At 39.4% G+C, this 57,671-nt stretch carries 52 protein-coding genes and 1 pseudogene (2 of these 53 cut by a window edge); 11 read left to right on the plus strand and 42 right to left on the minus strand.

Going from position 1 to position 57,671, the window contains the following annotated elements:
- A protein-coding gene (locus tag M3600_RS03690) for a TetR/AcrR family transcriptional regulator (RefSeq protein WP_233318541.1) crosses the window boundary here: on the plus strand, window positions 1-286 show its 3' portion. The gene continues 341 nt to the left of window position 1, outside the view; 286 of the gene's 627 nt are visible here — the last part of the coding sequence; the start codon falls outside the window, past its left edge; it ends in the stop codon at window positions 284-286.
- Between the two features lie 124 nt (window positions 287-410).
- Complete coding sequence (locus M3600_RS03695; RefSeq protein ID WP_396953778.1) at window positions 411-2,666, plus strand: MMPL family transporter; 2,256 nt, start codon at window positions 411-413, stop codon at window positions 2,664-2,666.
- A gap of 58 nt (window positions 2,667-2,724) precedes the next feature.
- Here M3600_RS03695 and M3600_RS03700 read toward each other — a convergent pair whose 3' ends face one another.
- On the minus strand, window positions 2,725-4,794 hold the full coding sequence (locus M3600_RS03700; protein WP_251644745.1) for a 5'-nucleotidase C-terminal domain-containing protein: 2,070 nt from the start codon (window positions 4,792-4,794) through the stop codon (window positions 2,725-2,727).
- A gap of 267 nt (window positions 4,795-5,061) precedes the next feature.
- On the opposite strand from M3600_RS03700, the gene M3600_RS03705 reads away from it, so the two are divergent.
- Window positions 5,062-6,246, plus strand: a complete 1,185-nt coding sequence (locus tag M3600_RS03705) for a DUF4317 domain-containing protein (protein ID WP_233318536.1) — start codon at window positions 5,062-5,064, stop codon at window positions 6,244-6,246.
- A 231-nt stretch (window positions 6,247-6,477) separates the two neighbouring features.
- Here M3600_RS03705 and M3600_RS03710 read toward each other — a convergent pair whose 3' ends face one another.
- The 4 genes from M3600_RS03710 to allC form a co-directional block, all read right to left on the minus strand.
- On the minus strand, window positions 6,478-6,831 hold the full coding sequence (locus tag M3600_RS03710; protein WP_251644746.1) for a hypothetical protein: 354 nt from the start codon (window positions 6,829-6,831) through the stop codon (window positions 6,478-6,480).
- A 282-nt stretch (window positions 6,832-7,113) separates the two neighbouring features.
- Window positions 7,114-8,547, minus strand: coding sequence for a proline--tRNA ligase (proS, locus tag M3600_RS03715; protein WP_237941908.1), 1,434 nt, complete (start codon window positions 8,545-8,547; stop codon window positions 7,114-7,116).
- 296 nt (window positions 8,548-8,843) lie between these two features.
- A complete protein-coding gene (locus tag M3600_RS03720; RefSeq protein ID WP_285854693.1) occupies window positions 8,844-10,094 on the minus strand; it encodes a pyridoxal-phosphate-dependent aminotransferase family protein in 1,251 nt (416 codons plus the stop codon).
- A 13-nt stretch (window positions 10,095-10,107) separates the two neighbouring features.
- Window positions 10,108-11,343, minus strand: a complete 1,236-nt coding sequence (gene allC / locus M3600_RS03725; protein WP_311315879.1) for an allantoate deiminase — start codon at window positions 11,341-11,343, stop codon at window positions 10,108-10,110.
- A gap of 200 nt (window positions 11,344-11,543) precedes the next feature.
- On the opposite strand from allC, the gene M3600_RS03730 reads away from it, so the two are divergent.
- Together M3600_RS03730 and M3600_RS03735 are read left to right on the plus strand one after the other, a co-directional pair.
- On the plus strand, window positions 11,544-13,187 hold the full coding sequence (locus M3600_RS03730; protein WP_251644748.1) for a PucR family transcriptional regulator: 1,644 nt from the start codon (window positions 11,544-11,546) through the stop codon (window positions 13,185-13,187).
- Between the two features lie 125 nt (window positions 13,188-13,312).
- Entirely contained in the window at window positions 13,313-14,638 is a 1,326-nt protein-coding gene (locus tag M3600_RS03735) for a nucleobase:cation symporter-2 family protein (RefSeq protein WP_396953781.1), read from the plus strand.
- 37 nt (window positions 14,639-14,675) lie between these two features.
- Here the strand turns inward: M3600_RS03735 and ystJ are convergent, their stop codons facing one another.
- Both ystJ and rpiA read right to left on the minus strand, forming a co-directional pair.
- A complete protein-coding gene (gene ystJ, locus M3600_RS03740) occupies window positions 14,676-15,908 on the minus strand; it encodes an NADP-dependent malic enzyme (RefSeq protein WP_233318524.1) in 1,233 nt (410 codons plus the stop codon).
- A 255-nt stretch (window positions 15,909-16,163) separates the two neighbouring features.
- Window positions 16,164-16,841 carry a ribose-5-phosphate isomerase RpiA gene (rpiA, locus tag M3600_RS03745; RefSeq protein WP_251644749.1) on the minus strand — a complete coding sequence of 226 codons (678 nt, stop codon included), beginning with the start codon at window positions 16,839-16,841 and terminating at the stop codon, window positions 16,164-16,166.
- A gap of 179 nt (window positions 16,842-17,020) precedes the next feature.
- Here rpiA and M3600_RS03750 point away from each other — a divergent pair, with 179 nt between their 5' ends.
- Entirely contained in the window at window positions 17,021-17,236 is a 216-nt protein-coding gene (locus M3600_RS03750) for a hypothetical protein (RefSeq protein WP_233318520.1), read from the plus strand.
- Between the two features lie 24 nt (window positions 17,237-17,260).
- On the opposite strand, the gene zupT is transcribed toward M3600_RS03750, so the two are convergent.
- Window positions 17,261-18,067 (minus strand): zinc transporter ZupT, encoded by an 807-nt coding sequence (gene zupT / locus M3600_RS03755; protein WP_233318518.1) that lies wholly within the window; start codon window positions 18,065-18,067, stop codon window positions 17,261-17,263.
- Between the two features lie 326 nt (window positions 18,068-18,393).
- Between zupT and M3600_RS03760 the strand changes: the two genes are divergently transcribed.
- Both M3600_RS03760 and M3600_RS03765 read left to right on the plus strand, forming a co-directional pair.
- A complete protein-coding gene (locus M3600_RS03760; RefSeq protein ID WP_251644750.1) occupies window positions 18,394-20,379 on the plus strand; it encodes a diguanylate cyclase domain-containing protein in 1,986 nt (661 codons plus the stop codon).
- Complete coding sequence (locus M3600_RS03765) at window positions 20,357-20,836, plus strand: EAL domain-containing protein (RefSeq protein ID WP_251644751.1); 480 nt, start codon at window positions 20,357-20,359, stop codon at window positions 20,834-20,836. Before M3600_RS03760 ends, M3600_RS03765 begins: the two co-directional genes overlap by 23 nt.
- A 40-nt stretch (window positions 20,837-20,876) precedes the next feature.
- Here M3600_RS03765 and M3600_RS03770 read toward each other — a convergent pair whose 3' ends face one another.
- The 16 genes and pseudogenes from M3600_RS03770 to M3600_RS03840 form a co-directional block, all read right to left on the minus strand.
- A complete protein-coding gene (locus M3600_RS03770; RefSeq protein ID WP_251644752.1) occupies window positions 20,877-21,950 on the minus strand; it encodes a YhgE/Pip domain-containing protein in 1,074 nt (357 codons plus the stop codon).
- A 64-nt stretch (window positions 21,951-22,014) separates the two neighbouring features.
- The gene (locus M3600_RS03775) at window positions 22,015-22,446 is read right to left on the minus strand and encodes a MarR family winged helix-turn-helix transcriptional regulator (protein ID WP_237941913.1); all 432 of its coding nucleotides are present in this window, start codon (window positions 22,444-22,446) and stop codon (window positions 22,015-22,017) included.
- A 392-nt stretch (window positions 22,447-22,838) separates the two neighbouring features.
- Window positions 22,839-23,561 carry a DsbA family oxidoreductase gene (locus M3600_RS03780; protein WP_233318509.1) on the minus strand — a complete coding sequence of 241 codons (723 nt, stop codon included), beginning with the start codon at window positions 23,559-23,561 and terminating at the stop codon, window positions 22,839-22,841.
- Between the two features lie 153 nt (window positions 23,562-23,714).
- Complete coding sequence (locus M3600_RS03785) at window positions 23,715-23,954, minus strand: phage holin (protein WP_233318507.1); 240 nt, start codon at window positions 23,952-23,954, stop codon at window positions 23,715-23,717.
- 315 nt (window positions 23,955-24,269) lie between these two features.
- On the minus strand, window positions 24,270-24,470 hold the full coding sequence (locus M3600_RS03790) for a hypothetical protein (RefSeq protein ID WP_251644753.1): 201 nt from the start codon (window positions 24,468-24,470) through the stop codon (window positions 24,270-24,272).
- Between the two features lie 212 nt (window positions 24,471-24,682).
- Entirely contained in the window at window positions 24,683-25,054 is a 372-nt protein-coding gene (gene cdiI, locus M3600_RS03795) for a ribonuclease toxin immunity protein CdiI (protein ID WP_251644754.1), read from the minus strand.
- Between the two features lie 105 nt (window positions 25,055-25,159).
- Window positions 25,160-25,522: a ribonuclease toxin immunity protein CdiI gene (cdiI, locus tag M3600_RS03800; RefSeq protein WP_251644755.1), complete on the minus strand. Its 363-nt coding sequence runs from the start codon at window positions 25,520-25,522 to the stop codon at window positions 25,160-25,162.
- 107 nt (window positions 25,523-25,629) lie between these two features.
- Window positions 25,630-26,001, minus strand: a complete 372-nt coding sequence (gene cdiI / locus M3600_RS03805; protein ID WP_251644756.1) for a ribonuclease toxin immunity protein CdiI — start codon at window positions 25,999-26,001, stop codon at window positions 25,630-25,632.
- 45 nt (window positions 26,002-26,046) lie between these two features.
- A pseudogene (locus M3600_RS29315) lies at window positions 26,047-26,157 on the minus strand (hypothetical protein); the annotation flags it as partial.
- Between the two features lie 151 nt (window positions 26,158-26,308).
- Complete coding sequence (locus tag M3600_RS03810; protein ID WP_251644757.1) at window positions 26,309-26,491, minus strand: hypothetical protein; 183 nt, start codon at window positions 26,489-26,491, stop codon at window positions 26,309-26,311.
- A gap of 136 nt (window positions 26,492-26,627) precedes the next feature.
- Window positions 26,628-27,821: a PDZ domain-containing protein gene (locus M3600_RS03815; RefSeq protein ID WP_251644758.1), complete on the minus strand. Its 1,194-nt coding sequence runs from the start codon at window positions 27,819-27,821 to the stop codon at window positions 26,628-26,630.
- A 184-nt stretch (window positions 27,822-28,005) separates the two neighbouring features.
- Window positions 28,006-30,021, minus strand: coding sequence for a transketolase (tkt, locus tag M3600_RS03820; RefSeq protein ID WP_251644759.1), 2,016 nt, complete (start codon window positions 30,019-30,021; stop codon window positions 28,006-28,008).
- Between the two features lie 27 nt (window positions 30,022-30,048).
- Window positions 30,049-30,915, minus strand: coding sequence for a 6-phosphofructokinase (locus tag M3600_RS03825; protein ID WP_233318501.1), 867 nt, complete (start codon window positions 30,913-30,915; stop codon window positions 30,049-30,051).
- A 137-nt stretch (window positions 30,916-31,052) separates the two neighbouring features.
- Window positions 31,053-31,496 carry a ribose 5-phosphate isomerase B gene (gene rpiB / locus M3600_RS03830; protein ID WP_233318499.1) on the minus strand — a complete coding sequence of 148 codons (444 nt, stop codon included), beginning with the start codon at window positions 31,494-31,496 and terminating at the stop codon, window positions 31,053-31,055.
- A 239-nt stretch (window positions 31,497-31,735) separates the two neighbouring features.
- Window positions 31,736-32,575: an aldo/keto reductase gene (locus M3600_RS03835; RefSeq protein WP_233318484.1), complete on the minus strand. Its 840-nt coding sequence runs from the start codon at window positions 32,573-32,575 to the stop codon at window positions 31,736-31,738.
- Between the two features lies 1 nt (window position 32,576).
- The gene (locus M3600_RS03840) at window positions 32,577-33,776 is read right to left on the minus strand and encodes an MFS transporter (RefSeq protein ID WP_251644760.1); all 1,200 of its coding nucleotides are present in this window, start codon (window positions 33,774-33,776) and stop codon (window positions 32,577-32,579) included.
- Window positions 33,777-33,971: 195 nt separating this feature from the next.
- On the opposite strand from M3600_RS03840, the gene M3600_RS03845 reads away from it, so the two are divergent.
- Window positions 33,972-34,334 (plus strand): winged helix-turn-helix transcriptional regulator, encoded by a 363-nt coding sequence (locus M3600_RS03845; RefSeq protein ID WP_233318481.1) that lies wholly within the window; start codon window positions 33,972-33,974, stop codon window positions 34,332-34,334.
- A 40-nt stretch (window positions 34,335-34,374) separates the two neighbouring features.
- Here M3600_RS03845 and M3600_RS03850 read toward each other — a convergent pair whose 3' ends face one another.
- Window positions 34,375-35,796 (minus strand): S41 family peptidase, encoded by a 1,422-nt coding sequence (locus tag M3600_RS03850; RefSeq protein WP_251644761.1) that lies wholly within the window; start codon window positions 35,794-35,796, stop codon window positions 34,375-34,377.
- A 161-nt stretch (window positions 35,797-35,957) separates the two neighbouring features.
- Between M3600_RS03850 and M3600_RS03855 the strand changes: the two genes are divergently transcribed.
- Window positions 35,958-36,785, plus strand: a complete 828-nt coding sequence (locus M3600_RS03855) for a manganese catalase (protein ID WP_233318477.1) — start codon at window positions 35,958-35,960, stop codon at window positions 36,783-36,785.
- 42 nt (window positions 36,786-36,827) lie between these two features.
- Here the strand turns inward: M3600_RS03855 and M3600_RS03860 are convergent, their stop codons facing one another.
- From M3600_RS03860 to hpf, 14 genes are all read right to left on the minus strand, one after another.
- On the minus strand, window positions 36,828-39,020 hold the full coding sequence (locus M3600_RS03860; protein ID WP_251644762.1) for a heavy metal translocating P-type ATPase: 2,193 nt from the start codon (window positions 39,018-39,020) through the stop codon (window positions 36,828-36,830).
- A gap of 223 nt (window positions 39,021-39,243) precedes the next feature.
- On the minus strand, window positions 39,244-39,591 hold the full coding sequence (locus tag M3600_RS03865; protein ID WP_396953779.1) for an ArsR/SmtB family transcription factor: 348 nt from the start codon (window positions 39,589-39,591) through the stop codon (window positions 39,244-39,246).
- A gap of 126 nt (window positions 39,592-39,717) precedes the next feature.
- Window positions 39,718-41,124 (minus strand): murein hydrolase activator EnvC family protein, encoded by a 1,407-nt coding sequence (locus tag M3600_RS03870; RefSeq protein WP_237941918.1) that lies wholly within the window; start codon window positions 41,122-41,124, stop codon window positions 39,718-39,720.
- Between the two features lie 181 nt (window positions 41,125-41,305).
- A complete protein-coding gene (gene ftsX, locus M3600_RS03875) occupies window positions 41,306-42,199 on the minus strand; it encodes a permease-like cell division protein FtsX (protein WP_233318546.1) in 894 nt (297 codons plus the stop codon).
- Window positions 42,189-42,875: a cell division ATP-binding protein FtsE gene (gene ftsE / locus M3600_RS03880; protein WP_233318469.1), complete on the minus strand. Its 687-nt coding sequence runs from the start codon at window positions 42,873-42,875 to the stop codon at window positions 42,189-42,191. Before ftsE ends, ftsX begins: the two co-directional genes overlap by 11 nt.
- Before the next feature lie 565 nt (window positions 42,876-43,440).
- Window positions 43,441-44,265, minus strand: coding sequence for a YitT family protein (locus tag M3600_RS03885; protein WP_285854694.1), 825 nt, complete (start codon window positions 44,263-44,265; stop codon window positions 43,441-43,443).
- 248 nt (window positions 44,266-44,513) lie between these two features.
- Complete coding sequence (gene bacA, locus M3600_RS03890) at window positions 44,514-45,311, minus strand: undecaprenyl-diphosphate phosphatase (protein WP_251644763.1); 798 nt, start codon at window positions 45,309-45,311, stop codon at window positions 44,514-44,516.
- Between the two features lie 65 nt (window positions 45,312-45,376).
- Window positions 45,377-47,071: a DUF6044 family protein gene (locus tag M3600_RS03895; protein ID WP_233318465.1), complete on the minus strand. Its 1,695-nt coding sequence runs from the start codon at window positions 47,069-47,071 to the stop codon at window positions 45,377-45,379.
- Entirely contained in the window at window positions 47,068-47,496 is a 429-nt protein-coding gene (locus M3600_RS03900) for a GtrA family protein (protein ID WP_233318455.1), read from the minus strand. Before M3600_RS03900 ends, M3600_RS03895 begins: the two co-directional genes overlap by 4 nt.
- Window positions 47,496-48,485 (minus strand): glycosyltransferase family 2 protein, encoded by a 990-nt coding sequence (locus M3600_RS03905; RefSeq protein WP_251644764.1) that lies wholly within the window; start codon window positions 48,483-48,485, stop codon window positions 47,496-47,498. The genes M3600_RS03900 and M3600_RS03905 overlap by 1 nt, the downstream gene beginning before the upstream one ends.
- Window positions 48,486-48,809: 324 nt before the next feature.
- A protein-coding gene (prfB, locus tag M3600_RS03910; RefSeq protein ID WP_233318444.1) for a peptide chain release factor 2 occupies window positions 48,810-49,920 on the minus strand; the annotation gives its coding sequence in 2 pieces (ribosomal slippage) (window positions 48,810-49,847 and window positions 49,849-49,920; 1,110 coding nt in all).
- A gap of 229 nt (window positions 49,921-50,149) precedes the next feature.
- A complete protein-coding gene (gene secA, locus M3600_RS03915; RefSeq protein ID WP_233318442.1) occupies window positions 50,150-52,666 on the minus strand; it encodes a preprotein translocase subunit SecA in 2,517 nt (838 codons plus the stop codon).
- Between the two features lie 328 nt (window positions 52,667-52,994).
- Window positions 52,995-53,327, minus strand: coding sequence for a bh protein (locus M3600_RS03920; protein WP_233318440.1), 333 nt, complete (start codon window positions 53,325-53,327; stop codon window positions 52,995-52,997).
- A gap of 247 nt (window positions 53,328-53,574) precedes the next feature.
- Window positions 53,575-54,126, minus strand: coding sequence for a ribosome hibernation-promoting factor, HPF/YfiA family (hpf, locus tag M3600_RS03925; RefSeq protein WP_233318439.1), 552 nt, complete (start codon window positions 54,124-54,126; stop codon window positions 53,575-53,577).
- 799 nt (window positions 54,127-54,925) lie between these two features.
- On the opposite strand from hpf, the gene M3600_RS03930 reads away from it, so the two are divergent.
- Window positions 54,926-56,092, plus strand: coding sequence for a glucose-1-phosphate adenylyltransferase (locus tag M3600_RS03930; protein ID WP_233318437.1), 1,167 nt, complete (start codon window positions 54,926-54,928; stop codon window positions 56,090-56,092).
- A gap of 47 nt (window positions 56,093-56,139) precedes the next feature.
- Here M3600_RS03930 and fliT read toward each other — a convergent pair whose 3' ends face one another.
- The 3 genes in view from fliT to M3600_RS03945 are tightly spaced (at most 19 nt apart) and all read right to left on the minus strand, a layout consistent with a single transcriptional unit that may run on beyond the window.
- Window positions 56,140-56,481, minus strand: coding sequence for a flagellar protein FliT (gene fliT, locus M3600_RS03935; RefSeq protein ID WP_251644765.1), 342 nt, complete (start codon window positions 56,479-56,481; stop codon window positions 56,140-56,142).
- Window positions 56,474-56,875, minus strand: coding sequence for a flagellar export chaperone FliS (fliS, locus tag M3600_RS03940; protein WP_251644766.1), 402 nt, complete (start codon window positions 56,873-56,875; stop codon window positions 56,474-56,476). Before fliS ends, fliT begins: the two co-directional genes overlap by 8 nt.
- A 19-nt stretch (window positions 56,876-56,894) precedes the next feature.
- A protein-coding gene (locus tag M3600_RS03945) for a flagellar hook-associated protein 2 (protein WP_251644767.1) crosses the window boundary here: on the minus strand, window positions 56,895-57,671 show its 3' portion. The gene runs 729 nt beyond the window's last position; the window shows 777 of its 1,506 coding nt (coding positions 730-1,506); its start codon lies off the right edge, out of view; it ends in the stop codon at window positions 56,895-56,897.

Genomic DNA, 57,671 nt, shown 5'->3' on the forward strand with positions numbered 1-57,671 from the left:
TCATGAAATGCCGGAAGATGTCAAAAAAACCATTAACTCCCATTGGCAAAAAGGCTTTCTTGCACCTATTATGAGAATGTTTGAGGAAGCTGTCGCTAATAAGGAAATTGGATCATTTGAAAAGATAGACAGCAGTAGCTTTGAAGTATCTCTTCTATTATTGAATATGATAAAGTCTGCTCTTTTGCCTGAATATATGAAACGCTTATCAGAGACTGAGCAAAAAGCTATCATAGATAAAAAAGCTAAGCTCATTGTCCAAATATTTTTAAGCGGTATTGCTTAACCCTATATTCATTGCTGTTTCTTATTCTAACAAGAGCAGCATTATATTTTTTTGATTCCCTTATCAGTTGATAAGCTATTATTTTTCTTCCAGCTTATCAATTGATAAGTTCATCATAATAACAATGATAAAGGAGCTAGAAAAAGTGAAAAATTTTATCCCTACCGTTTTCCGATTTGTTTCAGGGAAAAAAGGAAGATGGATTACACTGTTTGCCTGGATCTGTCTTGTCCTTGTCCTAAGCTTAACACTGCCGCAAGCAAGCTCACAAAAAAATGAGAATGCTGCAAACTTGCCTGAAGATTCACCTTCTCAAGAAGCAGAAGCTATTATTAATAAAGAATTTCCAAATGAACAAGGAACACCGGCCCTGATTACCTTTCATCGAGATACCGGCCTCTCAAATGATGATTTAACGCAAATTCAAGAGCTGGCAGGTAAATTAACGGAGGAACCGGTTGTCCACCAGCAAAGTGTTATCCCACTTCACCAGCTGCCGATTGAAGCAGTTCAGCAGCAAGTATCAGAGGATGAAACAACCATTGTCCTTCCCGTATTGTTCGAGAAGTCTACAACAACAGCAGAGCTGGAAAAAAGTCTGGAAGAGCTACAAACTGCAGCGTCTGACATTTTCAGCACAGATCCTTTTAAAGCAGATATAAATGATGAAGATACACTGTCTGCCAGAACTACAGGTCCTGTGGGGATTGCTGTTGATGCAGCCGCACTATTCAGCCAAGGCGACTTGTCCTTGCTGATTGGTACAGTCGTTATTGTGCTTATTTGTCTTTTAGTTATCTATCGTTCTCCGATATTAGCAATCATCCCGCTGATTGGAGTTGGGATAGCTTATTTAGTAATTAGTCCTGTATTAGGCGGAATGGGCAAAGCTGGCTGGATTGAATTCGATTCACAAAGCATCGCAATCATGACGGTTCTTCTCTTTGGTGCTGGAACTGATTATTGCTTGTTCCTCATAAGCAAATACCGAAGCTTGCTAAAAGTGGAAACGAAGAAGGAAATCGCCATGGCAAATGCCCTGCGCCGTTCAGGTGGAGCAGTTGCAATGAGCGGATTGACCGTTGTGTTCTCCCTGATTATTCTTTTGCTCGCAGAATATGGTTCGATACAGCGCTTTGCTGTGCCTTTCAGTCTTTCCATTTTAATCATGATGGTCGCAAGCTTAACACTTGTGCCAGCAATTTTGGCTATTTTCGGAAGAGTTTCTTTCTTCCCATTCATGCCTAAAACACCAGAGATGGAAAAAGCAAAACCAGTAAAGAAGAAGAAAAAGTCTCGTTCTCTTGGCGAATTCATCGGCAAAATTGCTGTAAATCATCCATGGAAAGTAACCATTATTACAACAGTATTTTTAGGTGTTTTTGCTTTACTGTCATTAAAGATGGAATCCACTTATGACACATTATCCTCTTTCCCTGACGATATGCCATCAAGGGAAGGATTCACGATTATTTCTGAGCATTTCTCAGCTGGTGAACTAGCTCCTGCAGAGGTTGTTGTCCAAATAGAAGGTAGTGATATTCCTGTTGAAGATGTATTAAATGACCTTCCATTTGTTGCAAATGTTTCAGAAGGAGAACAAGCAAAAAATGATTCGGGCTTGTTTAAATACTCTGTTGAATTAAACACAAACCCTTATTCTAATGAAGCAATGGAAGAGCTCCCTGACTTGCGTGCAGCGGTTGAAAAAACTCTTTCTGACAATGGCATCACTGAAAGCAGTGAGAAAGTCTGGATTGGGGGCATAACAGCAGAACAGCTTGATACGAAGGAAACGACTGACAGTGATGCACGTCTTGTCATTCCAGTAATTGTTGCTATGATTGCCGTCCTTCTGCTTGCCTACTTACGTTCAATCACTGCTACAATTTATTTAATTGCAACAGTGCTGTTGTCTTATTTCAGCGCATTAGGCTTAGGTTGGGTTATTCTTCACTACGGTTTTGGAGTAGAGGCAATCCAAGGACTTATTCCGCTTTACGCCTTTGTCTTTATTGTGGCACTCGGGGAAGATTATAATATTTTCATGATTTCGAGCATTTGGAAGAAAAGTAAAGAAATGCCTCTTAGCCAGGCGATTAAAGAAGGGGTTGCAGAATCCGGCGGAGTCATTACTTCAGCAGGGGTTATCTTAGCCGCAACCTTTATGGTCTTAACAACATTGCCAATTCAAATATTGGTTCATTTCGGAACAATCACAGCTATTGGTGTGCTTCTCGACACGTTTGTAGTTCGTCCATTTTTAGTTCCTAGCATCACTGCACTATGCAAAAAAGCTGCCTTCTGGCCAGCAACGAAACATTTGCACGAAAGCAATGAGCAAGAGTTAGAAAAGCAGAACAAAAATCAAACAGTCTAAGATTAATAATAGAAGAGACCTAGTAGAAGCAATCTACTAGGTCTCTTTTTATCACTCTTTAAGCATGTCTTACTTTTCTATAAACCAGTACTCCAATACCAACCACAAACAGCAGTCCACCGACTAACAGCATCGTATAATTGTTTGTAGCAGTATTCGGAAGTGCATTTCCAGCTGTATTTCCAGACGTTGCTTTATCGTCTGATGTTTTGTCTGGAGTTACATTTTGGTTTTGATTATTGTCAGAACCTGGTGCTGCTCCATTGTCTGCACTGTCATCAGTCTTGCCATCATCTTTTGCTGGAATGTCATCACCATTATCGCTATTGTCGTCTGTAACTGGAGTCTCTGAACCATTATCATCATCTGAATTATCATCACCATCGTTAACTGGTGTTTCTGGTCCATTGTCATCGTCTTGATTACCGTCGTCTTCATCAACCGGTGTTTCTGGTTCCACTGCTTTTCCTAGTGTATCAATGATACGTCCTTCCAATTGAGGATCTACTTCTCCATTTATGTTATCAACCATATAATCGCGTAGCTGCTCCCAATCGATTGCACCCATATCTTGAACTCGGCCTTCTTGATAGGCTTTAGCAAATACTTCATAACCATCTCCGCCTTTTGCGGTAAAGTTGTTTGTAGTTACTAAGTACGTTTGGTCTGCCTTAATGTCTTCATACTGTTCATTTACTTTTACTTGCATCGAAACTACGCGAGAACCAGCTTCTTTTGTGCTGTCATACGTAAATTTCATTCCAGATACATGGAGGAATCCGCCGCTTTCCGCTGGCGCTAAACGCACACTATATTCTAAAATTTGTTTAATTTCCTCACCTGTCAGCTGGACAAATGCAGGATCGTTCCCAAATGGCAATACGGCAATAACTTCGCCTGTAGTAATAGGTCCTTCATCAATTGCAGCGCGGATTCCGCCCCCATTTTGCATGGCAATGACAACATTTTCATTTTTTTCTTTCGCTTTTGCAAGCATAGCATCTGTTACAAGATTTCCAAGTTCTGTTTCATTTGCCCGCACACTAACTTCACTGTCTGTTAAACGTGGGTTTAATAAAGGTTTTTTGGCAACTGCCCCTGTTTCTTGATTTGTTAAACTATCAATTTCCGCTTTATATGGCGCCAGTACAGCTGCCGCTTCTGCATCTGCTGCTTTTGATGCAACATCAATTAATTGACCAGCTTGACCGACAACTATCCCATTTTCATCAAAGTCTACCTTTAATTCTCCCAGCAATGTAGAATACTGGTATGCTTGTACAATTACAGTTGGATCCTTTGCAGCACCAGCTTCATCCGCTGTAATAACTACAGGCTCATTCAATTGTGTATGAGAATGTCCACCCACAATAACGTCAATTCCATCAATATATTTAGCTAATTGTAAGTCATTGCCCATTTCTGGATTACTGTCATAACCAATATGTGTTACAGCAATAATTTTATTAATTCCCTTACTTTCAAATGCTGCAACTGCTTCTTTTGCTTTCTCTATATAGTTTTGGAATTTCACATTAACAGGACTGGAAATATTCGCTGTGTCCTCTGTTGTTAATCCAAAGATACCAACTTTTTCTCCATTTACTTCTTTAACCATACCGTTATAAACAATTCCATCTTCAGGAGATTCTGTATAAGAATTATTTGTTTTGCTTGCCATATACGCATCACCAGAGAAATCTACGTTAGCACTTAAAAAAGGAAAATTTGCTTTTGAAACAAATTCAGATAAGGACTTATGGCCATTTTCCCCTGAACCTAAGTCAAATTCATGATTTCCAAAAATCATTGCATCAATATCCATTAAATTTAGTAGTGCTAAATCTGCTTGGCCTTTAAACTGATTGAAATATAATGTTCCTGAAAAAACATCTCCTGCGTTAAATAGTAGTGCATTTGGATCTGCAGCTCGAACCTCTTTAATTGCCGTAACCATATTTGGCATAAGGTCTGCGTGTGCATGTGTATCATTCATATGCATAATCGTTAAGGAATAATTATCATTTGATTCAGCAGCATATGTACTTGTTGGTAGAATTATAGATACCAATAATGCTAATGTTGAAAAAATACTTGCCAGTACAGCCATTTGATTCCTATCTTTCATTCTAAAATTTCCTCCTTTTTTTATCGTTAACACGACATTTATCGCATATTTTGTCAACGATTCTCCTATATTGTAGATATACTGTATTAACCTGTTGTTAAAAGTTTGTAAAACTACGTAAATCTACAATATCCTTTCAAATATTCTCTATAATACGACCTTTTTCCTCCCTTATATTCTATTAATTAAATATGTTAATATAAATGAATGACTAAAATTGTTTTGCCAAAATAGCCAATCGTGATAGCTTAGGAGTGTATAAAAATCATGAACAAGAAAGACGTAGGAAACATACGAAAACAATTCAAGATAAACAATGATAAATTGAAAATCTCTGATATTTTTAATGTCTATATCATGAAAGAATCAAGCGAAATTTTTCATTCCCAAAGCCAGCCATTCGCTATGCTTGATCAAGATCAGCAAGAGCTGTTTTTAAATAATTTTAAAAAAATGCTCGCAGGTCAAATGGATGAAAAGCTCTTTGAACTCAAATTTAAGAGAGATGCTGAGAACAGCAGCCAGCTTATTCTCCATCAAGGACTGCTAAGCAGTGAGGTCGATGATTGGAAAGACCAAATGTTAAAGATTGTAGAAAAAATGCTCGCAATCAGACAATATGAAAAAGATATTGTTGTCACTTTCATTCGCGGAGAGTATATAAAGCCGATGAAACGCCGCAGTGAAGAGTCGGAGGAAAATGAACGGGATACTGTTTTCTCTCATTCGTTTATTTTATGCAGCATCAATAACACACAAGATCCTAAAAAAGAGCTGTTGTTCGATTATGTTGATAGAGAATTTAAATACAATATCGTATTAGATCCAATCATTAATCTTCATGCTCCAATGGGCGGCTTCCTTTTCCCATGCTTTACAGACAATGCAGCGGATGTTAACCATATCCTCTATGCAGCTGGCAAGGTTCATGAACCTGACTATGCATTTATTGAAGAGGTTTTAAACGGAGAAGAAATTATGACAGCACAAGATGATAAAATTGTGTTCGAAGAAATCATAAAAGATGTAACTGGTGACCAATTAAATACCTCCACCCTCTCGAACGTTTATGAAGAGATAAACCGCATGATTACAGAAAATGAAGAAGAAGAACCGCCTAAATTGGACTCTAAAGACGTGGAACAAGTCTTGAAGATGAGCGGAGTAGAAGATATAAGCACAGAAAAAGTCGAATTTGCCTTTAAAAAGATTATCGATGATGACAAATACGAGCTCAAAGCAAGCAATATTTTGCCTAAATTCACCTCTAAATCTATTAAAATCAGTACGAAAATTGCTAATATCGCTATCAGCCCGCCAGATTTACGCTATGTTAAACAAGTAGAATTCAGCGGCAAACGCTATTTAATGATTGAAGTAGAAGAAGATACGGTGATTGAAGGATTTACGATGATTCCAGAGGCTTTTGTAGGGAACCCGAAGGATGAATGATTGAAATAATTTAGGTTCTGACTGTGCAAAGCTGCCGTCGGAACCTAAATTTTAAACTATATTATCTTTTAGTAGTCTCGACTCCTAAAATCGTTAGGAAAACTATTAGTTTTGAAAAATTCATCTGATAATTTCTAACTAACCATTCAAAAAAAATAAAAAAGACGCTTTTTCCAAAGAAAATACGCCTTTCTGAATGAAAACCAACCTGCCTATAGATTGGTTCCTCTCCTATTCATTTGCATTGGCTTCTGCTGCCACCAAATATTTGTCTAACAGTGTATCTAGGTCCTTTTCCACCCTGCCATCTTCTGCAAGCTGGCTTGCTTTTGATAAGGCGTCACTCCAGTTGCCGTTATCAATGGCAGATTTAATATCCATTAATCCAGCCACTCTTTTATGTAGATTCTGTGCTGTTTCATCCTTTGGCTTCTGCTCAAGTGCGAGTTCCAGTGACAGCAGAGCTTTTTTTAAGTCACCGCTCTCAATTGCTGTTTTTGCTGCCTTCATGTCGTTTTCATATGTTTCCGAGCTGCAGCCCGCCAGAAACAGGGCCATTATGCCAATCACAGCCCATTTTCTCATCCGATACCCCTCCACTGCCTGATGTCCTGTCATCAACCAGCAAGGACTAAAGGCAATCTATTTTCCCATATGGCACTTCACCTTTTTTGAGAGTGAAGCATGTCATAATAACGCTTTATTTCTCCCACTATTAATGTTAACAAATAATACATGGGGGTCAATACTTCGGGTACACTACTTTATTCCTATCTATATGGTAAAAATAGCGAATAATGAAAACGTTTGTAATTTTAAGGTAGACTAACTTAAGCCGAAGGATGCTCTCCTTCGGCTTTTTCCTTATTAATAAGCTTTTGCCCAATAGACAAGTGCATCTGCTTTTTTGCCGCAGCATACACATGTATCACTGATTTTTTCTTGTTCGAAAGGCATGCATCTCGAAGTTGCTCCAGTTTCTTCCTTGATTAAATCCTCGCACGCTCTGTCACCACACCACATCGCTTTTATAAAGCCGGTTTTTGGTTGGTTTGCTCGGTTCTTAAATGCTTCAAAATCAAGGGCTTGATGGGTGTTAGCTTCGCGATGCTCGCTTGCTTTTGCGAGCAGGTTTTTCTGAATATCTGAAAGCAAGTCTTCCAATGTTTTCTCCAAGCCTTCCATTGGCACCGCCAGCTTTTCGCCTGTATCTCTCCTGACAAGCACGACTTGTTTTTGCTCGATATCCTTTGGGCCAACTTCAAGGCGGACAGGAATTCCTTTCATTTCATACTCGTTGAATTTCCAGCCTGGCTTTTTATCACTTGCATCCAAGCCTGTTCGGAAACTGCCTGCTAGCTTATCTTTTAGCTGATAGGTAAAATCAAGCACACCTTCTTTATGCTGAGCAATCGGAATAATCATCACTTGAGTTGGAGCAATCCTTGGAGGCACAACTAACCCTCTGTCATCACCATGCACCATAATCATTGCTCCGATAATTCTCGTTGTAAATCCCCAGGAGGTTTGCTGTACATAGCTTTGAGCACCGTTTCGGTCCGTAAATTGGATTCCGAATGCCTTGGCAAAATGATCGCCTAAATTATGAGATGTGCCTGATTGCAATGCCTTGCCGTCATGCATCAGACTTTCAATTGTATATGTGTATTTTGCTCCAGCAAATTTTTCCTTTTCTGTTTTCTTCCCTTTAACGACTGGAATGGCTAATATCTCCTCACATATCGCTGCATAAACATGAAGCATTTGTACTGTTTCTTTTTCTGCATCTGCTTCTGTTTCATGACAAGTATGTCCTTCCTGCCAGAGGAATTCTAATGTGCGCAAAAATGGTCTCGTTGTTTTTTCCCATCTAACAACATTTGCCCATTGATTATATAGCTTTGGCAAATCACGATAAGAATGGATAATATCTTTATAATGCTCCCCGAACAGCACTTCAGAGGTTGGACGGACACATAATCTTTCTGCAAGCTCTTCTTCTCCTCCATGCGTCACCCAAGCCACTTCAGGAGCAAAGCCTTCAATATGGTCCTTTTCTTTTTGAAGGAGGCTTTCTGGAATAAAAAGTGGCATATATACATTCTCATGGCCTGTTTCCTTAATGCGCAAATCCAATTCATTTTTAATATTTTCCCATATAGCAAAGCCATATGGCCTGATGATCATTGATCCGCGTACGCTCGAATAATCAACCAGTTCTGCTTTTGTTACTACATCGGTATACCATTTCGCAAAATCATCTTCCATATTCGTAATTTTTTCTACAAAATTGCCCTTCATCTTGTCACTCCCTTTTTTTAAAACACAAAAAGCCCTGCTTTATTAGGGACCGAAAATCGGCGGTACCACCCTAATTTAAAGCAAGGCTTTACACTCAAACATGATAACGGTTTAACACCGCTGCAGCTTATGCAGAACGAAAAAGGCAGGTTCAAAGGCCGTGCTATAGGTCCCTTTCAGCATAAAAGACCCTCTCTTCTAATAGCCGCACCGTTTTACTAATCCTTTTTATTGTTTCGTTATTTTTTTAACATGATAATCAATAGATTCATTATTGTCAATTTTCTAGAAAAATATTACGAATTTATGAATGATTTTTCTTTCTCATATGCATTTAGTGAAGCTTGAATTCCTTCTCCTGCTGAGATTTTTGCTCCATGTCTGATTAAGGCTGCTTCAAGGCTTGCCAATGCAAACAAGACATTTTCTTTTCGGCAGCTGTAGCCCATCGTTCCGATTCTCCAAATTTTCCCGTGCAGAGGACCGAATGAACTTGCAATTTCTACTCCGAAATCATTAAGCATCATGCTTCTGACTGATTCTGCCTCAATGCCTTCAGGAATCTTGATACATGTTACTGTTGGCAGCTTCGAGCCTGCGTCTCCGAACAGTTCTAAGCCCATTCCTTCAATTCCGGCAATTAATGCTTTCTCATGAAGTTTATGGCGCTTGAATCTTTGCTCTAATCCTTCTTCAAGGACAATTCTCAAGCCTTCATGAAGTGCATACAGCATAGATGTAGCCTCTGTATGGTGGTTAAGCCTTCTTGGTCCCCAGTAATCTTGAAGCTGGGCCAAGTCGAAATAATTAGTGCGGATCGCAGAAAATGCCTTTCTTTCTGCTAATTCTTGTTCTGTCGCAATGCCTCGCTCGACCTTTTTCCGTTGATTAAGGATGCGTTCCACCCGCTCATTATACGTAATTGGTGCATTTCCTGACGGGACAGATAAGCATTTCTGGTTTCCTCCGATTATAGCATCAATATACCAGTTATCTGTCTGAACATCTGTGCCGCCAATCGTTGCAACTGCATCAACAATAAACAGGACATCCTCTTCCCTGCATGCCTTGCCTATTTCTGCTACCGGCTGCATGCAGCCGGTAGAAGTTTCGCCATGGACCATCGCAACAATCTTCGGTTTCACCTTCTTCATTTCCGCAATTACTTCTTCTGGATCAAAAACCGTGCCCCAGTCCCGATGAAGCAAATGGATTTCAGCACCATATCTTTCTGCGATTTCTGTCAGCAAATGACCAAACCGGCCGTAAATCGGGATAAGCACTTTATCGCCAGGCTCGATCACACTTGCCAGTACTGCCTCAAGTCCAGATCGGGATGTACCGTCAATTGGAAATGCCCATTCATTATTTGTCTTGAAAAGTTGTTGAAGCATTTTCATCACATTGTTCATAATGTCCGTAAAGGCAGGGTCAAATTGTCCTAGAATAGGATTGGACATTGCCCGGAGCACCCTAGGGTCCACTTCGACTGGACCTGGGGTCATGATGGTTCTTAAAGGTGTATTGAGTTCGCCAAACATTATCATCTCTCCCTTTCTATTAGTAAGCCAGCTTATGCAGCAACTCTATTAATACGGTAACGCCATTTTTCAAGTCTTGAAGATTGGTAAACTCATCTGGAGAATGGCTGATTCCATTTGTACTCGGCACAAACAGCAAAGCTGTCGGACAGTAGGGTCCAAATACCTGTGCATCATGACCAGCACCGCTTGTCATTGTTTTGTATGGAAGACCGGTGTCCTGCAGCACTTCTTCTGCTTGCAGCTGTAATTCGCTGTTCATGGCTACCGGCTTTACATCCAGCCATTGGTCTATCTCAATCTGAAGCCCTTTTTCATCACATTTTTCATGAAAGAATGCAAATAGACTCTCACAATATTGCTGGATTGCTTCTTCTTCATGATGACGAACATCCAATGTAAACACTACTTCCTTAGGGATAACATTCGGCACATTCGGAGAGGCCGTAATACTTCCGACCGTTGCTACTAAACTGTCAACAGCACTAGCCCTGTCCATTGCATGAAGAATTAGCTGTGACGCAATATGCAGGCTGTCTTTTCTGTACATCATCGGTGTTGTACCTGCATGATTGCTTTCACCTGTAATCTTTATCGTAAAGCGGCGCTGGCCGACAATATGGGATACTACTCCAATTGATTTTTCTTCTTTTTCCAAAACCGCACCTTGTTCAATATGCAATTCTATGAAGCAGCCAATATCCGTTCGTTTGAGACTATCACTTTCCGGGATAAACGGAATTTTATTAAGGGCTTGAGCCATAGAAATATCCGCCGTATCAAAAAGTGTCAAGCTTTCGTCCTTTTGATACCTGCCAGTGATTGACCCTGATCCCCAAAAAGCCAGCGGAAAACGGCTTCCTTCCTCCTCGCATAAAGATACTACTTCTATCGTTTTCAGCGGTTTTCCATATTTCCCAGCAAGATAATTAACAGCCAAGCAACTTGCGATAATTCCATATCCGCCGTCATATTTGCCGCCATTGACGACCGTATCGATATGAGAGCCAGTCAATATCGATTTTGCTGATTCATCTGTGCCTTCAAGCTTGCCGAATAAGTTTCCGACCCCATCAAATTGTGCAGATAAGCCAATTTGCTCCATCCTGATCTTTAAGGCTCCTTGTGCTTTTGCCCAATTTTCATCATAAAGGAGGCGCGTTACTCCACCATCTTCCGTTTGCCCATATTCAGACAGCCATTGAAGCCAGCTGTCTATTTCTTGTTCGTTCACTTGAATGGATGTTTTCATCATTATGCCTCACTTCCTCCTAGCCTTCCTACCAAGTTTTTAACTTTATCGCCTGCAAGTTAGTTTTTATTAATTAATGATAAAGACGATATTTCCTGAATTCATTAGAGACTATGTTAGAATTATCTAAATTTTTTGTGCAAATTAACTAAGTTGCCGTTATAATAAAAAGAAATAAAACGGCATATCAGAAGGAGGCTAATATGAAACTGATTGATCTTCTTAATAAACCTGCATTTCATGACATTGAAATCCTTGCTGGAAAAAACGGTTTAGGTAGGGAAATTAAAAATGTCACCATGATGGATGCGCCAGACATCATCGACTTCCTGTTTGAAAATGATTTTCTCGTCACGACTGCCTACCACTTGAAGGAGGATCCGGCACTGCTGTTGGGGCTCGTTCAATCTATGCATAAACAAAAATGCGCCGGATTGGGTATAAAAACACACCGCTTCTTAGAAAGTATTCCGGAAGAAGTTATCCAATATGCTGATACCCATCAATTTCCCGTCTTACAAATCCCGCTGGAGAAATCGCTTGGAGAAATTGTCAATACTACACTGCAATATATGCTAAATGAACGAACGTCTGATTTACTGACTGCTTTTGAAACGCATAGGAAATTTACACAGCATATTTTAAAAGGCAAAGGCATAAAAAAATTGCTTGACGATTTATCTAATATGATTGGTCAGAGGGTCATTCTGCTTGATCAGCATTTCCAAATCCATGCTTCTTCCCATTCGAAACACCCAATCAGTGAAATGATCATGAATTTATATGCAGAGGATTTCCGCCTGTTTTTAAACAGCACTTCCTGTACATGCTTTTCTTCCAGATATACAGAAGAAGTATTTGCGGCTTTTCCAATCCATACACCTATCGGCAAACCAGCATTTTTGATTGCGCTTGGCAGCCTGCCTATTCACGATAAAAATTTACTTTTGACAATTGAACAGGCTACAAATGTCCTCACCTTTGAACTTATGCGGGAAAACACGGAAAGACAATATGCCAGAAGAGCACGCAATGAGTTCTTTTTAAACATGGTAGAAGGACGAATAACTTCAAAAGAAGAAATCACCAGCAGAGCCAAAGAGTTTTCCTTAACAAACGAGCTCCCCTCTCTGATGATTCTTGGCAAGGTTGATCAAAGCAATGTCCATAAAACATTCGCACAGCACCAGCTTGAAACAGATTATCTGTATGAATTCCTCGAGACAGAAATAATAAAGGCACCTTTTCTCACGCAGCTGTTTGTAAAAGGAGATCATTGTATTCTCATCATGGAAGCCGGCGATTCTAATGTAGAATTCCGTTCACAGGCAATCGACTATTTAAAAGATCTTCAAGGTAATATAGAAAAAATCTTCAAAAAAACGATGTCATTTGGGCTCAGCAACATCAGTCACCAGCTCGTTAATATGCAGAATGCTTATAAAGAGGCATTGAGTGCTTATCATACAGGTTTGCTGTCAGCAAAATCACAGTTCATTCAAGTGCACCGTCCGAAGGATGTTTCGGAAATGCTGCGAATTATCCCAGAGAAGGATTTACAGGAGTTTTGTGATCATATCTTTCAAGGGCTGTCGAATAAGCAGCAGGAAGAAGATGCCCAAATTCTGCTTCATACATTGTCTGTTTATTTGGAAACACATTGTCAAATATCAGAAACAGCGAAAAGGCTATTTGTTCATCGCAATACTGTTATTTACCGGTTGGAGAAATGCGAAGAGCTTTTAGGAAGAAGCCTGAAAGACGCAGATACAACCTTCCATTTACGCTTGGCATTTCGAATTAAATCGATTTTGCAGGTACAGCAGCCATCTGCAGGTGTAAAGTAAACTATATTTTCTAAATATTTTGTACATTATAACCAATGACTTATTTTTACCCACTCTTTAATATGTTAATTAATATAACCTAACATGTTAGATTAATTAACATTAAGTATGAGAGAGTGATAATGATGACAAAAACAAAACTGAACAACGGGAAAATTTTTTCCTTAGGTCTTCAGCATGTGCTGGCGATGTATGCAGGAGCTATCCTCGTGCCATTATTAGTCGGGAGAGCCTTAGAGCTGACAGCAGAACAGCTTGCGTACTTAGTCGCAATTGATTTGCTTACATGCGGTATCGCCACACTATTACAAGCATGGAAAAACAAGTATTTAGGGATTGGACTCCCTGTAGTATTAGGGAGCTCCTTCGTTGCCGTCACGCCGATGATTTCTATCGGCACTAACTATGGCATTACTGCCATATATGGAGCCATTATCGTAACAGGTTTGTTCATCATCATTTGCGCACCGCTCTTCAGCAAAATTGCGAAGCTTTTCCCGCCTGTTGTCATCGGAACAGTCGTCACAATCATCGGGTTATCGCTAATACCATCAGGAATAAAAAACATGGGAGGCGGAGCTGCAAGTCCGGACTTCGGTTCTATCGAGAATCTCGCCTTATCCTTTAGTGTATTGCTTTTCATTCTTATTTTAAGCCGTTTTTCAAAAGGCTTTGTTCAGTCACTATCTGTATTAGCAGGTATTATCGTTGGAACAGCCGCAGCTGCCTTCATGGGAAAAGTCGACTTTTCTCCAGTTGCAGAAGCAAGCTGGTTCCGTTTGCCGAGTGTTTTCTATTTCGGGACACCTACATTTGAAATCGGTCCGATTTTAACGATGCTGGTGGTTGGAATTGTTATTGTCATTGAATCCACAGGCGTTTTCTTCGCCCTCAGCAAAATATGTGAAAAGCCGCTGTCTGACAAAGACTTGACTAGAGGGTATCGGGCAGAAGGTGTTGCCATCACACTCGGAGGGATTTTGAATGCCTTCCCATATAATACCTTTGCTCAAAACGTCGGCCTTGTACAGCTGTCCAAGGTAAAGACCAAAAATGTAGTAGTTGCAGCTGGCGGTATCCTAGTATTTCTTGGTTTGATTCCAAAAATAGCGGCATTTGCAACCGTCATTCCGACACCCGTTCTTGGCGGAGCAACAGTCGTGATGTTCGGAATGGTTGTTTCATCAGGTATCAAAATGCTCAGTACTGTTGACTTCAGCAAACAAGCAAATCTGCTAATAATGGCTTGCTCTGTTTCGATCGGTCTTGGCGCCACTGCTGTTCCTGACTTATTTGCCCAACTTCCTTCCTTCTTGCGCATCATCGTCAGTGACGGCATTATTTCCGGAAGTCTTGTTGCCATCCTTTTAAATCTGCTTTTCAGTATGAAACCGAAAAAAGAAAAAGCTCTCCAAGAAGCAAACCCTGTTCTGGAAGGCCAATCTTCCTAAACAAAAAGGCTGCAGCTCATGCTGCAGCCTTTCATTATTAATTGCCGATGCTTGTCAGCTCAGCAGTTCTGTTTAACACTTGCTGAGGATCAACTGTAATTCTTGCTACCTTTGTGTCCATCGCGGCACTAGCTACCGCTGCAGCTACTGCAGGGGCAACACGCGGATCGAATGGACTTGGGATAACATAATCTGGATTTAATTCGGACTCTTCAATCAAATCAGCAATTGCACCAACTGCAGCTCGCTTCATTTCCTCGTTTATATCTGTCGCACGCACATCTAATGCTCCACGGAAAATTCCCGGGAATGCTAGCACATTATTCACCTGGTTCGGGAAGTCAGATCTTCCAGTTCCGACAACGGCAGCTCCTGCAGACTTCGCCTCAGCTGGAGTAATTTCTGGAACCGGGTTTGCCATCGCGAAAATAATAGCATCCTTATTCATTGTTGAAACCATCTCACTCGTTAATGCACCAGCAACTGATACGCCAATGAATACATCTGCGCCTTTTATCACATCACTTAAAGAACCAGATTCTTTGTTTATATTTGTATAAGCAGCAACAGATTCCTTCACTGCATTCATCCCTTCAGGACGACCTGCGTAAATTGCCCCTTTTGTGTCACACATGATCATATTTGTAACCCCGTATGAGTAAAGCAGCTTTGTAATAGCAATCCCTGCAGCTCCTGCTCCATTTAAAACAATCTTAATATCTTTCCATTCCTTCTTAACAATTTTTAAGGCATTCAGCAGTCCGGCAACTGTGACAATTGCTGTTCCATGCTGGTCATCATGAAAAACAGGAATGTCCAATTTCTGCTTAAGACGCTCTTCGATTTCGAAGCATTGTGGTGCTGCAATATCCTCCAGGTTGATTCCGCCAAAGCCGGCAGCCATTAACGAGACTGTCTCCACGACCTTATCTGGATCTGTAGTGTCTAGAGCAATCGGGAATGCATCCACTCCTGCAAAACTTTTAAAAAGAATAGCTTTCCCTTCCATTACAGGCAAAGAAGCAGCTGCTCCGATATTGCCCAAACCAAGAACTGCAGTGCCGTTTGTTACAACACCAACCATGTTTCCTTTCATTGTATAATCATAAACCGTCTCAGGCTGCTCATGGATTACCTTGCAAGGTTCTGCCACACCTGGTGAATATGCTAAACTCAAATCCTGTGCATTCTTCACCTCTACCTTTGCGTTCACTTCCAATTTACCTTGTTTTTCTTGATGCATTCTTAAAGCATCTTCTCGTAATGACATAGAATTCTCTCCCTTTCGCTTATCCATCAGAAGCCTTTCCCAAATAAATACGGAAGCACTTCTGACCATTTTTCCTTTTATAAATTATCCATGTAACGATGATATAACTTACAAAATGAAATGGAAACTTTAATAAAGTAAAAAAAACGGAGATATTGTGAGGATTTTATGAACATTCTTAGACAGCAGGAAAAAACCTCTAACAAAGTTAAAGGTTTTGGTTGGAAGAAGACATTTCTTACTTCTTAAAATAGATTATTCAAGCTTGTCCAAAAGGATTGCCTGTTTATCCTCGCCGATTGTAATTACATGCTTGACCATATCGACAAACAGGCCGTTTTCAACAACACCTGTTATGTTATTCAATTCTTTTTCCAGCTGTTCCGGGTCTTTTATTTCACCGAATTGGCAATCAATGATATAGTTGCCGTTATCGGTAACATAAGGACTGTCCCCTTGCATTCTTAATGCGGTCTGACAGCCAAAGCTTTGAATATACCCTTCTGTTTTACCAGCTCCAAACGGAACTATTTCAACAGGAAGCGGAAATTCCCCTAAGCTTTGCACCACTTTTTTGGAATCAGCAACCACTACAAACTGTTTGGAAGCCTTTGCAATTATTTTCTCTCTCAGCAAAGCTCCGCCTCCGCCTTTAATCGCGTGAAAATAATGATTTATTTCGTCCGCTCCATCAATCGCTACATCAATCGTTTTTACCTCATCTAAAGACAGAAGCGGTATACCTTGCTCTTTGGCCAGTTTTTCTGTTTGGACAGAGGTCGCCACACCTGTAATCTTCAGCCCTTTCCGGACCATTTCGCCTATTTTTAAGATTGTATAGTAGACTGTTGAACCTGTACCTAATCCAACTACCATGCCATCTTTAACATAATCAACTGCCGCCTTTTCACCTACTGCTGCTTTTTCATTCATTGCTTTCACCCCGTTAATTGGTAAGAATGCTTGTCTCCATCGTAATACAAAAAAAGAGGAATTTCCATTAACTCCTCTTTTTTCATTAGATTATCTAACAAATATCGCATCTTTTGAAACATCCACAAGGGGTTTATCGTATAATCAATGATAAGACAATTTCTAGAAGGAGGTTCATAATGACAGGACTAGTCGCAGTAATCATGGTATTCGCCATTCCTATTATCGCCATTGTTACAGAACACTCAAAGGATAAACTCAAATTAAAACGAAAGATGATCCAAGATGAAATCACCCTTGAAAAGTTGAGGCATGAGAATTTTTTGCTGGAAACAGATAAAATGAAGCTTGAAGTAGAAAAAATGGAAATCGAAAATAAAAAGCTTTTAAAATAAGGTAGCACCTTGCTGCTATGAATCTTAAATAACTAGCAGCAAGCTGACTGCCATAACAGCCATACCCGTAACTAGACCGTAAATCGACAAGTGGCCTTCGTCATATTTCTTTGCGGCAGGCAATAATTCATCCAAAGATATGAAAACCATGATTCCTGCAACTGCTGCAAATATTAAACCAAACATAAGATCATTCAAAAATGGCATCAAAATCAAGAATGCCACGACAGCGCCGACCGGCTCTGCAAGACCAGATAAAAAGGATAATTTGAATGCCTTTTTTCTGTCTCCTGTTGCAAAATAGATTGGTACGGAAACGGCAATTCCCTCAGGAATATTGTGAATGGCTATTGCGATAGCGATAGCAACTCCAAGTGCTGGATCCTGCAAGGCAGCAGTAAATGTAGCAATACCTTCCGGAAAGTTATGAATTGCGATGGCAAGCGCTGTAAATGTCCCCATTTTCAACAGAGCTGCGTCTGTCGTTTTCTTAGGAGATGTCAAATCTTCAACCTTCTTCAATTCATGTGGATTCCCCTGTTCTGGTACAAACTTATCAATTAATGCTATCAGTAAAATCCCTGCAAAAAAACCACCGACAGTGAGCCAATTCCCCTGCTGTTCCCCTAAATAACTGACGAGTGAATCCTTCGCTTTTACAAAAATCTCAATCATCGAAACATAAATCATTACACCTGCAGAAAATCCAAGCATCCATGACAGGAATTTAGTATTCGTTCTGGAAGTAAGTAATGCAAGCAAACTTCCGATACCTGTTGCAAGACCAGCTAATAAGGTTAACCCAAAAGCTAGCAGTAAATTATCCGGCATTGTCATTCCCCTTTATTGAAGTTTTTTAAGCATTCAGCTAATTGGCAATTTAACGTTTGTTTACTCCATTTAAAAAAGTTTCCCTTAGGAAAGATTTTAAATGTATATCAACAATACGTCAATTAATATATATGCATTTTTTAGGCAAATGTTCATATATTGCGCAAAAAGGACAAGTTTCTCTAAAAAAAACGCTTTTCCTAAAAGTAAGCCATGCACCTTTAGAAAATAGTACCAGCTAATTAATTTCCTTATTCTGTGGGAATAACCTATATTTTCGTTTATAATGAGACAAAATACCCAATTAATAGTCGTGAGGAAAAAGGATGAGCAAGTTGAAAGTTACATACAGAATTGGTATCGGAGTTTTTATTATTGTCAGCTATATATTAATCTATTATGGTGTTTTGCTGTTTGGAACAGACAGTCACATAACTGTGCTGAGCAGTAATATTTTATCGGCTGCAGGTGCGCTCATTTCCACTGCTGTGTTGTTCTTTTCTTATCGAAAAAGCAGCACACCTGAAAAAATTCTTTGGTTTTGGCTTGCCAGCGGCACATTTACGTACTTTATCGCAGAGCTGATTTGGTTGTATCAGGAAAGTATTTTGCGTCAAACGGTTCCATTCCCAGATTACAGCGACATCTTCTACATGCTGCAGATTTTCTTTTATTTAACTGGTTTCCTCCGTTACTTCAGCATGCAAAGAACCTTGCTCCGCAGTGTTCAGCTAATTTTTGAATTAATGATTGTAATGATTGTTGCATTCTGTTTAAGCTACTACTTCCTTCTTGAACCTTTGCTGAAAACAGAAGGTTATACAGGAATTTTTCTGGCTACAGCAATCGGATACCCATTAGGTGATCTTGCCTTATTGATTGGAGCCTTATTAATCCTATTTTCCATTAAAGAGCTGCCACTCAGAACAAATTTAACGGTAATTTTAATAGGAATACTCGTGCAAATTGCCGCAGATACGGGCTATATGTATTTGCTGTTTGTCACTAAATACAATACGGGAAGCTATTTTGACCCTTTATTTATTTTATCTTTGCTGATTATCGCATTAGCGAGCATTGCTGCAAAAAGGACTCCAGCAGCAGCTATGACCAAAAGACGGAGATACGATTTTTTACAAATATTTATTCCATATTCTGCCCTCTTATTTTTTATATGTTTTATTATTATCGTCGATCATCATCATCCTGTTTTGGCAATTGGAGGCCTCTTATCCGTTTTCCTTATCATGGCAAGACAGATTATCATTTTGGCAAATTATAAAAGGCTGCTTAAAACTGCGAGCACAGACAATCAAAAATTCATGTCCTTGTTCAAGTTTCATCCAGATGCTGCAATGACACTTGATTTACAAGGCAATATTATTGAAATAAACAACGCTTTTGTCAGGATGGCTTATGAACCTATAGAATCCTTTTTAGGAGCTTCCTTTTTTCATATATTCAAAGAAAAAAGACAGGTTGTTGAGAAAAGCTTTCATATCGCTCTTCAAGGCCTGCATCAAAGCTTTGAAGTGGATTATCGGGATGATTTTGGCAAAAGATATTTTTATTATATAACCTTCATTCCAATGTATATAAACATGGAAGTTGCCGGCGTATTTGTCATCTCAAAAGATATTACAAACGCTATTGCAAGCAATGAACGAATCCAGTTTTTAGCTTATCATGATTCACTGACCGGATTAGCAAACAGAGCTTATTTTGAAGAGTCGCTGCGAAAAGGGATTAAATCAGCAAAATCAGGCTTAATGGCTGTTATTTTCATTGATTTTGACCGTTTTAAAGTGATTAATGACTCGTTAGGGCATGATGCTGGTGATGAATTGCTTGTATCAATCTCAACAAGGCTGAACTCTGTCATCCACCCTGGTGACATACTCGCCAGATTGGGCGGTGATGAATTTACGATTTTGTTAAAAAACCGTAGGACAGAGGACGAAATCATAGAGCTGCTTGAACAAATGATGAAAGCATTAACACCCGCTTACTTCATTAAGGAAAATTATGTTGTCACAACTCCAAGCATGGGCATTTCTTTATCAGAAGGAACAGAAAAAAGCGCAGTCACCATGATGAAACAAGCAGATATTGCGATGTATTACTCAAAAAAGAATGGAAAAAATCAATATAATTTCTATAAGCCTGGAATGGAGGGTGTGTCTGAAAATCACTTAAGACTAGAACAGGATTTGCATCACGCTATTCAAAATGATGAGTTCGTCCTTTATTATCAGCCGCAAGTGGATACTCAGGAAGATCTTATATACGGTGCAGAGGCGTCAATCAAGTGACCTTGTTGATTTCATTGCTGCTTCAGTAGCTGAATCAGGCTTTGATCCAAACTACTTAATTATCGAAATTACAGAAGCGATCGCCATGAACCAAATTGAAAAAACAGTGGCCACCATGCACAGGCTGAAAGAATTGGGTGTCCGAATTTCAATAGATGATTTCGGCACAGGTCATTCCTCCTTGTCCTATTTAACGGAGCTGCCGATTGATGCCCTGAAAATCCCGAGAGAATTTGTTCAAAATCTTGGGACAGAAACGAATAACGCCATCGTTCATACCATTATCACTTTAGCTAATAACCTGAATCTCAACCTTGTAGCAGAAGGTGTCGAACTGAAGGAACAGCTTCATTTGCTGCAAGAAATGGGTTGCTACAGCATTCAAGGTTTCTTATTCTCCAAGCCTGTTAAAGCACAGGAGGTATTAATGCTAACTGAAAGTCGACAGCTATACTAAAAAAGGAAAATCCATCGAAAATGATGGATTTTCCTTTTTTTTAATGAGCTAATTGCTTTGCAGATACCGCAGAATTAACTGCTTTTTCTTTTTGTGCTGCCAGTCTGATAACCGTGATAGCAAATGTCACAATCAGTATAAGCACAAGGTTCACTGCGAATGATGATACTGAATCTCCTGTATAAATCAACTTCGTGAATCCTTGCACCCCATTAGAAGCAGGCAAGAAGGCACCGAAATGCTGGTAAAACGGTGCAAGCATATTTGCTGGAATAATATTGCCTGCTGTCATTAACTGCAATGGAACCATCGCTACATTAAAGAGCGGTCCTGCATTGCCAAATAAGCTGAAACTCATTTGTGTGAAGCTGATGCATGCTGCTGCTGTTAACACATGGAACAGCCATAACTTCCAGTATGGCGCAGCCACATCTTGAAAGCTGACCGCAAGACTGACAATGATTGTCGGAACAACGAGCGCTACGATGACCAGCAACAGCTGCCTGCTCCAGAAAATTTGCCATTTTGAGTTATGTTTTTTCATGATTTGAGAAACAAGATTAAATTGGATATTCATCGTCATTACAGCTATATAGGTGATAAAGCCAAAAATCATCGGAAGCATAGATGCTGCGAAATTATGAACCTCGTTTGTTTTCACAATATCTGCTTTAACACCGCTATGAACACCTATATTTGCACTGATTTCGGATGCTGCTTTTTCCATCATAGACACAGCTACTTGAGAGTTTGCCTCATTAACATAGAAAGTCAGTTCCCCATTGCCACTGCCCATTTCCTCTGCGAATTTGGAAGGAATAACGATAAGCATTGCATAATTGCCTTTATCAAGCTGCTCCTTCGCTTTTTCAAATCCCGAATTGGACACAATATGGAAAGGGCTGCTTTTGGCAATTTGTTCTTCTAACGCTTTGCTTGCCGCTCCATCTTCGTTAACAATGCCAACATTAAGCTCATCCAGTCTTTCTGTTGCATGATTATATCCAGTCATCCAGACGATCATAAAGAACACAGGCACAAAAATAGCAAATACTAAACCAATTTTTGTCTGTGGAATTTTCATCATATTTTTAAAACCTTGTAAAATCTTCATTCCTACTCCCCTTTACTACTGTTCACAAAAAAAGTTGCACATGCATGTATATTCTTAAAAAAAATTACGAAAGATTATCATACATTTTATTTAATATGTGGATGAAGCTCTCAACTTCCGATTCCTTAAGACCTTTATATGTCTGGTTTTCAAGCTGCTCGAGCTCTGGCCATATTTGCGCATGCAAATCGAGACCCTTTCTTGTGATATTTAACCGGACCGCTCTCCTGTCAGACGGATCTGCAGAACGACTTACAAGCTCTTTTTTTATGAGCTTATCCAGAATCTTACCAACTGTTGTCTGGTCTCTTTCTGTCAGCTCTGCCAGCCGCTTTTGGGAAACTCCCTCCGTCTTGCTTAATTCGCTCAGCACAGAAAACTGTTCTGGTGTCAGTCCAAAGCTGCTCATCTGACGGGTAGCTGCTCTTTTAAAAGCTAAATAAGTCCTCGAAAGTATCAAGCCTAACTCTTTATTATCCATATACTTATCTGACATATCGGTATCCTTTCCACAAAAAATAGTTGCACTACTTATAATTGCACATGCATGTAATTTTAAATTAGAAGATGCTTACATGTCAATTACTTTTTTATGTAAACACAATTTAAACACTATAAAAGAAACAAAGCTGGCTGTTCTTTGGTGAGTATATTCTTCCAAGTCTTTATAGTAATTAATCGGAGTTATCAATAACCTTTAGGGCTTTTTAGGGCGAGGCATATTAGGCTCTTGAAAACTATCGGTTATCTAAAAAATAATGGTTTGAGTCCCAGAAATTCAGACTTCAAGCCACACTGTTAGCTTTTACAAGCAAAGTGCATCCTTCAATAAAAAACAACGAAGGGAGCAAATATTGCTCCCTTCGTTGTTAGATAACTTTAGGTCTATTATTTTTCAGGAATTTCACAGTTATCATCTGTGCAAGCTGCTCCTGCATTTCCTCCTGAAAGGTCTTGCAGTTTAGGTGCGTTTCCTTCTTCTTCCCAAACTTGCTGAAGAGCACGTTTGAATGTTTCAGTCGGCTGTGCGCCTGAGATAGAATACTTTTGATTAATAACAAAAAACGGAACTCCAGTCACTCCCATTTGCTGTGCTAAAGCTTCATCAATTCTGACATCATTTGCATATTTTGTAGAGTCATTTAAAACAGCTAAAGTTTCTGCTTTTTCTATACCTGCAGATTGAGCAATTTCTACTAATACGTCATGGTCGCTTATCAGCTTTGATTCTGTAAAGTAAGAAGCTAACAGCTTTTCTGTCATTTCCTTTTCTTTGCCGACAGTTGCCGCAAACTTCGCCAGGCGATGAGCGTCAAATGTATTTGTTGGCTTCATATCATCAAAGTTAAATTGCAAACCGACACCAGCAGCCTGGCTGCCAATTCCTTCATTTGCTCGTTTTGCTTCCTCAATGCTCATGCCGTATTTTTTTGCCAGCGCTTCATTGATTCCTGTGCCGGAGTAAGGTTTTGCATTTGGGTCTAATTCAAAGCTTTTGAACTCAACCTCTACTTGATCTTTACCAGGAAACTGAGCAATAGCTTCCTCTAAACGGCGCTTGCCTATATAACAAAATGGACATACAAAATCTGACCATACCTCTATTTTCATTGTTTTGACCTCTTTTCATCGAGTACTTTGGAATTCCTTCCTAGTCTTTCTGTTCTATTATAAAATAATCACTTTAAATAAAAAATTAATACGCTCAAAAGAAGTCAAAACTCAATTAAACAGAAGAAGAGCACCATCACGGTGCTCTATCCTTTATTTCGCGTTCGTAAGATTACTTGCCTTCAAAACTTCCTTCTGCATTTTCCCTTTTGCAGTTACATAGTTATTCTTAAACCAAGCAATTGCAGCTGCTATAACTGTAAATGCGTTAGTCAGGTAGTTTGTCCAATCCTCACTTGTCCCAGGAATTTCGTATAAACCAAAGGAAACTAGGACTTGGTTGACCAATGCGATTGCCAACACTAATGTACGAATGAGTGTACCTCTGTCCATTACCATTCACTCCTTGTTATTAATTTTGCCATTCACCTTATAATATGTTAGCTTGTACTATTCTGGTACCGGCATTTGTATTAGGAGAAATGAGGCTTTTCCGCAAAAAAAAGATCCCTGCTATTTACAGGAATCTTTTTTACCTATGTTTATTGTAAAACACAAAATGTTCCCGGAATATTTTCAAACCTATACCTAGTCCAATAATGTTACTCTTCTAGTCAATATATTCCGTTAATTGCTTCCCATATTACATATTTTTCACAAATAAAATCCTATAAAAAAGAGCATCATTAGCTCATTTTTTTATAGGGTTTATTTTATTTTTAATCGTTCTCTTTTTAACCTGTTTTCTTCATCTTGGAGTGCACTTAAAAGATGAAATTGATCATGCATAAAAGGATTAGTTGCAAATCTTCTCGCTGAAACTTTAACACGGTTATATGCTAAATTTAAATCAATCTCATCAATTGAATCTTTTCCAGATTTTAATGCAAAAACTGTCGCTTCTACCAATATCTTTTTAATTAACCCCCTTTAATTAGGGAATACTAGCAATATTATTTTTATTTGTCCAAAAAACATTTCATTTTTTGGTGGTTTCTAACATAACTTTGCAACAAAAAAACTCGTTTAACCAAACGAATATTAAATATATTTAAGCAGTTTTTTAGAAATGATATTTAAGAAAAATTAAGATATTAATAATTTAAAAAACTCACTCAAGTTCATCCTTTTATTTTAAATTTCTCTTTGATCATCTGAAGGTACTCGGTTACCCATTCCCTATCTTTTGGACGTTTTTGCAGATACTCCTCACAATCTTCTAATAAGTAACGATAAAATGTCTCATAATCTAATGTAATTTCTATATCTTTTTCTACAGCAGGATAATCGAGGTAATATCTCACTCCCTCTGTCCCGAAATAATCTTCTTCCCAATCTTCATAAATACTAGCAAATACATACCAAGCGTATTCATCTCCATAACCCCACTCTATGGAATAGTGATGTAAAATATTTAAGAACCTACCGTCTCCCATAAGAAAATAATAATACTTAATTAGTTTCTTTTCTTCCATTTCTGTTAGTTCCGACATTTTAACTCTCTCCTTTTTCTATTCTCCGTTAGAGTGTCCCCTATGGTTAAGTACTTCTTACATACCTGCAATCGGATAAAAACTCGAAGGATATTCCCTCCGAGTTTATTCTTGTATGTTGTATTTTTCTTTTATCTTTTCAAGGTAGTCATTTACCTCTTTTGAATCATTAGGGTGTCTTCGCATATACAGTTCGCAATCTTCTAATAAAAATTGGTAAAACGTTTGGTAATCTAATATTACTTCAGCATCTTCGTCTACAACTGGATTGTCGATGTAATAAGCGATACCTTCTTCTCCGAAATAATCTTCTTCCCACTCTTCATAATAGTTCGCAAAAACAAATCGTGCATATTCATCTCCATATCCTTGACCTTCAGAGTATGCTCTTAGTGTCCTCAGGAATTTAGCATCACCCATATGTATATAAAAAAGGTTAACTAGCTTTCTATATTCTTGAGTATTCATTAGTACACCTTTAACCTTATTTATTGGTGAATAGGGGAAGACCTAAAGGGATCTTCTGGATATTTATGAAAAACGTGTATAAATACTCGGAGGAACCCCCTACGAGTCTAGTCTTCGATATTAAATTTTTCTTTAATTTTTTGGAGATATTCCTGTACTTTCTCTCTGTCCTCTGGACGTTGCTGAAGATAATCTTCACAGTCATCTTTCAAATACTGATAAAAAGTTTGGTAATCTAGTATTATTTCCGTGTCTTCATCTGCAGCTGGAGCATCGATATAGTAGGCTATACCCTCTTCACCGAAATAATCTTCTTCCCAATCTTCGTAATAACTCGCAAAAACATATCGTGCGTATTCGTCTCCGTATCCCCACCCCTTAGAATACTGTTCTAATATGGTCAAAAATCGGCCAATCCCCATATGTGCATAATAAAATCTGATGAGTTTCCTTTTTTCCTCTTTTGTTAATTCAGTCATAATCAATAACACCTCATTCTTTATTCAATAGATGGGAAAAAGTTCTTAATATTGCCTGTCTCTTTGTCTATGTAACCAACAAACTTGATAGCAAACTAGCTCCCATTCTTTTTTAAAGAATATCTTTTCTTCCAGACACTTTGGACAATATTTTTTTCTACCTTGCTGTGTAAGCCCCTTTTTTTAAAATAATTTAATATTATCGAAACATCAGTTTGAGTAATACTACCTAAAATTTCTCGATGATATGTTAAATTAAGTAAACTCTCTTCACTGACCCCAGTTAGCCTTGGAAGTATACCAAAACTTAAGTCATTAATCTCTTATTTACATTTCCAATATTTCTATTTTTATTTAAACCAGCATATCCATACAGATAAGATGTTCCATCATAGAGGTTCTTTTCACTCAATCGTGACAGAAAGCTATCAAAACTTTCTCCATTATATGGGTTACAAAAAACTATTAGTTCTTGTGGTTCTTTGTTCATATAATAATCAACCCTTAAAAAAATTTAACCGCTTATATAAATTACTAAGCGGTTATATCTCAATATTCTCTATTATTTACTTATTTTATTCCGGTTATTTTTTTCGCAATTCCGTTGAAATTTTGGGTTTAACACTTTATACTGCTTGATTGCCTTTCGCCTTTTCATCCTGAATCATCAGAATGCCAAGCTTATGATAGTCTCCTTCGTACAATGCCCTCTGAGTAAAACGAACCTCATGGTTTGTATCGAGAACTTCCATTTTGCAATGAGCTGAGTTTTTTTGCAGTGCAGTGTAAAGCTGAATTTCGTCCTGCACTGGAATGCTGTTCACTTTTGTGATAATTTCACCGATTTTAAGCCCCATCTTATCTGCTGGAGAGTCAGGAACAACACCTAAAATCATGATGCCATTATTTTTTTTCGTGAAATAAAAGCCTTTATTTTTTTCCTTCGCTTTTTGACCTGCCGTAATCCATTCACGGCCGATAATAGCCACAATAACACTACCTATAGCCGCAAGAGGGAAATAATAAGCAGCTGCCGCACTTATTGCAATAAACAGCCCGAGCCAGAACACCCTTTTGCCGACTGCTCGCACTGCAACTGTAGGATGTACTGCTTGTACTGCTTGTCTGAATCCTAGCAAAAACGGCACAAGGATGATGGAGTATGTTTGATCACCAACAGTAAAGACCGGCCATCCTTCAACAGGAATAGACAGTACTCCTTCCGGGAGAAACAGAAACAATGGCACAAGCCAAGCTCTTTCTGACAAATGGATGCCGATTGCCTGTCCCCTGCTGCTTTTTGTCAGGCGAGGTGATGTTCCTTTGCTGCCATTCTTCTGAATCAGCAAGCCCTCTGCTGCAAGCAGCAAGCCTAACACCGCAACAGCAGTTGGAAAGATATATGTATCTCCGCCAATTACGCTCTCAGAAAAGAGGAAGAAATCCCATCCCATATACAGAGAAGCGATGCTTGCCAATATTCCAAGACCAACAGTATACACGGGAGAAAGCAAACGTGTCTTCCAAATTAAGCTTAGAAGCAGAGTGAAGATGCCTGTATAGATAACCATTTCCATCGGCACTACGAGAACTAATCCAATCGATATTATCGATAGGCACAATCCTATAATGACGCCAACAGGCAGAAGCTGTTTCAGCTCAAAATAAGCATTCAATGCCCTGATGGTGAAATCCTTTCGCTCCTTCTTCACCCTTGAGACACCTAAATAGGCTGCTAACAAAAAGGAAAGATAAAACAAAGGATGAAGAAATAGTTTTCCAAACCCCTTTAATAATTCAATTAGCCAATCTTGCCACATGAAGAGTCCCACCTTTTTTTAAAACTAGTTGAAATTACTATATGCACAAGAACGTGATATTCCTCATAATATAAATCTATTATATTCTACTAGCAAACTAATAGAAAGCCCAGGAGAGATAATTTCATATAAGAATAATCAAAACCAATAAATAAAGCCTGCCAGAAACGGCAGGCTTCTATTGTTATTTCGCAGCTTCTATAGCTGCTTTCATTTTCTCCTTCACATTCTCTACTGTGAAGCCGTATTCTTGGAAAAGCTTATCAGCTGGAGCAGATGCACCGAAATGATCGATTGTAATATGCTCTCCTTTAGCACCGATATACTCTCTCCATCCTAATGAAGCACCTGCTTCGATTGCTACACGAGCTTGAATGCTGTCTGGAAGCACGCTGTCTTTATAGCTTTGAGACTGCTTTTCGAACAAGTCCCAGCTTGGCATGCTGACAACACCTACAGAAATTCCGTCTGCTTCAAGTTCTGCTTGTGCTTGAATGGCTAGAGACACTTCAGATCCGCTCGCAAGCAGCAAACCTTGCGTCTCCCCTTTTGCGGCAGAAACGGTATAAGCTCCTTTACTTACGCCATTAAATGCCTCAGCCTTAGTTAAATCCAATGTAGGCAAGTTTTGGCGAGTCAGCACTAATGCAGTTGGAGTATCCTTGCTTTCCAAGGCAATTTGCCATGCGGCTGCTGTTTCCTTAGCATCAGCAGGACGAATGACAGACAGACCTGGCATTGCACGCAAGGAAGCAAGCTGCTCAACCGGCTCATGCGTTGGTCCGTCTTCACCGACAGCAATACTGTCATGTGTGAAAACATATGTGACAGGAAGCTTCATTAATGCTGCAAGACGGATAGCAGGACGCAGATAGTCAGAGAAAACAAAGAATGTCGCTCCAAACACCTTCACACCGCCATGCAATGCCATACCATTAATAGCTGCCCCCATCGCAAATTCACGTACGCCAAACCAAATATTTTTAGCTGCATAGCCATCCAGACCAAAGTTCTTTTCATGACCGATCAGCGTTTTATTAGAGCCTGCCAAGTCAGCTGAACCGCCGATGAATGCTGGAATTGCTTTTGCCGCTGCTTGAATGCTCTTTCCAGAAGAATCTCTTGTTGCCATTGCGCTTCCAGCTTCGAAATCAGGCAAGCTTTCTTGAAGATTCGCTGGCACTTCCCCTTTAATTGCTGTTTCCAGCTGAGTTGCAAGCTCCGGATATTCCGCTTTATAAGCTTCATACATTTTATTCCACTCATTTTCCTTTGTCTGACCTTCAGCAGCTAAACCTGCATAGTGCTCAGCAACCTCTGTAGGCACATGGAATGCTTCTTCATATTCCCAGCTGTAAGCTTGCTTTGCAAGCAATGTTTCGTCAGCTCCAAGCGGTGCACCGTGGGAAGCTGATTTACCGCCTTTATTCGGCGAACCGTAGCCAATAACTGTCTTAACTTCAATCAATGTCGGCACATCTGATTTCTTCGCTTGTGCAATAGCTGCTTGAATTTCCGCGATATCATTGCCATCCTCAACACGAAGAACCTCCCAGCCATATGCTTCAAAACGCTTTTGCACACTTTCTGAGAAGGAAAGATGAAGATCACCGTCAAGAGAAATATCATTGGAATCATATAGAACAACCAATCTTCCAAGCTTTAGATGTGCTGCAAGGGATGCTGCTTCTGCTGAAACTCCCTCCATTAAATCACCGTCGCCGCAGATGCTGTATGTATAATGATCAACAACTTGATAGTCGCCTTTATTGTATGTCTCAGCAAGATGTCTCTCTGCCATTGCCATACCTACTGCCATCGCAATTCCTTGTCCAAGCGGACCTGTTGTTGCTTCCACTCCAGGAGTGTGGCCGAATTCTGGATGTCCAGGTGTTTTGCTTCCCCATTGACGGAAGTTCTTCAAGTCGTCGATGCTCACTCCGTAGTTGAACAGGTGAAGCAGGCTGTATAACAGCATAGAGCCATGTCCTGCAGATAAGACGAAGCGGTCACGGTTAAACCATTCAGGATTGGCAGGGTTATGATTCATTTCCTTTGCCCAAAGCGCATACGCCATCGGTGCTGCACCCATCGGCATTCCTGGGTGGCCAGAGTTGGATTTCTCGATGGCATCAATGGAAAGTGTTCTAATAGTATTGACCGCCATTTGTTCAATATTTGTCTTCGTCAATTCGCTCATCTATACCAGTCCTTTATCAGGTTTTTATTATTTCTTTATAAATGCAATTTCGTCCGTTTGTACAGCCAATTGGCCTGTTTCTTGCTTTTGCTCTAACCAAGAAAGAATCCCGCCTGTCAGTCTGTTAGCTAAAATTCGGTCAGCTGCTGTCGGGTTTGTCCCCATACAAAGTGCCTCATCGATTTCCGTATATTTAAAATCTACTTTCAGATGGTCAACAACTTGTTCTATTGCTGAAGCATGTGCAGCAGCACTATATACAAGGACAGAAGAAGTGTTCCATTCTGTAAAGCTTGCTTCGATGCGTTCCTTTAGTGCGTCCATTTCATCTGCTCCAAATTCAGGAGCAAAGAAATGCCCGTCTCCTGCACTCGAAATGTCCTCCAGCATTTTAATGGAGGGGCTTCCATCTATAGAAAAACCGAATAACCGCGGATTGTCATATTTCAAGGAGTTAATTGTATCCTTCACTCTAAGAATATTATCGACGATGCTGTTCACCGCTGTATCATAACCAAGCGTGGTTTCAGAACCTTCTATATCATTAAAAATTGACACCGGAACAAATAAAGAGCGTACGGAAGAATGGTCAGCCAAATAGCTTGTCCATTTTTCTTTCGCCTCTGCATTTCCAATGACAACAGCAGTATCTACTGCAGAAAAAATTTCTTCCCATTTATCATCTTCAGGATATGCAGACATCATAAGCATTGAATCGCTCAAGTAAGGAGAGTCGCTGTTTATGTTAAGCTCCTTATATCTTGCTGTTCCCGTTCCCTTTTCTATCTCCATTCCAACCAATTCGTGCTTAGGAGTTAAATGAAGCTGCAACTTATACACTATTTGTTTGACCCCTGCAGGCAAACTCCCAAAGACAATTACTCCAACTTTCAAAGCATTTTACCCCCTAATTAATTGCATGCGTTTTTAATTTCATATAATGGTATTATATAGGATTATGAGAGCAATGGAAAAAAACTTGTCTTTTTAGGGGATTTTTTCTGGCAGATTTTTCAGAGTTATCCCTTAAATTATAGCCCTGCCTCCAGTTCACCGATAGCATTGACCCTTTGGGCATGCCTGCCTCCTAAAAACTCAGCATTCAGCCATGTTTCTACTATCGTCAACGCTAATCCTTCACCGGTTACACGCTCGCCAAGACAGAGAACATTGCTGTCATTATGCTCTCTTGTCGCTTTTGCTGTGAATACATCTCCTACTGCAGCAGCACGAATACCTTTGATTTTATTAGCGGCAATACTCATCCCAATTCCTGTACCGCAACAGAGAATTCCTAAATCAACTTCTTTACAATTAATAGCATCTCCTACTGTTTTCGCATAACCAGGAAAATCAACACTATCTGTGCTCGTGCAGCCAAAATCGAGAACTGTCATACCACTACCCTCCAAATAGGCCTTAACAGCCTCCTTTAAATGAAAGCCGCCATGGTCGCTTGCGATCGCCAGCTTCATTCACCTATCCCCTTTCCAACTGATTATCTTTTTCTATGGTAAACTTGATGACACGTACATTCTACCATATATTCGTACGTACATGTATAGGTAAATTGGTGAATTAACTTAAAAGTTATCCCTACAACCTTGTTGGTCTGTACATGATAAGAATAGATGGTGATATTAAATTTAAAGCCTTTTACCACTAGCTAATCAATAAAGGCCTGCTTCCATAGTGGAAGCAGACCTTTTTCGTATTAAAAATCAAAATTATCTGGATCTGGACCTACACGCAGATTTTCGTTCAATTCAGTGATTTGCTCCATTTCTTTATCAGTCAATATGAAGTCAAACACATCAGCATTTTCAATAATTCGATGCTCTTTAATAGATTTAGGGATTGTGATAATCCCATTTTGCAAGTCCCAACGGATGATAACTTGTGCTACAGATTTATTGTACTTTGCCCCAATGCTTTTTAACAGCTCATGATCCAGAAGCTGACCTTGCATTAATGGCGACCATGCTTCCACTTGGATACCGTGACTTTGGCAGAAGGCTCTTACTTCTGTTTGTGTAAGTTTTGGATGGAACTCGACTTGATTAATCATCGGCATTATTTCTGCGTCCTTCATTAAATCTTCAAGATGGTGAACCTGAAAGTTGCTGACACCGATTGCCTTAACTTTTTTATTCTTATAAAGAGTTTCTAGCGCTCTCCATGCTTCCTTGTACTTTCCAGCCTTTGGCCAATGAATTAAATATAAATCCAAGTAATCAAGACCTAACTTCTCTAAGCTAGCCTCAAATGCGGCCAATGTTTTTTCATAACCAAGGTCATCATTCCAGACTTTCGATGTAATGAAGAGATCTTCCCGGCTAATTCCAGCAAGCTCGATTCCCTCCTTGATTCCTTGGCCGACACCTGCTTCATTTTGGTAAATAGCTGCCGTATCAATACTGCGGTACCCGTTTTTAATCGCGGCACGAACAGATTCTACAACGGTTGCTCCATCCTCAACTTGAAATACTCCTAATCCGAGCCATGGCATTTTTACTCCATTTGCTAATGCGACTGTATCTTGTAAATGTTTCATATTATTTACCCCATTCCTTTTTATTTGCTTTTTTCTCTAACACTAAGCTCCAGCCAGTCAGCAGTACTGCGGCTGCTACCATTACTCCGCCGACCCAAGCTGTATGAATTAAACCTAATGAGTTAGTAACAACTCCACCTAAATAAGAACCAATCGCGATACCTGCATTGAAGGCAGCGATATTAACAGCAGAGGCGACATCAACTGCTCCAGGCACATACCGCTCTGCAAGCATCACAACATAAACTTGCAGTCCAGGCACATTCATAAACGCCAACAGACCCATTAATATAATCATCGCAAGGCCTGCACCTTTATACGGCAAGGCAAAGATAAGCAAAAATAGGATGATAGCTTGTGCTATAAACATGTAAAACAGAGCTGTGAGCGGCTTTTTATTAGAAAGCCTGCCTCCAATCATATTCCCTGCTGCGATGGCCATTCCATATAAAAGCAGGATGCCTGCAACTGTGCTTTCCTTGAAACCAGTGATTTCATGAAGAAGCGGTGAAAGATACGTAAAGACAACAAATGTCCCCCCGTAGCCTAATGCTGTGATAATGAACAAAAGCAGCAATCTGCTCTTAGTCACTAACGAAAGCTGATCTTTAAACGTAGAAGGCTTGGCCTTTGAAAGATTCTTCGGGACAAGAATGCTATTGGCAATAAATGCGATAATACCAACAAGCACTATTGCAACAAATGCTAATCGCCAGCCGAATTGCTGGCCGATAAATGTTCCAATTGGCACACCAGTTATGGTTGCTACTGTTAGTCCTGTGAACATAATTGAAATAGCACTTGCTCTTTTATCCTTGCTGACAAGATCTGCTGCAATCGTTGAGCCGATTGACATGAAGATACCATGTGATAATGCAGAGATTATTCTTGCTATTAACAAGACAGTAAGGCTGCTCGCTGCTGCAGCAATGCTGTTACCAATAATAAATACGATCATAATCCATAATAATAATGTTTTTCTGGAAACTCTTGAGGTGATGGACGTCAAAACTGGCGCACCGATTGTAACACCAAGAGCGTAAATGGATACTGTCAATCCTGCTGCAGTAATGCTGACATTCAAGTCTGCTGAAATTAAAGGCAGAAGACCGACACTAATAAATTCTGTTGTACCAATTGCGAAAGCACTGACTGCCAATGCAAGCAAGGCATACACGCTTCCATTCTTACGATTACTCATATGTCCTCCTTCTTGATGCTTGATATATAATGATCCACTAGTGGAATGAATTTTTATCAGCTTGCTTTTCGGCCGGCAAATGTTATTATGAATCATATAGATATCTTTGAAAAGTACGTACTTTTTTGTGATATAGGCACCGCAAAGTACTATAGGTACTTTTTAGTGCCTATAATATCATCTGGAGGTTACAGCATGGAAAAGAAGAAATACAATATTTCTGTTGAGGCAACCCTTGAGGTAATCGGCGGCAAGTGGAAATGTGTAATCCTATGCCATCTTACACATGGCAAAAAACGGACAAGCGAACTGAAGCGATTAATGCCTAATATTACCCAAAAAATGTTAACACAACAGCTTCGTGAATTAGAAGAGGACGGCATTATTAACCGAATCATTTATCAGCAAATTCCACCTAAGGTAGAATACGAGCTGAGTGAATATGGTCAAAGCCTGCAAAGTATTCTTGATGCACTATGTAATTGGGGAGAAAGGCATATTACGAAGGTCTATGGCGATAAAACACTCGTGCTGGAGGACAGCATTTTAAATAAGTAAACAACACGAAAAAGCACACCTTCTTTAAGGTGTGCTTTCTCTAATTCACGATATATCGCAAAGCTGTTTGCAGCTGCATATCGTTTTCATCTTTTTGCATTTCCGTTCTGACTGCCTGCTGCATCTTTTCGGCTGTATTTGCGTCAATCGTTCCTGTTTCTGTCAAATTATTGCTTCCTTGAAAGGCCTTCACAGCAATTTCTGTCTGGCTGCTGAAATAACCATCCTGCCTGTCTGTCCGATAGCCAAGACTTGTTAAAATCTCCTGCGCATACTTGACTTGCTCGGTGTTCATTTCCCGCTTCAACGTCTTTTCTATTTGAAGTGGATGAGTTTTGTATAAAGCCGATTTCTCCACTTCCAAGTTTGGTTCTATCCCTTTTTTATGAATCCAATTCCCATCAGGTGTGAGCCATTTGAATAAAGTTAATTTAATTTTGCTTCCATCCTCCATTGGCACAGCTTGCTGAACTGTCCCCTTACCGAACGTCTTTTCACCAATAAGTGTGTAGTTTTCCGCTTCTTTCATAGCACCAGCCATTATTTCTGATGCTGAGGCACTTCCATTATCTACAAGCACAACAACTGGATAATCCTTCTTTTGTTTTAAGTCAGAGTAGAATTGTTCGGTCTCTCCATCTCGATGCTCAATTTGCACATAAGGCTTGTCTAAAGTCACAAACTCTCCTAAAATCTCATTCACACTTGTAAGCAGTCCCCCTGGGTTGCCTCTGACATCCAATATCAAGCCGGCAATTCCTTGCTGCTCTTGCTCCTGTAATGCCTTATGAAATTCAGAAGCTGTCTCCTGTGAAAAGGAGGTAATTTCAATATAACCGATATTTTCGCCGCCCTCTCTTTTAACAGAGGAATGAACCGTTATTTGCGGAACCTCATCACGGACAACGGCTATTTGCAGCGGCTTTTCCAGCCCTTGTCTGACAATCTCCAATTCTACCTTCGTGCCTTTTTCTCCCCTAATCTTTTGCGTCACATCATACAGATCAAAGCCTTGTACACTTTCTCCGTCCACCTTAACAATTTCATCATTTGCTTTAATACCAGCCTTTTCTGCAGGAGAATCCTTTATTGGCGACACAATAATAACCTTATCGTCTTCTGCGCTTATTTCAGCACCAATGCCTTCAAAAGAGGAATCAAGAGCTTGTTCAAACTGTTTTGCGCTGTCCTTGTCCATATAAACAGAATACGGATCATCAAGGGTAGAAAGCATGCCCTTAATTGCACCCTCCTCTAATTCAGCCTTATCTACTTTTTCCACATAATTGTTTAAGATCAGGTTATACGCTTTGTCAACCTTCGATAAGACTGTCGCATTGCTGTTTGCTGCTGAATCAGACTTCGTTTTATTCTCTTCCCATATATTCATTCCAATATAAGTGCCGCCGGCTCCAACTATGAGGGAGCTTGTCATGCATATCACCAGCAATTTTCGATTCATCTAAGATCGTCCTCTCTTCCTTCTTCATGAGAATAGCCTTACTGAATCTATATGCCGAGAGCAGACAAGTTATGATGACAGCTTTTGCTGTACTCTATTTAAAGTGCACCTATTTTCCCTAGTTGAATAACCTATACAGACGAAAGGGAGGAATGCCTAAAATGTTTTATCATATAAAAGAACTAGCATACCAAGCAAAGCCAGAAAAACCAGATCCACTTTTCGCTAGAAGAATTCAAGAACTAATCGGCGGCCAATTCGGAGAAATGTCTGTTATGAATCAATATTTATTTCAAGCATGGGGTACAAGAGGACATGCAAAATACAGAGATTTACTGTTAGATACAGGAACGGAGGAAATAGGTCATATTGAGCTATTGTCCACAATGGTTGCCCGTCTCTTAGATGATGCACCTGTAACCGAACTGGAGTCTGCAGCTGCTACTAATCCTGCGTTAGCGGCAATTATCGGCGGGATGGACCCACAGCACGCTATCGTATCCGGCTTATCAGCAACTCCAAAAGACAGCAACGGAGTGCCTTGGAACAGCGGCTATATCATTGCGAGCGGCAATCTGCTTGCAGATATGCGTTCTAACCTGCATGCTGAATCACAAGGAAGATTGCAGGCAGTAAGGATTTTTGAACAAACAGATGACAGAGGTATTAAAGATATGCTTTCCTACCTTATCGCAAGGGACACTATGCATCAAAATCAATGGCTTGCTGCTATTTATGAACTCGAACAGCAAGAAGGGGTTGTTGTTCCAAGCACGTTCCCGAAGGAATTGGAAAAAAGAGAGGTTTCTTATTTATTCTTGAACCATTCGATGGGAGACGAAAGCAGCAAAGGAAGATGGGCATCTGGTCCAAGTATGGATGGTATGGGCACATTCCAATACGTAAAGGACGTACCTCCATTCGGTCCTGCTCCAAAATTAAAGCCTGCACCGCCGGCAGAGCATGGTACACCTCCAAATGTAATGTAGCATAAAAAGAGCCACTGTCTAAAAGACAGTGGCTGACTATTTTCATGGAAGATTTTTTATAGATAAGACTCTCATTGCATTCAGCACAGCAATTAAGGTAACTCCAACATCTGAAAACACCGCTTCCCACATTGTAGCAACTCCAAAGGCCCCAAGCAAAAGGAACAGCGCTTTAACTCCTAACGCAAACACAATATTTTGCCAAACAATCTTGCGTGTTTTTTTAGCAATGGAAATGGCAGAGGCAATTTTTGAAGGTTCATCTGTCATAATGACTATATCAGCTGCTTCAATGGCTGCATCTGAACCTAAGCCGCCCATCGCCATGCCTACATCTGCCCGCGCTAATACAGGTGTATCGTTAATCCCGTCTCCTACAAATAAGATCTTCTCTTTTGGAGATTTTCTTTTATCCAGTTTTTCTATCTCTTCTACCTTATCCTGTGGAAGGAGCTCTGCATGCACAACGTCTATATTCAGAGACTTAGCAACACTTGCGCCCACCGCAGCAGCATCCCCTGTAAGCATGACCGTTTTTTTAATGCCAGCTTGCTTCAATGCTGCAATAGCCTGCTTGGCATCCTCCTTCAATTGGTCGGATATGACAAGTGAGCCAATAAACTCCTTATTTGCTGCTACATAGACAATTGTTCCAATCTCTTCTCTTAACTCGAAATCAATTCCTTCCTTCACCATCAGCTTGTAGTTACCAGCTAATACTTTTAAACCATTAACAGCTGCAATGATTCCGTAGCCTGGGATTTCCTCATAATCATTTACATCTGCTTCTGAAACTGCGCCCCCATAAGCCTTTCTGATTGATTCGGCAATCGGATGGTTAGAATGAATCTCTGCACTTGCCGCATTCCGCAGAACATCTTGGTCTGAATAACCGTTAGCAGGATGCACAGACACTACTTCAAATACTCCCTTCGTAAGGGTACCTGTCTTATCAAACACCGCATACTTAACATCATTCAAGGCCTCCAAATAGTTGCTGCCTTTTACAAGAATTCCCGCTTTAGATGCAGCACCTATTCCGCCGAAAAAGCCAAGAGGAATAGAAACAACGAGCGCACATGGACAAGAGATAACTAAGAAAATCAAGGCACGATACAGCCAATCAGAAAATACAGCACCCTCCAAAAATAGAGGAGGCACTACAGCTAATAATGCTGCAATGATTACCACAACCGGTGTATAGTAACGAGCAAATTTCGTGATGAAGTTTTCTGTCGGCGCTTTTCTGCTGCTGGCATTTTGAACAAGTTCCAAAATTTTCGCAACAGTAGACTGACTATATTCCTTCGTTACCTTGACAGTGAGCACTCCATTTTTATTGATGAAGCCGCTGAGTATATCATGTCCCGGCTCTACATCTCTTGGCATGGACTCCCCTGTCAATGCCGAAGTATCAACGCTTGATTTACCCTCAACGACAATACCGTCAAGCGGTATCTTCTCTCCAGGCTTGATAACGATAATATCACCGATTGTTACCTCTTCTGGAGACACCTTTTCAAGGGTCTCCTCTTTCATCACATTGGCATAATCTGGTCTGATATTCATTAAGCTGCTAATCGACTTACGTGAACGGTTTACAGCAGCTCCCTGGAACAGCTCGCCGACTTGATAAAACAGCATGACAGCAACGCCCTCTGGATATTCTTGAATTGCAAATGCTCCTATCGTGGCAATGGCCATTAAGAAATGCTCATCAAATACTTGGCCGCGGACGATATTTGTACAAGCCCGCCATACAATGTCTCCGCCAATAATAAGATAGGCAACAACAAAGGCAGACAGCTTTATAACACCATCCAGCGGAAGAAAATAAGCAAAAAGAGCGATTATCGTCCCGATTACAAGCCGTGTTATCATTCTTTGCATGCTCTTGTTTCCATGGTCATGTGAATGTCCATGGCTGTGACTATGACTGTGACCATGCTGAAGATGAGCAAGATCATGCTTGTTTGTTTGCCGATTTTCCCCCGCTGTTTTTTCTTTTAATTTTACATGCGGTTCCAACCGTTTTATTGCCTTTTCCGCTTTTGCGATTATCGGGCCTTCTTCGTCACTGAACTGTAAGGACAATGTCTGTGTCGCAAAATTGACTTGGCATTCATTCACACCCTCTATCGTGGCAACACCCCGCTCAATTTTCATGGCACAATTCGCACAGTCCAGCCCTTCTAATATAAAGTCTTTCCTTTGCAGCTGTTTTCCTTCCTCCATGGTTTTCCCCTCTTTCATTAATTGTCTTAAATGAAATTCTTCCCTGTCAGAAAAGGATTGATTTATTTAATATCACTTAATTATCGAGAAAATCATTATATGAACAATTACTCATATATTCATATTATATGTAAGCAGGCTCGAAAGTGTCAATGTTATTTCCAATATGGGTATAGAACAGCAGCAGCCAAACGAGTCTGGCTGCTGCTGTTCTATATCCATATTAATGATGTCTTGCATGGTCAATCATCTGCTTTAAAACACTCATAACATGCTCATCATCGCAAGAGTATATCATCGTTGTTCCTTCCCTGCGATATTTAACAAGGCGAAGGTTTTTCAAAAACCGCAGCTGATGAGAAACTGTCGACTGAAGCATCTGCAGTCTTTCTGCTATTTCATTAACAGAATGCTGCTTTTCTGACAATAGATGGAGAATCTTAATTCTTGTCGGATCTGATAAAGCTTTAAATGTTTGGGAAACAATAAATAATGTCTCCTCATCAAGGATTGCACCAGCACCGCTTATTGGGTTCAACTCTTCATTATCTTTATTATCATTGCCGCTCATTTTCATTGCTCCTCTTTAAAAAACTCATATCTTTATTATAGCATAGTAATATCTGGATACATCCTTACGACCGCTTATGGAAAAACAAAAAAGCTTGTCCATATTGTGGACAAGCTTTTTAATCTATTAGATTGGAACAATACCAATCGGGTTGATTGCGTTGGATTTAGCTGCATTCCATTCGCCTTTATGCAATTCAAAATGCAAATGCTGTCCTTGGGAATCACCAGTATTACCCATTGTACCGATACGCTGGCCTTTTGAGACAACCTGACCTGCACTAACTTTTCTGCTTCCTGATTTCATATGAGCATAAACAGTTGTGTACTGTTGGCCATTAATAGAGTGTGCAACAAATATCGCTTCACCATAACTGCTTGATGTGTAAGAACGAATAACAACACCGTCTGCTGCTGCAACAATTGCAACATTATCACCTGTTGCTGCTAAGTCAATTCCCGCATGGAAAGTTCCCCATCGTTGACCTAAGCCAGAAGTAAGCACTCCATTAGCTGGTTTTGTCCAGTTTCCTGAAGATACACCAGGTGTTGATGCTGCAGAAGATGAACTTGAACTGCTTGAGCTTGAGCTTGATTTTGAACTAGAACTAGAACTAGAGCTAGATTTAGAACTTGAGCTGCTCGACTGTGCTGCCTTTGCTTTAGCAGCTGCTGCTTCTGCTGCTGCCGCCGCTTCTGCTGCTTCTTGTTTCTTTCTTTCTTCCTCTGCTTTTCTTGCAGCTTCCGCTTGACGCTGTTTTTCCAGCTCAATTGCTTTTTCCATTGCTACCTTTTGGTCTGCCAAGATTGCTTCTTCTTCTTCAAGTGAAAGCATTTCTGCATGGACATGACCCTCTTCCTCTTCAAGCTGTGCCATCACTTTATCTTTTTCTTTCTTTTTGGAATCCAAATCTGCCTTCATGTCTTCCAACTCACTTAGCATTGTTTCCAGTGAGCTTAGTTTTTCTTTTAACTCAGCCTTTGAATCTTCCAGAAGCTTTTTATCTGCTTCCTGCTCCTTTAAGATAGCGCGGTCTGCTTCCACAATTGTTGCCACAGCACCGACACGGTCAATTAAATCACTGATGCTTTGAGCGCCCATAAGCACATCCATGTAGCTGACTGCACCGCCAGTTTCCTGCATAGCTCTTGCTCTGTCTTTCAGCACTTCATTTCTTTCATCAATTCTTTTTTGTGTTGCTTTAATTTGTTTCTCCAGCTTTGCCACATCATCTTTTGTTGTTTCAATCTGTTCTTTTTTCTCAATAATGTTAACTTGTGTAGTAGAAATCGCTGTGTTTAATCTCTCCAGCTCTTCTTCAACCGATGCCTGTTCATCATGTATGCTGTCTAGTTCTTCGTTTTTGTTGTTCTTTTCACTTTCTACATCTTGCTGCTTGCTTTCGATCTCCTCTTTTTGCTTGTTAAGATCGCTTACGCTTGCTGCATTTGCCGTAGAAAAAGGTCCTTGAGCAACAATACCACCAATGCCTAAAGTAGTAACGACTGTCCATTTAACTATTGTATTTTTCAAGCTCTCATGCCTTCCCCTCTAAAAAAATAGATACGTAGGTTTAACTACTTGTAAACTAGTATTTTAGTACTATACCATTGAAAATAACGCCAATTTAATAGCCTGGCCTTTTATCCAGGCTATTAAGTAGCAGTATATTGTGTTTCACAGGAAGAAGGGACTACTTCTTCCTGTTTTCACCTTACACCTTCAAGAATTTGCGAATACTCATGACACTTCCCCATATACCGATCAATGCACCCATTAGCAATAGCAATGCTCCCACTTGATAAACAAATGGCGTATAATCAAGTATTTGGATGTAGTTGCCTGCCAATCTCGGATTCAAGTATTCATATGCATAATAATAAATGACCGATACAATGCCGATTGGAATAATCGAACCAATGACGCCAAGCCACATACCTTCCAAGAAGAACGGCCAGCGGATGAACCAGTTAGTTGCACCGACAAGTCTCATAATTTCTATCTCTTTACGTCTGGCAACAATGGTGATTTTAATTGTGTTGGAGATTAGGAACATTGCTGTAAACAGAAGCCCTGCAATTAGGACAATCCCGACGTTCCTGCTGACATTAATGACCTTGAACAGCCTGTCGACCGTACCTTGTCCGTATTTTACAGTTGCCGCATTTTCAAACTTCTCAATTTGCTGTGCGACTTTTTTTGTGTCATTTGGATTTTTTGTTTTAACAACAAACACATCACTTAATGGGTTATCCTGCTGAAACAGCTCATAAGCATCCCCATCGTCACCGAAGCTTTCAATCAAGTTGTCTAATTCCTGCTGTTTCGTAGAGAATGTTACGCTGTCGACATCTGATATGCCCTTAATCTTATCCTCTAAGGCAGCCTGATCATCTTTTGAAGCTGTCTGATCAATATGAACACGAATTTCCACGTTCTCTTCTATTGTTGTGGCAACCTCGTTCAAATTCATCATAATGACGAAAAACACACCAACCAAAATTAGCGTTATCGCCACAGAACTTATCGAAGCGAATGTCATCCATCCGTTTCTCCATAAACTTTTAAAACTTTCTCTAGCATGTCTTTTTACTGTTCTAGCCTTCATATCCGTAATCACCTCTCTGCTCGTCACGAACAATTCTTCCACCTTCGATGGCGATTACACGATGTCTAATCGTATTAACAATTTCCTTATTGTGGGTAGCCATCACAACGGTAGTTCCCCGATTGTTGATTTCCTCAAAAATATTCATGATTTCCCAAGAGGTTTCAGGGTCAAGATTCCCAGTTGGCTCATCGGCAATGACAAGCTTTGGGGAGTTTACAATCGAGCGGGCAATGGATACACGCTGCTGCTCTCCGCCTGATAGTTCAGTAGGCAGCATTCTTGCTTTATGCTTCAACCCTACTAGTCCTAAAGTGTCCATCACACGTTTTTTAATTGATTTAGGGTTTTCTTCAATTACTTCCAATGCAAATGCCACATTTTCAAATACAGTCAATGTCGGCAAAAGCTTAAAGTCCTGAAAGACGACTCCCATATTTCTTCGCAGCAAAGGAACCTTGCTGTTTTTCAATTTTGCTAAGTTTACACCGTTTATCAAGATTGTTCCTTGTGTCGGTTTTTCCTCGCGATGCATCATTTTAATGAATGTTGATTTTCCGGCACCACTCGGTCCAACTACATATACAAACTCACCTTGAGCTATTTTTACATCTATCCCATTGGCTGCAATAACGCCATTGGCATATTTCTTTATTACATTTTTCATTTCAATCATCTATTATCACACCTGAATTTTATTTGTAAGAACATGAGAAAAGTGCAATGCGTCTAAGGCAAACATGGTAGACGAATCACATCTGCGAATTGCTATTTATATTTATGCTATACATCCAGAACTTTTCTGACTTCCGTTAACCACCAAAATTCGACATTTACAAACCGACGGAAAGAGACAGCTTTTTTAAAAATAAAAGCTTTCCTTCTAATTACTTACATTATTATAACATTATAGGACAGTAATTTAACGGATAAAATTATTACATTTTCTTTTCAAACATCGCAAAAAGTACTATTATTATCTTGTCTTACTTTTATTTACTATTATAATAGTACTACAATTCGACCATATTCCCCTTTTTTTTTTATTTTTTTCATTAAATTAGGCTTATATACCTAAAAATAATTACGTTTTATGGAATTATTTTCATAATAATTTCCATTCATTACACTTCGACATTATTTATAAAACGGTTACATTTTTAGCTTCTGTTACAAATCTTACAGAAGCTCAACATAATTAATAAAAAAACCGCCCTTTTCAAAAAATGGGCGGTTGCTTCTTATGCTTTTTTCGCGCTGAATCCTCTTCCATGCACCTCAGATGCATCCATGACAATAACGAATGCAGAAGGATCGATTGTTTGAACAAGAAGCTTCAACTTAGTGAATTGAGCTTGATCAACGACACACATTAAGATAGGACGCTCAAAATCAGTGTATCCTCCGTGAGCAGTAAGCTTTGTGACGCCTCTGTCGATTTTTGTCAGAATTCCTTCTCTTACTTCCTCTTGCTTGTCTGTTATAATCAACGCCATTTTGCTGCTTCCGAATCCAACTTGAACAATATCAATCGTTTTGCTTGTAACAAACAGAGCAAGCAATGCATATAAACCTTGTTCAATACTAAATACAGCCGCAGCCGTGATGACAATTACTCCATCGATTAAGGCAACACTTTTCCCTAATGACATACCGGTATATTTAGTGATAATTTGCGCAGCAAGGTCTGTCCCGCCTGTTGATGCTTTACCTTTAAAAACAAGTCCAATTCCAAGGCCGATTCCGATACCGCCATATAATGCAGCAAGCAGTGGCTGGGTTGTCCAAGGCTCCATGTCTTTTGACAAAAAAACGACAAATGGTAAAAACAAAGTGCCGACAAGTGTTTTTATCCCAAAGTTTTTTCCAAGCAAAATCACTCCTGCAATAAACAAAGGGATATTAAATGCCCATTGTACAAAAGCCGGCTCCCAATGAAACAAGCTGGCAGTGATGGTGCTTATGCCGCTGACACCGCCTGAAGCTATATTATTAGGCAATAAAAACAAGTTAAATGATAATGCTACAATAGCAGACCCGATTAATACATAAATATATTCCCGCAAAATGCGACACCTCTTCGAATGATAAATTCTTTTTTATGGTAAATTTCAGCGAGCATTAGCAGTATGTAAATTCTATGAAAAATGCTCTCTATAGGTTTTCCCAAGCAGAGAGTATATCATTCAAACACAGGGGTGTAAATGGTGACTAATTAGCGTGGTAAAGGGATAAAAAGGTTGCTTGTAAAGGTTGCGAGAAGTAAAAAAAGCTATCCTTGTTTTGCTAGGATAGCTTTTTAAAACTAGTAACCTTATAAAATAAAAATCCAAAATACAATGGCCAGTCCAAAACGATAAAAAGCAAAAGGCACCAATTTAATTTTATTAATTAAGCGCAGGAAAAATTTAATAGCAATCAGCGCGACCATAAATGCTGTCACAAAGCCTGCTGCAAATACGGGAATGTCCTGTACTCCTAAACTGTTCCAGCTTTCAAGCAAATCCTTTGCTGATGCGGCAAACATAATAGGAACTGCCATAATAAATGTAAATTCTGAGGCTGTTTTATGATTCATTCCAGCAAGCAATCCGCCTGAAAGGGTTGCTCCAGAACGGGAAAAACCCGGCACTAATGCAAAGCATTGAAAAAAACCAACAGTCAATGCTTGTCTGTATGTAACTTGATCGAGTGTTTTCGCCGTTGCAGTTGGCTTGAACTTTTCAGCTGCCAGCATCAGCAACCCTCCAATAATTAAGGTAATAACCACTGTCGCTGGACGAAAAAGTACATCTTTAATGAAATCATAAAGCAGCACACCACCAACACCGAAGGGAATAATGCCGACTGCTATGTGAAAAAAGCTGAGCGTTCCTATACTTTCAGAGTCCTGAAACCTCTCCAATCCTAATATGCTTAAAATCCTTTTCCAAAATACAAAAATCACGGCAAGAATGCTGCCAAGCTGAATAATAATTTCAAAGGTTTTAGCACTGCTGCCTGTAAAGTCCAACAGATGACCTGCTAAAATTAAATGACCTGTTGACGATACAGGAGCGAACTCCGTCAATCCTTCTACTATACCCATGATAATAGCCGTTAATATCTCCATAAACACCTCCAGATATATATATATTTTTGCGATCAACTATTTATACTAAAAAAGTGAATGGATGCTTATCCATTCACTTCATAAAGATATATCTTCCAATAGCCTGTTTTTGTTTCAAATGATTTCTCAAACGTTAAATTATTATCTTTTGCATTTTCAATTGGCAGTGCTGATAAGATATATTGACCGCCCATTTTTTGCAGCTGATTTGTATTTAAGCTTAAATTCTTAATACTTTTTTTAGAATGCTTAGAAAACTGATATTTTTTACCGAGCTCGTCAACAAATATGTAACAGCGTCCGCCCCAGTAATCATAATATTCCCTTAGCGCCTTATTCTTGTTAAGCTCAGGCTCAATGATTTTCCTGAATTCTTCTTTATAGCTTAATGGATAAATATTGCTATATGAATCAAGGGTATAAAAGCCATTGTACTGGGCAACATTAGGGTGCATCCCTATACTTACAACTCTGAAAGAGTCCAATGGCTTGTTTATGTATTCCTTTATTTCTTTAAACTCATCTTCCGCAAAATATTGCGCATAGCTTGGCTGATTTTTATATTTGATTTCTTCATTGTTAGGTATTAATACAAACAGCTGTGCAGCAATTAATGCATACACTACATATTTTAAGCGCCCACCTTTGTCCCAAATCATTTTCAGTGACAAAGCAAAAAGCACATAAATAATCATTGGCCGCAAGTAATGGAATCGCCCGAAGTTAAAGCTTGTCAAAAGGCTGACACGCTCCTTCAGCGGCTGCCATCCTTCAAAAAACCAAAATGCATACCAAGTAGATAGGACGAGGTTTAGTATATGCAAGAAAAGGAATAACCGGTTGTCTTTCGCCTGCTTTTTCATAAGCACCCATATTAAACAAAGAATAGTGAGCGGCATAATAATGAATTGGGAGATGGTCCTGTCTTGATTATGGCTAATCACATAGTTCTTTACAAGAAGACGCAATGTCTGGAATATATCAAGCTTGGACTGATAAAAGACATCTCTGTTTGTTAACTCACTAGAAGCAGGTGCTATCATAGAGATAACTAATCGATAATCAATAACTAAATAGATTGCTAGCATATATACGATGGATAATAAGAAAACGAAATTCCATTTCTTCGTTTTAAAGAGATCGTACAACCATAGTAAACCGACAAATGTTAGAAAGTAAAAAAAGCCGATTACAAAGGTGGAGAAAACCGGCAGAAGTGTCAGCACTAAATAGTTCTTCCAATTGCGCTCGCCCTTCCTAATATTAAGGAAGCTCCATAATGCTAACGGCATTCCGAGTATGCTCAGCATACCTGATGGCCAGTAAGGCGTTAGTGCGAAAGTCAACGCTGCACCGATTGTAATTAAGTATGGATTTGAATTTTTAAATACATGTTTTTTCAGGAGAAGATACATTCCTAAAAAGGCAAAAAAACGGGTAATCGCCTGACTCAATCCATATGCGACTACAGGCGGCAATATGTTGAAAAGAAATACCATCCCATAGTATTCGGAATAGTACGTATCCCGAGAAAACTCACCGTTCATTATCTGCTCCATTGGTGTATTGACAGGAGCAAACATATTGCCGCTGTTTTTCAGGACTTCATACCAGCCGAGATTAGAATCAAGATTATCATGCATACGCATATGCGCCTGTCCGTTCAGGATAAAATAGGGTAATACCCATAAAAAAACAATTAATAATGCCACTGCTAGGAAGATTTTTTCCTGCTTACTTTTTTCTGTTACGTTAATCATTTAACACTCCCAGGAACTTGTTGATATTTAGGTGAAAACACAAGATACTTCTGCCCAAAATAATTTAAAATCGTGTACATTCCGCTTCCAAAAAGGACCGCTATCACTTCTACATATTCCACAAGCAGCGGTGATTTACCAACGGTTTCCTCCACTAGCACCAATCCTAGCTTATAGGAAATGAAATAGGATGCCAGTATAACAATAGCAAACCGAATACTGCTTCCTACGAATCTAGCATTACTTTGAAAGGTAAGATTTTTATTAAGCATATAGCTTACAGCTGCACCTACTAAGTTGCCGATAAAGGTTGAGCTCCAATAGCTGAAATGGAACAGCAGCAGACAGGCATACATAATCGATAGCCCAACTGCTGTGTTAATCAGCCCAACGAGCAAAAACCGTATGAAAGAAGAGCGCAGCATTACACATGCACCTTCGATTTAACAGCATTAGCTTGTTTGTTTCTGCACAAATTATCCTCGATGATATAACGTGGACGCTGTTTAACTTCCTCGTAAATTTTTCCGATATACTCCCCTATGAGACCAATGCTCATCAATAAAAGGCCACCAATCAGCCATAGAGAAATCATTAAGGACGCCCATCCAGATTCTGTTTCACCGATGATTTTTTGCACAAGCACATAGCCTCCTGCCATTATACTGATAATAGACGATAAAAAACCTATTAAAGTGATAAAGCGAATCGGTTTAACACTGAAGGATGTGATACCGTCTAAAGCAAATGCAAGCATTTTTGCAATTGGGTATTTTGATTCTCCAGCCTCTCGGGCTTTGCGCTCATAGTATACCTTCGCCGTCTTAAAACCAAGCAAGGGAACTACCCCTCTTAAAAACAGATTAGATTCCTTGAACTTAAGCATCTCTGTCAGCGCCCTTTTGCTTAACAGACGATAATCGGCATGGTTATATACTAGCGATAATCCCATTTTCTCCATCAGGCGGTAAAAGCCTTGTGCTGTACTTCGTTTGAAAAAGGTATCTGTTTCCCTTTTGCTTCTCACACCATACACAATTTCACAGCCGCTCAAGTACTTCAGCACAAATTCTCTAATCACACTAGTATCATCCTGCAGATCTGCGTCAATGCTAATAACGCAATCAGAAAATTGAACAGCTTCCTCAAGCCCTGCAAGCAATGCCCGCTGGTGACCGAAGTTTCGCGACAATTTTAACCCGCTTACAAGCTTATCAAAATGTGTCGCACTCTCGATTTTTTCCCATGTGGAATCCTTGCTCCCGTCATCGATGAAGAGCAATTGGCTCTTGGAACTTACAAGACCTTCGGAAATTAGGGAAGTAAGTACCTTTTTTAGTTGAAAATATGTATGCTCGAATACTTCCTCTTCGTTATAACAAGGAACAGCAATCGTTAATACAGCCTCTTTCATTTCATAACCTCTTTTCTTAAAATAACCAATTACTATAAGAATCTCTAAATAATTCCATTAATATACCTATAAACGAAATTTACAGCAAAAAGTTTCATTTTTCCCTTAAAAAGTAAATTAATTAAGAATTTGGAATATTTTCACGGCAACTTCATGCCCTCCTTACCAACATAATGACTTAAAAAAATTATACGTTACAATTCCTTGCCCAAATGCATACTTGGCAAAACTTTACCAAAATTAAATAATCACTTCATAATTAATTACCTATTGCGAGTATTCTTAAACACAAAAAAGCCATCACTTGTTGTGATGGCGTAAATGTTATTCTGCAATGCTTAGCTTTGAACGCAAGTATGCATTTATGAAGAGGTCGATGTCTCCGTCCATAACGGATTGTGTGTTACCTACTTCTGTGTTTGTACGGTGATCTTTGACAAGAGAGTATGGATGGAATACGTAGGAACGAATTTGGCTGCCCCAACCGATATCTTTTTGCTCGCCGCGAATTTCTGCAAGCTTCTCTTCCTGTTCTTCGATCTTTTTCTGGTATAGCTTTGCTTTTAGCATTTTCATAGCAGTCTCCCTGTTTTTAATCTGAGAACGCTCTGTTTGACAAGACACGACCACTCCTGTCGGGATATGTGTAATACGAACAGCGGAGTCTGTTGTATTAATATGCTGTCCACCAGCACCGCTTGCTCGGTACGTATCAACCTTCAAATCCTCTGTACGGATTTCAATTTCAATCTCATCATTGAATTCTGGCATAACTTCACAAGATACGAAGCTCGTATGGCGGCGTCCAGATGAGTCAAATGGCGAGATGCGGACAAGTCTGTGTACACCTTTTTCTGCTTTTAAATAACCGAAAGCATTATGACCTTTAATCGCTAACGTTACACTTTTAATCCCAGCTTCATCACCTGGCAGATAATCCAAAGTTTCCACTTTGAAGCCTCTTTTCTCTGCCCAGCGTGTGTACATGCGCAAAAGCATACTGCCCCAGTCTTGTGATTCTGTTCCGCCTGCACCTGGGTGCAGCTCTAAAATAGCATTGTTTTTATCATAAGGCTCACTTAACAGCAAATTCAGCTCAAACTGGCTTAAGCTACTCACTAAATCAACCAGTTCTTCTTCCAATTCACTGCGCAATTCAGCGTCATCTTCTTCTTTAACCAATTCATAAGTAAGTTCCAGGTTTTCAAATGTTTCTGTCAGCTTATAAAATTCATTAACCTGGTCTTTTAAACCATTGCTTTCAGAGATAACTGTCTGTGCCGCCTGCTGGTCATTCCAGAAGTCAGGATGCAGCATTTCATCTTCCAAATGAGCAATTCGTGCCTCTTTGTTATCTAAGTCAAAGAGACCCCCTAAAGTTTTCTAGTGTTACATTTATCTTCTCTAATTCGTTGCGAATATCTGCTAATTCCATTTATCTGTCACCCTTTTTAAAAATTATAGTTCAAAACAGCATACACTTGCTGCTTCCTTCTAGTATTATATGGCTTTTCAAGAAAAATTGCATGCTTTCCTTTCCGAAAGGTGTTTTGCTTAAACTTGACTCTGTATTCAAGCATTTCCAATCTTCATGAAGATATACAATTCCTTTGACTAAGAAAGACCTGCCTCAAAGCAACAGGAGAGGCAGGTCCTTTCATTTATTATAAATTAGCTCCGTGGCAATTTTTATACTTTTTGCCGCTGCCGCAGAAACAAGGAGCGTTTCGGCCAACATCAAGCTTTTTCATAACCGGCTTTTTCTTTGGCTTCTTTTCGCCCTCTTCTTTCGGATTAACTGCTTGTCCCTTCATTACTTCTTCCCTTTGAAGGTTTTCACGGATTTCCGCTTTCATGATGTACTTAGCAACATCCTCTTCAATGGATAAGACCATTTGTTCAAACATCGCAAATCCTTCTGATTGGTACTCGCGAAGCGGATCGATTTGTCCATATGCACGAAGATGGATACCTTGACGCAGCTGATCCATTTGGTCGATATGGTCAATCCATTTGCTGTCAACAGCACGGAGCACGATAACTTTTTCGAATTCTCGCATTTGTTCTGTTGTAAGCTTCTCTTCTTTCTCATCATAGTGGCGCAATACCTTTTCCATGATTGTTTCAACGATTTCATCGCCATCTTTGCCGCGAATATCATTTAGCTCCAATTCACCTTCTTGAAGCAGATTTCCGTTGGCATAATCAAGGACTGCCTGCAGATCCCAGTTTTCCTGATCTTCACTGTCCGGTGTATGTGCCGCCACATGGCGTTCTAAGGATGATTTAATCATCGCTTCTACAATGGTACGAAGATTTTCACTTGTCAGCACTTCATTACGCTGTGCATAGATAATTTCCCTTTGCTGGCGTAGTACATCATCATATTGAAGAAGCTGTTTCCGTGAGTCGAAGTTGTTTCCTTCCACTCGTTTTTGAGCTGATTCAACAGCCCTTGAAACCATTTTACTTTGGATAGGCTGGGAATCATCCATGCCTAGTTTCGACATCATTGCCTTCATTCCGTCAGATCCGAAACGTCGCATCAATTCATCTTCCATAGAAAGGTAGAATTGAGTAACACCAGGATCCCCTTGACGTCCGGAACGTCCACGCAGCTGGTTGTCAATCCGTCGGCTTTCATGGCGTTCTGTACCGATTACAGCCAAACCGCCGACATCCTTGATTCCTTCTCCTAATTTAATATCCGTACCGCGTCCTGCCATGTTAGTTGCGATTGTAACAGCGCCCTTTTCACCGGCAGTAGCGATGATTTCCGCTTCTCTTTCATGGTTCTTCGCATTCAAGACGTTATGAGGAATGCCTTTTTTAGAAAGATACTTCGAGATGATTTCAGATGTCTCAATCGCAACTGTACCAACTAGAACAGGCTGTCCATTTTTATGTCTTTCTGCAATATCCTCCACAACAGCTCTGAACTTGCCGTCCATTGTTGCATATATCAAATCAGCGCGGTCATCACGGATGATATCTCTGTTTGTAGGGATTACAACAACACTCATATTATAAATATTGCGGAATTCCTCTTCCTCAGTTTTTGCAGTACCAGTCATCCCGGCAAGCTTTTCATACATGCGGAAGTAGTTTTGGAATGTGATTGTCGCAAGTGTCATGCTTTCATTCTGGATTTCAAGATTTTCCTTAGCTTCAATCGCCTGGTGAAGTCCGTCACTGTATCGGCGGCCCTTCATAAGACGGCCTGTGAATTGGTCAACGATGACAATTTCGCCGTCCTGCACAACATAATCAACATCCTTATGCATGCTCGCATGTGCTTTAAGGGCTTGTGTGATATGGTGGTTAATCGCTACATTGCTGACATCAAACAGGTTTTCAATTTGGAAAACTCGCTCTGCCTTGCTCATCCCTTCTTCTGTAAGCTGAACACCCTTCGTTTTTTCATCGTAAGTATAGTCTTTCTCTACCTTTAGACTGCTCACAAAAACATTTGCCCGCACATACAGCTGTGTCGACTTCTGAGCAGATCCGGAGATAATCAACGGTGTTCTCGCTTCATCTATCAGAATGGAGTCAACTTCATCGATAACAGCATAGTATAAAGGTTTTTGAACCTTTTGCTCATTGTAAAGGACCATGTTATCGCGAAGATAATCAAAGCCGAATTCATTATTTGTTCCATACGTAATATCAGCATTATATGCTGCCTGCTTTTCATCTCTTGATAAACCGTTTAAGTTCAAGCCGACAGTTAATCCAAGAAACTCATACAGCTGTCCCATTTCAGCAGCATCACGTGACGCCAAGTATTCATTGACTGTTACAACATGAACGCCTTTGCCGGAAAGTGCATTCAAGTAAACAGGCATTGTCGCAGTTAAAGTTTTACCTTCCCCTGTCTTCATCTCAGAGATGTTTCCGTCATGCAGGGAAGCTCCCCCCATTAACTGTACAGGATATGGGTATAATCCAAGCACACGTTTTGCAGCTTCCCTCACAACTGCAAAAGCCTCAACAAGCATATCATCGAGCGTTTCACCTTTTTGGTAGCGCGCTTTAAACTCTTCTGTTTTTGCTTTTAGCTGCTCATCGCTTAATGCTGCCGTTTCACTCGCCAAAAGCTCTACCTTTTCTGCAATCTTTGTAAGTTTCTTTATATCGCGCTTATTCTGATCAAAAACCTTATTTAAAATACCAAGCATTAAAAAACGCTCCTTTATTATTGTAATGAGAGATTCTATTTAAAAACTATCATTTGGTTATTATATCAATAGCATAAAAGCTAGTTTATTTAAGCAACTATAGCATATTCATTGTTCATTAAAATCTCATGAAAATGAAGTGACTGTTTTGTAAACACCCTATAAAAAGGATACCATTAAATATATGTAGCTGCACTAGTATTTTCCTATATATATTACCATTTCCGCAATAGAGTGACAACTTTCGTCTGAAGGAAAGATGGAATAGACTAGAAGGGGTTATAAATATGACTTTGTCCAAAAAGCAAAATTCATTATATTAAAAAAATCAACATTTTTTATAGTACTTCATAACCTTTCTCGATTCATTTAAGTAGCGCATGAACCGGTATGGCTTGCTGATCACCCTTATTGGGAGTCTAGCGATAAATCGGCTCAAATCCTGTTTATATTCTTCAGTAATTCTACTCGGCTTTGTTGCGATATGCTCAAACAGTTCCTTGTAGAATTCCCTCATGATATTAACCTTCATGCCTGCTTCATATAAACAGGAATGACATTTGACACTCGTTATTTCTTCATTTATATAAACAACATCATGAAGACTTTCATTATTGCAGTGTGTACAAAACAAGTTTGCTTCCATTACAGACCTTTTCATTGCCGCTCACACCCCTTGAAAATGAAATTGACACCTAGTAAGAAGATATTCTGGACCCACACTTATTATCTAATATTTATCTATAATACTTTCGCTCATTATATCAAACACTCCTCTTGATTGCAGGAGTATTCAAGTAATTGCCATAATATTATCGCAAAATACTGCGATTTTTAAAAAAGCTTTGTATTTAAACAGAAAAAACCTGCAGTTATATCCTGCAGGTTTCCTTCTTGCTGCTATACGTTTATTTTGCTTCAATAAGCCCATACTTGCCGTCTTTTCTTTTATAAACGATATTTGTTGAGTTAGTTTCCGCATCAGTGTAAACAAAGAAGCTGTGACCAAGAAGATCCATTTGTAAAATGGCTTCCTCACTGTCCATCGGTTTTAAATTAAAACGCTTCTGGCGGACAATTTCCATCTCGTCCTCTTCTTCCTGAAGTGCTGCTGCACTAGGCTCATCTGCACCGAATAAAGTGTTCAGATTGCCTTTTTCACGCTGCTTGCGGTTCACTTTCGTTTTATGTTTTCTGATTTGACGTTCCAATTTATCAACAATCAAATCAATTGCTGCATACATGTCCAAGTGATCTTCTTCTGCTCTAAGCACAAGCTGGGACATCGGTATTGTTACTTCCACCTTTGCAGTCTTATCATTGTAGGTTTTTAAATTCACATTGACATTTGCATCTGGCGTCTCGGAAAAATATCTTTCCAATTTAGAGATTTTCTTTTCTACATATTCTCTTATTGCTGGAGTTACCTCAATGTTTTCTCCTCTAATGTTGAAATTCATAAGTTACTCCTCCTTTTGTATTCCAGTGCAAGTCTTATTGTTCCCCTCGCGGCTTTAAAACTATGCGAGTAATGAACTTTTTGACTATACATTATATTTCTCGTTTACCCTTCCACATTCCTGCAAAAACTTTTAGAAAATTCGACAAATTTGTGAACAAATAAAAAACTGGCTGTTTTTTAAAAAAAGTTTACGGCAAATTTTTCATCTGCTTTTTTAGACAAATTTTTCAAGAGAATCTTTATTAATATAGCAACTGCCATTTTTCTAAATATCCCTTTTTTTATTCACACTTTTTCATTTCAAGCAGACGCAAGCATGGCGGACATGTTCTTCTCCATAAATAAACATAGTCTTTACTAGCTTTTCGTATCCTGCTTTTGGACTAAATTCTATTTTAGAACAATCTTTTACAATTTTTTTGATATAACTTGGTTTTAAAAAAAAATAGCTGGGGTAATTAAAAACTACATGAAACAAGCCAATAACTTCTCAAAAAAAAGAACTGTACCTCTTCAAAATATAAATAAATATTCGAATTTTGTCGGTAGTTGACAGAAAACATCTAATTATTTTAATTGTTAAAGTAATTAAAATCTAATAGAATTACGTCTATATGAATGGCCAAGGAGGAAAACAACATTGAACAACTTGAAAGTATTAACTGAACTTCCAGAGGAACAGCATAACAGCATTGAAGCTGAAGAAGAGCATGAGTACTACTACAAATTATGGGAAGATGACCGCTTATAATACTTCATCTAAACATCAATCTGAAAACGAATACAGGAGGGTTATCATGAAAAAACAATGTATCGCCATGCTTTTAGCCGGTGGAAGAGGAACGAGATTAAAGAAACTGACAGATCATCTAGCGAAACCAGCAGTACCGTTCGGTGGAAAATACCGAATCATCGACTTCACTTTAAGCAATTGCCGGAATTCTGGCATTGATACAGTTGGCGTGCTGACACAATACCAGCCTCATGTATTGCAAAATTATATTGGAGATGGAAAAGAATGGGATCTTAACAGAAGAGACGGCGGTCTTTCCATCCTGCCTCCGTACCAATGCGATACGGAAGAACGCTGGTATGAAGGAACTGCACATGCCATTTATCAGAACACTCCCTTCATTGAACAGTATGACCCAGAGCATGTTTTGATTATTTCTGGCGACCATATCTATAAAATGGATTATGATCTAATGCTGAAACAGCATATCGAGACAAATGCTGATGCAACGATTTCTGTTACAGAAGTACCGTGGGAAGAAGCAAGCCGTTTCGGTATCATGAATACAGAATCTTCAGGCAATCGTATCAGTGAATTCGAAGAAAAGCCAGAAGATCCAAAGTCAAACCTAGCTTCTATGGGTGTATACATCTTCAAATGGAAAACCCTCAAAGCTTACTTGGAAAAAGAAGAAAACAATCAAGACAGCTGCAAGGATTTTGGAAAAGACATTATCCCCGCAATGCTGCATGACAATTTAAAACTCCACGCATACCAATTCAAAGGCTACTGGAAAGATGTCGGCACAATCGACAGCTACTGGGAAGCCAATATGGATCTGCTTGAAAAAGAATCCAATATCTTCTTAAAAGATAAGGAATGGAATGTCTACACTGTAGAACAATCCCATCCGCCAGTATATCTTGATGACTCTTCAGCTGTGAAGCATTCATTAATCAGCGAAGCATGTGAAATCTACGGAACAGTAGAAAACTCTGTCATCTTCCATGGAGTAACGATTGGGAAAGGCGCTGTCATTAAAGACTCTGTACTTCTGCCAGGAGCAGTTGTTGGGGAAAATGCAGTTGTTGAACGCGCAGTCGTTTCATCCAATGTAGAAATCGATGCCTATTCTGTCATTAAATCGAGCAAGCCCTACGATCCCATCGCCTTGATCGGTGAAAATGTCGTTAATGATAAAAAGCATCATGAGCTTTCGAGAGTGATCTAAATAAAATAAAAACCATTCACTTAAAAAAGTGAATGGTTTTTGTGATGTTATTTTCTTTTATCATAAAATGCGCCGTCTGTTTGTAAGGACTGATACGGATTTACATATTTTTGGTTAGAAGCTTTCTTGATATTAGCCTCTTTGATATCCTTTTGAATAGCAAGCTTTTCGGTTGCCAATAAAGTTTTCAATCGCTCTTCTAATATAACTAGCTCTTTTCCCTTTTCCTTTTCCTCTAATGAAAACGGTGGTTTTATAGAAGGAAGTAAAGCTTCTCTTTCTTCAAGAAGCTTGTCAATCTCTGCGATTTTTTCATCGCGATTTTTTTCATTCTCTAAAAAAGTAATTAACTTCTTTGTAGCGTCTAGATACAATTGAAGTTTATCCATTATCGACACTGCCGTGCTGCTTTTGACGGTTTATTTTAATTGCTTCTTTCCAAGTATCCCGAAATTCTGTTACCATTTCTTCCACTTCATTTAGGATGACAATATCATTTTTTATATTCGCCTCAACTAAACGGCGATTCATATAGTCATAAAGAGGCATCAAGCTTTGAGAAACTGGAAACTCCATATTCAATGTGACCATTAGCTCTTGAATAATCTTTTGTGCCTTTTGAATATTTATATTTTTATCCTCAATCTTCTTTAATTCTATTGCATTTTTAGCTTGTAAGATGAATTTTAAACAGCCGTTATAAAGCATTAGCGTTAAATCCCCAGGGGATGCAGTTGTGACACTATTCTGTCGATAAGCTTGATATGGGTTTGTTACTGCCATTGTTTATCATCCTTCCTTATTATGCGAACTGCTGTGATATATAAGCAGATTGTGAATTAGCTTTAGAAATAGCTTTTTCCATTGCCGTGAATTGATTCCAATATCGTGTTTCAATCTTTGTTAAACGATCCTCAAAGTTTGTGATTTGTGTAGAATAATTATTCAATAGTTTTCCTAATGTAAAACTATTATTAATACTAGAGGTTTTACCTGCTTTTGTAGTTATATCTGACATAGCAGTTTTAAGAGTATCACGCAATCTTTGAGCAACACCTTTTTCAGAAGTTGTGTCACCGCTCTTTTGAAAGAGATCATAAACTCCATTAGGATTTTCAGTGATAGCTGCACGCAATTTATCCTCATCTATTGTCAACTTACCACCATCTAAATAATTACTTGTTGTAGTTATTCCAATTTGTGAGAGCTGAGAAAAAGCTGTTGTTCCAGATACAGGAGAACTAATATTGGTGCGCATTTTTGTTAAAACACTTGAAAGGATAGAGTCATTACGAAGTGTTCCACTCTTTGCCTTTTCCTCCCAAAGCTTAATATCTTCCTCTTCCATTTCCTTTTTTTGAGCAGCAGTCAATGGAGTATAGTCTCGATATTTTGTTTCGCCAGTTTTTGTTTTTATTTTATCAATGATTTCATTATATTTATCAACAAAACTCACTATCGTATCCAATATGCTGTCTACATCAGCAGAAGAGCTAAATGTGACTGGGGTCCCAGTTACTTGCTTAGCAGTGAATTCCACGCCGTTTATTTGGAATGTGTTAGAACTTCTCGTGATATT

It is taken from the genome of Niallia sp. MER 6 (assembly GCF_023714395.1).
In the GTDB taxonomy this organism is placed as follows: Bacteria; Bacillota; Bacilli; order Bacillales; family Cytobacillaceae; genus Niallia.

Excerpts from the sequence above, each read along its gene's own strand:
- M3600_RS03730 (WP_251644748.1), top strand. The coding sequence starts at position 11,544 with ATGAAACTGATTGATCTTCTTAATAAACCTGCATTTCATGACATTGAA.
- rpiA (WP_251644749.1), bottom strand. The coding sequence starts at position 16,841 with ATGAATGAAAAAGCAGCAGTAGGTGAAAAGGCGGCAGTTGATTATGTT.
- M3600_RS03760 (WP_251644750.1), top strand. The coding sequence starts at position 18,394 with ATGAGCAAGTTGAAAGTTACATACAGAATTGGTATCGGAGTTTTTATT.
- M3600_RS03700 (WP_251644745.1), bottom strand. The coding sequence starts at position 4,794 with ATGAAAGATAGGAATCAAATGGCTGTACTGGCAAGTATTTTTTCAACA.
- M3600_RS03865 (WP_396953779.1), bottom strand. The coding sequence starts at position 39,591 with ATGAGCGGCAATGATAATAAAGATAATGAAGAGTTGAACCCAATAAGC.
- M3600_RS03930 (WP_233318437.1), top strand. The coding sequence starts at position 54,926 with ATGAAAAAACAATGTATCGCCATGCTTTTAGCCGGTGGAAGAGGAACG.
- tkt (WP_251644759.1), bottom strand. The coding sequence starts at position 30,021 with ATGAGCGAATTGACGAAGACAAATATTGAACAAATGGCGGTCAATACT.
- M3600_RS03710 (WP_251644746.1), bottom strand. The coding sequence starts at position 6,831 with ATGAGAAAATGGGCTGTGATTGGCATAATGGCCCTGTTTCTGGCGGGC.
- allC (WP_311315879.1), bottom strand. The coding sequence starts at position 11,343 with ATGATGAAAACATCCATTCAAGTGAACGAACAAGAAATAGACAGCTGG.
- M3600_RS03850 (WP_251644761.1), bottom strand. The coding sequence starts at position 35,796 with ATGAATCGAAAATTGCTGGTGATATGCATGACAAGCTCCCTCATAGTT.
- M3600_RS03845 (WP_233318481.1), top strand. The coding sequence starts at position 33,972 with ATGGAAAAGAAGAAATACAATATTTCTGTTGAGGCAACCCTTGAGGTA.
- M3600_RS03785 (WP_233318507.1), bottom strand. The coding sequence starts at position 23,954 with ATGGACAGAGGTACACTCATTCGTACATTAGTGTTGGCAATCGCATTG.
- M3600_RS03695 (WP_396953778.1), top strand. The coding sequence starts at position 411 with ATGATAAAGGAGCTAGAAAAAGTGAAAAATTTTATCCCTACCGTTTTC.
- M3600_RS03835 (WP_233318484.1), bottom strand. The coding sequence starts at position 32,575 with ATGAAACATTTACAAGATACAGTCGCATTAGCAAATGGAGTAAAAATG.
- ftsE (WP_233318469.1), bottom strand. The coding sequence starts at position 42,875 with ATGATTGAAATGAAAAATGTAATAAAGAAATATGCCAATGGCGTTATT.
- M3600_RS03810 (WP_251644757.1), bottom strand. The coding sequence starts at position 26,491 with ATGAACAAAGAACCACAAGAACTAATAGTTTTTTGTAACCCATATAAT.
- M3600_RS03735 (WP_396953781.1), top strand. The coding sequence starts at position 13,313 with ATGACAAAAACAAAACTGAACAACGGGAAAATTTTTTCCTTAGGTCTT.
- rpiB (WP_233318499.1), bottom strand. The coding sequence starts at position 31,496 with ATGAAGCTGGCGATCGCAAGCGACCATGGCGGCTTTCATTTAAAGGAG.
- cdiI (WP_251644756.1), bottom strand. The coding sequence starts at position 26,001 with ATGACTGAATTAACAAAAGAGGAAAAAAGGAAACTCATCAGATTTTAT.
- fliS (WP_251644766.1), bottom strand. The coding sequence starts at position 56,875 with ATGGCAGTAACAAACCCATATCAAGCTTATCGACAGAATAGTGTCACA.
- zupT (WP_233318518.1), bottom strand. The coding sequence starts at position 18,067 with ATGCCGGATAATTTACTGCTAGCTTTTGGGTTAACCTTATTAGCTGGT.
- hpf (WP_233318439.1), bottom strand. The coding sequence starts at position 54,126 with ATGAATTTCAACATTAGAGGAGAAAACATTGAGGTAACTCCAGCAATA.
- M3600_RS03840 (WP_251644760.1), bottom strand. The coding sequence starts at position 33,776 with ATGAGTAATCGTAAGAATGGAAGCGTGTATGCCTTGCTTGCATTGGCA.
- cdiI (WP_251644754.1), bottom strand. The coding sequence starts at position 25,054 with ATGTCGGAACTAACAGAAATGGAAGAAAAGAAACTAATTAAGTATTAT.
- M3600_RS03720 (WP_285854693.1), bottom strand. The coding sequence starts at position 10,094 with ATGATAATGTTTGGCGAACTCAATACACCTTTAAGAACCATCATGACC.
- secA (WP_233318442.1), bottom strand. The coding sequence starts at position 52,666 with ATGCTTGGTATTTTAAATAAGGTTTTTGATCAGAATAAGCGCGATATA.
- cdiI (WP_251644755.1), bottom strand. The coding sequence starts at position 25,522 with ATGAATACTCAAGAATATAGAAAGCTAGTTAACCTTTTTTATATACAT.
- ystJ (WP_233318524.1), bottom strand. The coding sequence starts at position 15,908 with ATGTCATTACGAGAAGATGCTTTAAGAATGCATCAAGAAAAACAAGGT.
- M3600_RS03770 (WP_251644752.1), bottom strand. The coding sequence starts at position 21,950 with ATGAAGATTTTACAAGGTTTTAAAAATATGATGAAAATTCCACAGACA.
- M3600_RS03900 (WP_233318455.1), bottom strand. The coding sequence starts at position 47,496 with ATGCTGCGCTCTTCTTTCATACGGTTTTTGCTCGTTGGGCTGATTAAC.
- M3600_RS03815 (WP_251644758.1), bottom strand. The coding sequence starts at position 27,821 with ATGTGGCAAGATTGGCTAATTGAATTATTAAAGGGGTTTGGAAAACTA.
- M3600_RS03750 (WP_233318520.1), top strand. The coding sequence starts at position 17,021 with ATGACAGGACTAGTCGCAGTAATCATGGTATTCGCCATTCCTATTATC.
- proS (WP_237941908.1), bottom strand. The coding sequence starts at position 8,547 with ATGAAGGGCAATTTTGTAGAAAAAATTACGAATATGGAAGATGATTTT.
- M3600_RS03860 (WP_251644762.1), bottom strand. The coding sequence starts at position 39,020 with ATGGAGGAAGGAAAACAGCTGCAAAGGAAAGACTTTATATTAGAAGGG.
- M3600_RS03895 (WP_233318465.1), bottom strand. The coding sequence starts at position 47,071 with ATGATTAACGTAACAGAAAAAAGTAAGCAGGAAAAAATCTTCCTAGCA.
- fliT (WP_251644765.1), bottom strand. The coding sequence starts at position 56,481 with ATGGATAAACTTCAATTGTATCTAGACGCTACAAAGAAGTTAATTACT.
- M3600_RS03705 (WP_233318536.1), top strand. The coding sequence starts at position 5,062 with ATGAACAAGAAAGACGTAGGAAACATACGAAAACAATTCAAGATAAAC.
- M3600_RS03780 (WP_233318509.1), bottom strand. The coding sequence starts at position 23,561 with ATGAAAATAGAGGTATGGTCAGATTTTGTATGTCCATTTTGTTATATA.
- M3600_RS03905 (WP_251644764.1), bottom strand. The coding sequence starts at position 48,485 with ATGAAAGAGGCTGTATTAACGATTGCTGTTCCTTGTTATAACGAAGAG.
- M3600_RS03855 (WP_233318477.1), top strand. The coding sequence starts at position 35,958 with ATGTTTTATCATATAAAAGAACTAGCATACCAAGCAAAGCCAGAAAAA.
- bacA (WP_251644763.1), bottom strand. The coding sequence starts at position 45,311 with ATGGAGATATTAACGGCTATTATCATGGGTATAGTAGAAGGATTGACG.
- M3600_RS03920 (WP_233318440.1), bottom strand. The coding sequence starts at position 53,327 with ATGAAAAGGTCTGTAATGGAAGCAAACTTGTTTTGTACACACTGCAAT.
- M3600_RS03775 (WP_237941913.1), bottom strand. The coding sequence starts at position 22,446 with ATGTCAGATAAGTATATGGATAATAAAGAGTTAGGCTTGATACTTTCG.
- ftsX (WP_233318546.1), bottom strand. The coding sequence starts at position 42,199 with ATGAAGGCTAGAACAGTAAAAAGACATGCTAGAGAAAGTTTTAAAAGT.